A 55,904-nucleotide genomic window follows, 5' to 3' on the forward strand; every position below is an offset into this window, starting at 1 on the left:
TCGGCCGACAGACCCGACGGCACCGACATCCCGCAGTGCCCGGCCAGATTCAGCGGCAGCGTGCACAGGTCGAACAGGTACATCGCCAGCGGATCGTCGACCTTCTCGCCGAGCCGGAACGCGGTCGACGGGGTGGCCGGCGAGACGAGCACGTCGACGCTGCGGTAGGCCTCCTCGAGGTCGCGGGCGATCAAGGTGCGCACCTTCTGCGCCTGGTTGTAATACGCGTCGTAATAGCCGGCCGACAGCGCATACGCACCGATCATGATCCGGCGCTTGACCTCTGGGCCGAACCCCGCGGCCCGCGTCATCGCCATCACCTCCTCGGCGCTGTGGCTGCCGTCGTCACCGACGCGCACGCCGTAGCGCATGCCGTCGAACTTCGCCAGGTTCGACGACACCTCCGACGGCAGGATCAGGTAGTAGGCGGGCAGCGCGTAGTCGAAGTGCGGGCAGTCCACCTCGCTGATCTCGGCGCCCAGCGCGCTCAGCTGATCGACGGCGGCGGTGAACGACGCCAGTACGCCGGGCTGATAGCCCTCGCCGCTGCGCAGCTGCTTGACCACGCCGATCCGCACCCCGGTGAGGTCACCGGCCGCGCCGGCGCGGGCCGCGGCGACGACGTCGGGGACAGGGGCGTCGACCGATGTCGAGTCGCGTGGGTCGTGCCCCGCGATGACCTCGTGCAGCAGCGCGGTGTCCAGGACCGTGCGGGCGCAGGGGCCACCCTGGTCGAGTGAGGACGCGCACGCGATCAGCCCGTACCGCGACACCGTGCCGTAGGTGGGCTTGACGCCGACGGTGGCCGTCAGCGCGGCCGGCTGCCGAATCGACCCACCGGTGTCGGAGCCGATCGCCAGCGGCGCCTGGAATGCGGCCAGCGCGGCCGCGCTGCCACCGCCGGATCCGCCCGGCACCCGCTCGGTGTCCCACGGGTTGCGGGTGGGTCCATAGGCGGAGTTCTCCGTCGACGAGCCCATCGCGAACTCGTCCATGTTGGTCTTGCCCAGGATCGGGATACCGGCCGCGCGCAGCCGTGCCGTCACCGTGGCGTCGTACGGCGACGTCCAGCCCTCAAGGATCTTCGACCCGCAGGTGGTCGGCATGTCGGTCGCGGTGAACACGTCCTTGAGCGCCAGCGGGACGCCGGCCAGCGGCGAAGCCAGGGGTTCACCGTCGGCTTTGGCCTTGTGAATGGCCTTGTCGACATCGGCCGCGGCCGCCAGGGCCTGCTCCCCCGCGACGTGCAGGAACGCGTGGTAGTCGCCGTCGGTGGCGGCGATCTGGTCCAGGCAGGCCTGGGTCACCTCGGTCGAGGACACCTCGCCGGCCGCGATCTTCTCGCCCAGCGTCGCGGCGTCGAGCCTGACCAGTTCCGTCTCGCTCATTCGGGCTCCCCCAGGATCCGCGGGACCGCGAAGCGGCCGTCGACGGCGTTGGGCGCCTGCGCCAGCGCCTCGTCCTGGGTGAGGCACGGCTGCGGCTCGTCGGGACGGAACACGTTGACACTCTTCAGCGGGTTGTCGGTGGCCGCGACGCCGGTGACGTCGACGGCCTGGATCTGGCTGACGTGGCCGAGGATGGCGTCGAGCTGGCCGGCGAAACTGTCGAGTTCGCCGTCGGTCAGGGCGAGGCGGGCCAGCCGCGCGAGGTGCGCAACCTCGTCTCGGGAGATCTGGGACACGACCACGAAGCCTAGTTCAAGCCATCGAGTTCCCCCGAGCCGCCGATTCCGCCCGAGTCGCCGCCTCCCCGTCCCCCGTGACACAGTGTTGCGCGTGCCGTCGTATCTGCTGCGCGTCCAGCTGGAGGACAGGCCCGGCAGCCTGGGCTCCCTGGCGGTGGCGCTCGGCTCGGTGGGCGCCGACATCCTGTCCCTCGACGTGGTCGAGCGCGCCGCGGGCTACGCCGTCGACGACCTGGTCGTGGAGCTTCCGCCGGGCGCGATGCCCGACATGCTGATCACCGCCGCCGAGAAGCTGAAGGGCGTCTACGTCGACAGCATCCGGCCGCACACCGGGCTGCTCGAGGCGCACCGAGAACTCGAGTTGATCGATCACGTCGCCGCCGCCGACGGGAAACAGCGGCGGCTGCAGGTCCTCGTCGACGAGGCACCGAAGGTGCTGCGCGTCGGGTGGTGTGTGGTGGCCCGGCTGACCGATGCGGGCCCGCAGCGGCTGGTCGGCAGTTCCGGCGCGCCCGAGACGCAGGCCGCCGAGACGCCGTGGCTGCCGATCGAGCACGCCGAGGCGCTCGACGCCCGCGCCGACTGGGTGCCCGCGGTGTGGCGGGACATGGACACCACCCTGGCGGCCGCCCCCCTGGGCGACACCCGCACCGCGGTGGTGCTCGGCCGGCCCGGCGGACCCGACTTCCGCCCGAGCGAGGTCGCGCGGCTGGGCTACCTGGCCGGCATCATCGCGACGATCCTGCGCTAGACCGCGTCGGGGCCGCCCTCGAGCAGACGGCGGAACCCGTCCTCGTCGAGCACCGGGACGCCGAGTTCGATCGCCTTGTCGTACTTGGAGCCCGGCGCGTCACCGGCGACCACGTACGCGGTCTTCTTCGACACCGAGCTGGCCGCCTTGCCGCCGCGCGCGATGATCGCCTCCTTCGCGTCGTCGCGGCTGAACCCGGTCAGCGACCCGGTGACGACGATCGACATGCCCTCCAGCGTGCGTTCGATGCTGGCGTCGCGTTCGTCGGCCATCCGGACCCCGGCCGCCCGCCACTTGTCGACGATCGCGCGGTGCCAGTCGACGGTGAACCAGTCGGTGACCGCGGCCGCGATCGTCGGGCCGACGCCTTCGGTGGCGGCGAGCTGTTCCTCGGAGGCCGCCATGATGGCCTCCAGGCTGCCGAACTCGGTGGCCAGGGCGCGCGCCGCCGTCGGGCCGACGTGGCGGATGGACAGCGCGACGAGCACCCGCCACAGCGGTTGCGCCTTGGCCTTGCCGAGGTTGGCCAGCAGCCGCTTGCCGTTGGCCGACACCTCGCCCTTCTGCGTGGTGAAGAGGTCGGTGCGCAGCAGATCGTCGGCGGTGAGCGTGAACAGGTCGCCCTCGTCGGTGATGACGCCGGCCTGTAGCAGCGCGATCGCCGCCTCGTAGCCCAGCCCCTCGATGTCGAACGCCCCGCGGCCCGCGACGTGGAACACCCGCTCTCGCAGCTGCGCCGGGCAGGTGCGCGAATTGGGGCAGCGGATGTCGGCGTCACCCTCCTTGGCCGGCGCCAGTTCGGTGCCGCACTCCGGGCAGTGCGTCGGCATCACGAACTCGCGCTCGCTGCCGTCCCGCAGGTCGACCACCGGGCCGAGCACCTCGGGGATGACGTCGCCGGCCTTGCGGATCACCACGGTGTCGCCGATCAGCACACCTTTGCGTTTGACCTCCGAGGCGTTGTGCAGCGTCGCCAGACCCACCGTGGAGCCCGCGACCTTGACCGGCTCCATGTAGGCGAACGGCGTCACCCGCCCGGTCCGGCCCACGTTGACCCGGATGTCGAGCAGCGTGGTGGTGGCCTCCTCGGGCGGGTACTTGTAGGCGACCGCCCACCGCGGCGCGCGCGATGTCGCGCCGAGCCGCCGCTGCAGCGCCATCTCGTCGACCTTGACCACCACACCGTCGATCTCGTGCTCGACGTCGTGTCGGTGCTCACCCCAGTACGCGATGCGTTCGGTCACCGCACCGAGGCCCGTGACCTTGGCGGTGTGGTTCGACACCGGCAGCCCCCATGCCCCGAGCGCCCGGTAGGCGTCGTGCAGGCTGGCCGGCGCGAAGCCCTCGGCATGGCCGAGCCCGTGGCAGATCATCCGCAACCGGCGCCGCGCGGTCACCGCCGGGTTCTTCTGTCGCAGCGACCCGGCGGCACTGTTCCGGGGATTGGCGAACGGAGGCTTTCCCTCGGCGACCAGACCCGCGTTGAGCTCCTCGAAATCGGCCAACCGGAAGAACACCTCGCCGCGCACCTCGAGCACCGAGGGCAGCGGGAATTCCTCTGTGCCGCTCAGCTTTTCGGGCACGTCCTCGATGGTGCGGGCGTTCAGCGTGACGTCCTCGCCGGTGCGGCCGTCACCGCGGGTGGCGGCGCGGACCAGCCGTCCGTCGCGGTACACCAGCGCCAGCGCCACGCCGTCGATCTTCAGTTCACACAGATACTCGGCGTCCGGGCCGATCTCGCCCGCGATGCGCGCGGCCCAGGCGCCCAACTCCTCGGGGTCGAAGACGTTGTCCAGGCTGAGCATTCGCTCGAGGTGCTCGGCCGGCGTGAAATCGGTGGCGAACCCGGCGCCGCCCACCAGCTGCGTCGGCGAGTCGGGTGTGCGCAACTCGGGGTGCTCGTCCTCGAGTGTCTGCAGCCGGCGCAGCAGCGTGTCGAACTCCGCGTCGGAGATCACCGGGGCGTCGCGCACGTAGTAGCGGAACTGATGCTCACGCACCTCGTCGGCGAGTTCCTGCCAGCTGCGGCGCAGGTCGGCATCCAGGCCGTCGCCGGCCTGCTCGGCCAGTAGTGCCTCCGCGTCGGGGCTCGCCTCGGGACTCACCCTGGCAGGTTATCGAAGCGCACCGACACGACGATCCGGAAGACCGGTCCGACCGACTGGCTACGCTGCAGGCATGCCGCATCCGGTCATGTTCTCCGAACACGATCCCGGTCTGGCGGACGTGCGCGCGATCGCGCTGGCCTTCCCCGGCGCCGTCGAGAAGATCTCCTGGGGCCGACCGGTGTTCTGCGCGCCGAAGATGTTCGCCGTCTACGGCGGCTCAGAGAAGGGCGAGGCGAAGGGCGTCCACGTGCCCTACCCGCACGCACTGCTGATCAAGGTCGACGACAGCGACCGCCGGGCACTCGTGCAGGATCGCCGCTACTTCTTCCCGGCCTACCTCGGCCCGTTCGGGTGGCTCGGGCTGGACCTCACCGCCACCGTCGTGGACTGGACCGAGGTCCGCGAACTGTTGGACGCCTCCTACCGGATGGTGGCGCCCAAGAAACTGCTCCGCCAGCTCGACCAACGGCAGTCCGGGTCCGGCCCGGACATGATTCGATCGGAGACACCATGAGCTTCTCGAGCCCCTTCCCCGAAGTCGACATCCCCACCGCCAGCGTCTACGACTACCTGTTCTCCGGCTTCTCCGGTGCCAAGGACGCCGACCTGGACCGGGTAGCGCTGGTCGACTCCGCCACCGGCCGGCAGACCACCTACCGCGAGATGATCGCGCGCATCAACACCTTCGCCGGTGCGCTGGCGGCCCGCGGGCTCGGTGTCGGCGACGTGGTCGGGTTGCTCGCCCCCAACAGCTCCGCGTTCGCGGTGGCCTTTCACGGCATCCTGCGCGCCGGCGCGACCGCGACGACGATCAACGCGTTGTTCACCGCCAAGGACATCGCCAAGCAGCTGACCGATTCGCGCGCGGTCATGCTGATCACCGTCGCCGCCCTGGCGCCCCAGGCCGCCGAAGCCGCGAAGCTGGTCGGGCTGCCCGACGACAACCTCGTCGTGCTCGACGGCCCGGGCCGCGCCGCCGACGGGCACCCCAACGCGGCGGAGCTTCTCGAGGCGAAAGCGCCTGCGCCGGAGGTGACGTTCGCGCCGTCGTCGCATCTGGCCGCGCTGCCCTACAGCTCCGGGACGACCGGCAACCCCAAGGGCGTGATGCTCACGCACCGCAACCTGGTCGCCAACGTCGCGCAGATCCGGCCGCTGCACGGCATGGTGCCCGACGACGTGGTGCTGGCCGTGCTGCCCTTCTTCCACATCTACGGGATGACGGTGCTGCTCAACGCCGCGCTGCACGCCCGGGCGCGGCTGGTGATCATGCCGAGCTTCGACCTCGGCCAGTTCCTCGGCAACATCGCCGAGCACCGCTGCACGATCGCGTTCATCGCGCCGCCGGTCGCCGTCGCGCTCGCCAAGCATCCCCTCGTCGACGAGCACGACCTGTCCTCGCTCAAGGTCGTGATGTCGGGTGCCGCCCCCCTCGACGCGGATCTGGGCCGTGCGGTCGCCGAACGGCTCGACTGCCGGGTGGTGCAGGGGTACGGCATGAGTGAGCTGAGCCCGGTCAGCCACATCACCCCGTTCGACGCCGGTAAGCACGACATGAAGATCGACGCGCCGCTGAGCTCGGTCGGCTGGACGGTGTCCAACGCCGTGTCCAAGATCGTCGACCCGGACACCGGCGAGGACATCACGCCGCCGGAGGAGGGGCTGAGCAGGACCGGCGAGCTGTGGTTCAAGGGACCCAACGTGATGGCCGGCTACCTGAACAACGACGAGGCCACCCGGTCCACCATCGACGACGACGGCTGGTTGCACACCGGCGATCTCGCGCAGGTCGATGCGCACGGCTGTGTGTACATCGTCGATCGGCTCAAGGAGCTGATCAAGTACAAGGGCTACCAGGTGCCGCCCGCCGAGCTCGAGGCCGTGCTCCTCAGCCACCCCGGAATCGCCGACGCCGCGGTGATCGGTGTTCCCAACGAGGAGGGCGAGGAGGTGCCCAAGGCCTACGTGGTCAAGCAGTCCGGCGCCGAGCTCACCGAGGCCGAGGTCATCGAGTTCGTCGCCGGCCAGGTGGCGCCCTACAAGAAGGTGCGCCAGGTCCAATTCATCGACGCCGTACCGAAATCCGCGTCGGGCAAGATCCTGCGCAAGGACCTCAAGAACGCCTGACCGGTCACCCGATCGCGTCGGGATCCTGGGCGAATGCGTCGGCGACCTTCTGCGCCACTTCGACGGCCCGGCGCGCCCAGGCCGGGGTGGCGCCGGCCAGCCCGCAGGTCGGGGTCACCCCGACGCGGTCACGCAGCACCGCCCGGGAGAACCCCAGGCGGTCGGTCACCGCGGCCACCGTCGTCGCGACCTCCTCGACCGACGGCCTTGCCACCGGCGTGGCGGCCGGGACGGCACCGAGCAGAACGGTCCGCCCGGATTCCAGGAACTCGCCGACCCCGTCGAGGTCGGCCGCGGTGAGCGTCTGAGCGTCGACCGACACCGCACCGATCGTGCTGCGCTGCAACAGTTTCCACGGCAGGCCGGCGGCGCAGCTGTGCAGGGCCACCTCACCGCCCACCGCGGCCACGCAGTCGTCGAGCAGCCCGATGACCACCGACTCGTCGACCGGGTGGACCGGGCTCAGACTCGTCACTCCCGACAACCGTCCCGCCAGCGCTGCCGGCAGGGACGGCTCGTCGAACTGGACGACCACCGGTGTCTGCAGGCGCCGCTGCAGCTGCGCACGGTGCGCGGCCACCCCCTCGGCCAGGGACACGGTCAGGTCCCGGACGGCGCCGGCGTCGGTGATCGCGCGGTGCCCGCCGCCGAGTTCGAGATGCGCCGCCAGCGTGATCGGCCCGGGCGCCTGCACCTTGACCACGCGTTCGCCGCCGCGCAGACCGGCCTTCTCCCAGGCCTCCTCCAGCGCGTCGATGTCCTCGTCGAGCAGGCTGGCCGCCCGTCGGGTGACCCCGCTGCGCCCCGCCGCGATGCGGTAGCCGCGCGGGATCGTGTCGATCGCGATGTCGACCAGCAGCGCGCCCGCACGCCCGATCAGGTCCGCGCCTACGCCGCGGCCGGGAAGCTCGACGAGATGGGGCAGCCGGTGCAACTCCCCCACCACCACCTCGGCCGCGTCATGGGCCGAGGTCCCCGGCCATGATCCGACCCCGGTGGCGGTCGCGAATGCAGTCACTCGCCCGACGATAGGCGACGCACTACCCTCGAAGCATGACGGGCCGCGTGCTCCTGTGCGCCGTGGCGATCCTGATGTCGGGGTGTGCGCAGACCGTGGCCGGGACCGCGACCCGGCCGGTGCCCGGCCTCGACGAGGATTCCCGCTCGCCCGTCGACGTCGACGCCGTCCTGCTCGACCGTTCCCAGATGCAGGCGATCACCGGTTCCGGCCCGGATCTCACCGCCATTCCCGGCACGGAAAGCAAAGTGCCGGTGGACATTCCGATGAACACCGGGTTCCTGCCCGAGCAGGTGGTGCGTGACGTGCCCGCACAGTGCGAGTGGCTGTTCGCCGAGACCCAGGTGTTCGGCTCGGCGGTCGAGGAGTTCCACAAGACCATCCACCAGAATCCGGCGCGCGGGGCGCTGATCTCCCAGGCTGCCGCGGGCTACGTCGACCCCGCCACGGCGGTGGGCGCCCTGACCGGCCTGACCCGCCGCATCGACGAGTGCGGCGACACGGATCAGGGGCCCGTGCTGGTCGGCGAGGTGAGCGCGAAGACCGATGCGGTGTCCATCCGCCCCGGCGCGTGCGGACGCGACTACCGGGTGAAGTCCGCGGTCATGATCGAGGTGACGTTCTGCTCGTTCCCCGAGTCGGTGCCCGACCTGGTGATGACCAACATCGCCGACAACGTGCCGGGCTAGGTTCGTCGGCCGGCGGTCATGCCTCGAGGCGGGACTCCTCGAGGTCGATGTCGTACAGGATGCGGTTGAAGGCCTCGTTCGACAGCGATCCTTCGCGCCGCATCGTCATCAGCGCATTCCGCTGAGCCTGCAGCACCGCTCGCACCATGTCCTGGTATGCCCGCGACCGCTCCTCGTAGTCGCCGACCTCGTCACCGGCCACCCGGGCCTCGAACCGCTGTGCCCGGTACTCGTAGAGACCACGCATGCGCTCCGCGGTGTCGGTGCGCGTCCACTGTTCGTCGGCGAGCTCGTCGATCCGGTCCAGGGCCGCCCGCGCCGCGGTCAGCCGCGCCCGGTCTTCTTCGGCGTCCTCCGGGTCCGAGCTGCGGTCCAATCGGTTGATCAGCGCCGGCAGGGTCAGCCCCTGCACCACGAGTGTGAAGAAGATGACCACGAAGGTGAGGAAGAGAATCAACTCGCGGTGCGGAAACGGCGCACCGTCGGCGGTCTGCAGCGGCAGTGCCAACGCCACGGCGAGCGAGACCGCGCCCCGCATCCCGCTCCACCCCATGACGAGCCGCCACGACGCCGGGGCGCGTCGGCGACGCTGCCGGGGCCTGCGGTCGAGCAGCCTGATCAGATAGGGCACCGAGAAGAACCAGGCGATGCGGACGGCGACCAGGGTCCCGGTCACCGCGGCCGCGTAGGCCACCAGGGCGGTGAAGCGGTACTCGTGCAGGCCCGACACGATGGTGTGCAGTTGCAGGCCGATCAGCGCGAAAAGCGTTGCGTTGATCAGGAAGTCGATGATGTCCCAGACGAAGTAGCCCTGCAGCCGGGGGCGGGCGTCGAGGACATCGGGGCTGCGGATCGCCATGACGATCCCGGCGGTGACGACCGCCAGGACGGCCGAGGCGCCCGCCGCCTCGGCGGGCAGGAACGCGGCGTAGCCGGTGAGCAACGAGATCGTGACGCTGATCTGGGCGTCGTAGATGCGGGCGCGGACCCATCCCGACAACCAGCCCACCACCAGGCCGATCGCGATGCCGCCGAGCGCTCCGAACACGAAGCTCAACCCGGCGTCGGCCAGCGAGAAACTGCCCGCGACGGTGGCGGCCACCGCGACCCGGAAGGCGACCAGCGCGGTCGCATCGTTGAACAGCCCTTCGCCCTCGATGCTGCTGATGAGTCTGCGCGGGGCGCCCAGGCGACGCATGATGGTGGCCGCGGCCACCGGATCGGTGGGCGACACGATCGCGCCGAGCACGAAGGCCGCTTCCCAGGGCATTTCGGGAACGACGGCGTGCGCGGCGCACGCCACCCCCACCATCGTGACGACGACCAGGGCGACCGCACTGAGGGTGAGGCTGCGCAGGCCGGTGCGGAAGTCGCCGAAGTTCGCGTAGATCGCCGACTTGTACAGCAGCGGGGGCAGGAAGAGCGCCAGAACGAGGTCGGGTTCGAGGCGGATCTCCGGCAAGCCGGGGATGAAACCCGCCAGCGCCCCACCGATCACCAGCGGAATCGGATAGGGCACCGACAGGCGGCATGCCAGTGCCCCCAGCGCGGCCACGGCCATCAGCAATGCGGTGATCAGCACCTCGGCATGGTTCACCTCGACACCCTCGTGCCGATGTGGTCAGCTGTCAATGCGATTCGACCGGTGGCGCGACCGTGCGACAGCGGTCACGGCAGTGTCGGTGGCGGCTCGGGCAGCGGATGCGCACCCTCGGGGCGCAACCCATCGAAGATGATGGCGAGGTAGCGCCGCCACAGCATCGGCGGTGGATCGGCGAGATTGTCCGTGACGTGCACGGGCGCGCACATCAGCAGGAAGACGTCCGTCTCGGTGATGTCGGGCCGGAGCACGCCGGCGTCGCGGGCCCGGTCGACGAGTACCCCGAGGGCACAGTGCAGATCATCTCGCGCCCGCCCCACTGCGGGATCACCGTCACTGGCCGTCTGCAGGAACGTCAGATCGTGTTGCCGTCGTTGGTCGGCGGCGATCACGAGGAAATCCCTCAGTGCCGCACCCGGATCCGGCGCACCGGCGAGACCCTTCGCGGCATCGGTCAACGCGGTGATGTGCTCGCACACGATGGAGGCGATGAGGTCTTCCTTCGTGGCGAAATGACGAAACACCGTTCCTTTCGCCACCCCGGCTCGCGCGGCGATGTCAGCAACGGAGGCGGCGAGCCCGCGCTCGGCGAAGACCGTCTCTGCGGCGTCGAGAAGTTGCCGACGGTTGCGAGCCGCGTCCGCGCGAAGGGGGCGAGGACTCGACGGCATGCGACGAGACTACCAACTTGACCGACCGGTCACCTTGTGTCAGCGTGGGATGAACATGACCGAGTGGTCATGTTCGTACACCCCTATGGAGGACAGATGAACGTGCACGGTGCCACCGCTCTGGTCACCGGGGCGAACCGCGGAATCGGACGCTCCTTCGCGATCGAGCTGCTCGCCCGCGGAGCGACGGTCTACGCGACCGCGCGCACACCTGAGCTGATCGACATCCCCGGCGCGGAGGTCATGCGCCTGGACATCACCGACCAGGCATCCGTGGCGGCAGCAGCGGCACGCGCATCGGACGTCGACCTGCTGATCAACAACGCCGCCGACACCGCGGGCGGCAGTCTGGTCGACGGTGATCCCGACGCGATCCGGTCGACCATGGAGTCGAATTACTTCGGCACTCTGGCGATGATCCGGGCGTTCGCGCCGGTGTTGGCGCGCAACGGCGGCGGTGCCATCCTCAACGTGCTGTCGGCGGCCGCGTGGTCGACCGTGCCGGGCAACACCGCGTATGCAGCCGCGAAGTCCGCGCAGTGGGGCTTGACCAACGGCGTCCGCGTCGAACTGGCCGAGCAGGGCACGCTCGTGACCGCTCTGGTGCCGGGACTCGTGGGCACGCCGACGCTCTACGACTTCGCGCGCCGCCAGGGCATCGAATTCCCCGACGGCCGGGTGATCGACCCGGCCGATCTCGTGCGGCTCGCACTCGACGGGCTGGAGGCGGGCGAGATCGAGGTGCTCGACCCGATCGGCGCGGAGGCGAAGTCGGCGCTGTCAGGGCCACCCCGCGCCTTCGCACTCGGCTGATGAGCGCGTGGCGTCAGTGCGCCCCGGTGATGGTGGCGCTCCCGAGCACCTCGTCACCGTCGGGATCGGGACGGTAGAGCACCAGCGTCTGCCCGGGCGCGACGCCGCGCAGCGGGACGCGCAGGTCGACGGCGACCGACCCGTCACGGACCGTGGCGACGGCGTCGGCGGTGCCGCCGTGGGCGCGGACCTGCACGACGCATTCCACCGGACCGTCGGGCGCCGTCCCGGAGGTGAACACCGGCTTGTCACCGACCAGCGTGGTGACCTCCAGGTCGGCGAGGTCACCGACGTGGACGGTGCCGGTGTCGGCGTCGATCCCGGTCACGTAGCGGGGCCGGCCCTCCGGGCCGGGTCCCGGGATGCCGAGTCCCTTGCGCTGGCCGATCGTGAAACCGTGCACGCCGTCGTGCTCAGCGAGCACGGTGCCGGCCGCGTCGACGACGGCCCCGGGGCGCACGCCGATGCGGGCGCCCAGGAATGCCCGGGTGTCCCCGGAGGGGATGAAGCAGATGTCGTGGCTGTCGGCCTTGGTGGCGACCGACAGTCCGCGGCGGGCGGCCTCCTCGCGGATCTGCGCCTTGGGGGTGTCCCCGATCGGGAACACCGCGTGCCGCAGCTGCTCGGCGGTCAGCACCGCCAGCACGTAGGACTGGTCCTTGTCGTGATCGACCGCGCGGCGCAGCCGACCGTCCGACAACCGCGCGTAGTGACCGGTGGCCAGCGCGTCGAAGCCGAGCGCCAGCGCCCGGGATGCCAACGCGGAGAACTTGATCCGCTCGTTGCAGCGCACGCACGGATTCGGAGTCTCCCCGCGCGCGTAGGAGGCGACGAAGTCGTCGATGACGTCCTCCTTGAAGCGGTCCGCGAAATCCCAGACGTAGAACGGGATGTCGAGCACGTCAGCGACCCGGCGGGCGTCGCCGGCGTCCTCCTTCGAGCAGCATCCCCGCGATCCGGTGCGCAGGGTGCCCGGCGCGGACGACAGCGCCAGGTGCACGCCGGTGACGTCGTGTCCGGCGTCGACCATCCGCGCGGCGGCCACCGACGAATCGACGCCACCGCTCATCGCGACCAGCACCCGCATGACTACGGCCGTCCTCCCGAGCTCGCCAGCGCCGCCTGGCGCGCGCGCTCCACCGCCGCGGGCAGCACCGCCAGCGCGGCGTCGACGTCGGCTTCGGTGCTGGTGTGCCCCAACGAGAACCGCAACGATCCGCGCGCACTGGCCGGATCGGCGCCCATGGCGGTCAGCACATGCGAGGGCTGGGCCACACCGGCGGTGCACGCCGATCCGGTCGAGCACTCGATTCCCTTGGCGTCCAACAACATCAGCAGGGAGTCACCTTCACAGCCGCGGAAGGTGAAGTGCGTGTTGCCGGGCAGCCGGCCGACTCCGGCCGCGCCGTTGAGATACACGTCGTCGATGGTGCCCAGCACGCCGTCGATCAACCGGTCACGCAGTGCGCGCACCCGCGCCGCGGTGGCGTCCATGGTCTCGACCGCGTCGCGCGCCGCCGCGGCCATGGCCACGACGCCCGCGACATCCTGGGTGCCGGAGCGCACATCGCGCTCCTGCCCGCCGCCGTGCAACTGGGGCACGCAGGCGGTGTCGCGGCGCAGCAGCAGGGCGCCCACGCCGGCGGGTCCGCCGAACTTGTGCGCGGTGACGCTCATCGCCGACAGGCCGCTGGCGGCGAAGTCGACGGGCACCTGCCCGACGGCCTGCACCGCGTCGCTGTGCATCGGGATGTCGAAGCCGGCGGCGACCTGCGCGAGTTCCGCGATGGGCATGATGGTGCCGACCTCGTTGTTGGCCCACATCACCGAGATCAGGGCGACGTCGGCGGGATCACCGATCGCGGCCCGCAGCGCGGCCGGTGTCACCACCCCGTCGCGGTCGACCGGGATCCAGGTGACCTCGGCGCCTTCGTGCTCGACCAGCCACTCGACGGCGTCGAGCACCGCGTGATGCTCGACCGGCGTCGTGACGATGCGGCGGCGGCCGGGCTCGGCGTCACGCCTAGCCCAAAAGATCCCCTTGACGGCGAGGTTGTCGCTCTCGGTGCCTCCGGCGGTGAAGATCACCTCCGACGGCCGCGCGCCGAGCAGCTGAGCCAGCGTCTCCCGGGACTCCTCGAGCCGGCGGCGGGCCAGCCGGCCGGATCCGTGCAGCGAGGAGGCGTTCCCGACCGTCGACAACACCGCTGTCATCGCCTCGATGGCCGTCGGGCGCATCGGGGTGGTGGCAGCGTGGTCGAGGTACACCGCGGGCGCAGTCACAACGATCCACAATAGCCGCCACCTGCGGGCAGCCCTGCTCAGGCGACCAGCGCGTGACCGTCACCGCACGCCGGCGCCGCCCACGCGGCGTTGGGTGACGGGGTGCCGCGCACCGCGGCCTCGCAGCGCGCGGCCAGGTCCCGGCGATCCTCGCCGGGCAGCTGCAGCGATTCGACCCGGACGTGGACGACGGTGCGCCGCGCGGTGACGAGCCGGCGGATCGACGTGAGCAGGCTGTCGTCGCCGATGTAGGACGCCACCGTCGACCTGCTGCCGTCGCGGTGGTGGTAGCTCAGCCGCAGCGGCTGCACCGGGCGGCCGGCGTCGATCGCGGCCTGGAACATGGCCGGCCGGAAGGGTCCGTACGCCAGCCCGCACCACGTCGTGCCCTCGGGGAACGCGACCACGGTGCGCCCGGCACGCAACCGGTCGGCGACGGCGCGCACCACCTCGGGCAGCCGGCGCAGATCGTCCCGGTCGATCGGGATGACCTTCATCATCCGGGCCAGCGTGCCCAGCCCGGGCCAACCGACCATCTCCGCCTTGGCGACGAAGGCGCCCGGCATGACGGCGCCGATGGCGAAGATGTCCACCCAGGACACGTGCCCGCTGACCACCAGGACACCGGGGAGGTTGCGGACCGGGCCGCCGGAGACGGTGATCCTGATGCCCAGGCAGCGCAGCACCACGCGGCAGTACCGCCGCTGCAGGTGCGAGCGACCCGGCAGCGGCACCGCCAGCAGCGGCAGCGTCGGCAGCAGCAGAATCGTCAGGGTGGCCCGTAGCGCGACCCGCAGCATCACCACGGGACGCCGGCCTGCGGCTGCCGCGCCCGCCGCGATGCAGCCCGGGCCGCAGGAGGCTGCCGGCAGCCAGGCGTGGGTGCGCGTGCTCATCACGCGTCCACCGCGGTGGCGGCGGCGCCGGCCGAGCGCAGCCGCGTCAGGTAGCGGATGTCGGCGCGACGCTTGTCCAGCAGCGCCGGGAAGTCACCGACCCCGAAGTCGGGATCGTGGGCGGGTTCTCCGCAGACCTGGGCGCCCAGCCTCAGGTATCCGCGCATCAGCGGCGGCACCGACACCCGGGCCGGGGGGTCGATGTCGTCCAGCGAGCGGCCGGCGACCACCACGGGCCGGTAGGGCCGCACGGTCAACTCGTGCGGCGCCCGGTGGCGGCGCATGACGAAGTCCCGCACGCCCCGCAGGTGGCTTCCGGCCGGTTCGACGCCGGAGGGGTCGGCGACCGGAACCGACACGCAGCCGGTCACGTAGTCATAGCCGCAGCGGTCCAGGTAGGCCAGGATGCCCGCCCACATCATCAGCACGACCGCGCCGTTGCGGTGCCCGGCACGGACCACCGCGCGGCCCATCTCGACCAGCGAGGGACGCAGCGGGTCGAGTGCCGAGACGTCGAACTCGGTGGCCGTGTAGAGGCCTCCGGCGGCGATCGCCCCGGGCGGGGGCAGCATCCGGTAGCACCCGACGAGCTGGCCGGTGTGATCGTCGCGGACCAGCAGATGGTCGCAGTACTCGTCGAAACGGTCGGCGTCCAGGCCGGCGTGGCCGGTGTCGGCCAGCGTGAACCCGGGTTCGGCGGTGAACACGTCGTGGCGCAGCCGTTGCGCGGCCTCGATGGAGTCGGCGTCGGTGCACAGCAGGAGCGAGTAGCGGGGGTGGGTGGCTGCGGAGCTGTCGGGATCGCTGGCGATGAGTACAGAAGCAGTGCTCATAGCCAGCACGGTCGCGCAGGCGATCAGCGCGACGGCAATCGGTGCGTGACGTGTTCGTGAGCGGTGGGTGACGGTTCGGGGGCGGGTGCCCGGCCCGGAAAGGCGAAAGGCCCCCGTCCCGGTGGGGACGAGGGCCTGACGCGGGTGCCTTGCGGCGATCAGCCCTTGCGGGCCTTGATCGCGTCGGTCAGCTGCGGGGTGACCTTGAACAGGTCACCGACGATGCCGAGGTCGGCGATCTCGAAGATCGGCGCCTCTTCGTCCTTGTTGACCGCGATGATCGTCTTGGACGTCTGCATGCCGGCGCGGTGCTGGATCGCCCCGGAGATTCCCAGCGCGATGTAGAGCTGCGGCGAGACGGTCTTGCCGGTCTGGCCGACCTGGAACTGGCCCGGGTAGTAGCCCGAGTCCACCGCCGCGCGGGAGGCGCCGACCGCGCCCCCGAGCGAGTCGGCCAACTGCTCGACGACACCGAAGTTCTCCGCGCTGCCCACACCACGGCCACCGGACACGACGACGGTCGCCTCGGTGAGCTCGGGGCGGTCACCCGCGACCGCGGGCTCGCGCTTGGTGATCTTGGTGGCGTTCTCGGCCGGCGCCGGCACCTCGACGGTGACGACCTCGCCGGCGCCCTCGGACGACTCGGCCTCGATCGCACCGGGGCGCACGGTGATCACCGGGGTGTCACCGACGGCCTCGGCCTCGACGGTGTAGGCACCGCCGAAGATCGAGTGGATCGCCTTGCCGCCCTCGCGGACCTCGACGACGTCACTGAGGATGCCCGCGCCGATGCGCGCGGCCAGCCGGCCGGCGATCTCCTTGCCGTCGGCGCTGGAGGCCAGGACGATCGCCGCGGGCGACGCGGACTCGGCCAGCGAGGCGAGCACGTCGACGAACGGCGTGATCAGGTAGTTCTCGGCGTCGTCGGACTCGGCGACGTAGATCTTCGCGACGCCGGCTGCCTTGAGCCCCTCAACGAGCGGCTCGGCGGTGCCGGGCTTGCCCACCACGACCGCGGAGGGCTCACCGAGCGCACGCGCGGCGGTGATCAGTTCGGCGGTGACCTTCTTCAGCGCACCTTCAGCGTGCTCCACGAGCACGAGTACTTCAGCCATGGGTTTCGTTGCCTCTTGAGTTCTAGGGGTGGATGAGAATTGGGACGATCTACCTACACAATTTTCTGTGCGACCAGGTACTCGGCGATCTTGGTGCCGCCCTCGCCCTCGTCGGTGACCTTCTCGCCCGCGGTCTTGGGCGGCTTCGGGGTGGACGACAGCACCTTGGAACCGGCGTTGGCGACACCGACCTCGTCGGCCTCCACACCGATCTCGGCGAGCGTCAGCTTGGTCACTTCCTTCTTCTTCGCGGCCATGATGCCCTTGAAGGACGGGAAGCGGGGCTCGTTGATCTTCTCGTTGACGCTGACCACGGCGGGCAGCGTCGCCTCGAGGGTGAACACGCCGTCGTCGGTCTCGCGCTCGCCGGTGACCTTGCCGTTCTCCACCGTGAGCTTGCGCACGTGCGTCAACTGCGGCAGGCCGAGGTACTCGGCGATGATCGCCGGCACGGCGCCACCGGTGCCGTCGGTGGCCTCGTTACCGGCGATGACCAGCTCGGTGCCCTCGATGGTGCCCAGGGCACGGGCCAGCGCCCAGCCCGTCTGCACCATGTCCGAACCGTGCAGACCCTCGTCGACCAGGTGCACAGCCTTGTCGGCACCCATCGACAGCGCCTTGCGGATCGCCTCGGTGGCCCGCTCCGGGCCGGCCGTCAGCACGGTGACGGTGCTGTCGCCGCCCTCACGCTCCTTGATTAGCAGCGCCTCCTCGACGGCGCGTTCGTTGATCTCGTCGAGCACGGCGTCGGCGGCCTCGCGATCGAGGGTCCAGTCACCCTCGGACAGCTTGCGCTCGGACCATGTGTCGGGAACCTGTTTGATCAGAACCACGATGTTCGTCATGACTGCAGTTCGTCCTTCTCGAAGGGGCCGGTGACCGGCCCGCCTTATCACGTTTGGAGCTCTCACCCCCAGGTTACCAGCGGGTAACTTAAGGCGGTTCGCAAAAACACCATAGCTGGTCGAAGTTTGCGTTCTCGCCCGCCGGGGTCCTATGAACAGTTCGTCATCGGTCGGTTACGGGTTAGCCTGCCTCCGATGAGCGCACACGTGACCCATTCAGCGGTTGGGACGCAGCCGGCTGACGCCCCCATGGCGCTGACGGGTGAGCGGACCGTCCCCGGTGTCGCCGAGGAGAACTACTGGTTCCGCAGGCACGAGGTGGTCTACCGCCGCCTGCTGGACCGGTGCCGCGACCGGGACGTGCTCGAGGCGGGCTGCGGCGAGGGCTATGGTGCCGATCTGATCGCCGATGTCGCGCGCGGGGTGATCGGCCTGGACTACGACGAGTCGGCGGTGGCGCACGTCCGGGCCCGCTATCCGCGCGTGGACATGCGTCACGGCAACCTCGCCGCCTTGCCGCTGGCCGACGAGTCGGTGGATGTGGTGGTCAATTTCCAAGTGATCGAGCATCTCTGGGACCAGGGCCAGTTCGTCGCCGAGTGCCGCCGGGTGCTGCGCCCGGGTGGGCTGCTGCTGATGTCGACCCCCAACCGGATCACCTTCTCCCCCGGTCTCGACACCCCGGTCAACCCGTTCCACACCCGGGAACTCAACGCCGCGGAGCTGACCGAGCTGCTCGTCGACGCCGGGCTGCGAGCGGACTCGATGCTCGGGGTGTACCACGGGTCCCGGCTCGCCGAGCTGGACGCGCGGCATGGTGGCTCGATCATCGACGCGCAGATCGCCCGCGCCCTCGCCGATGCGCCGTGGCCGGCCGAGCTGCTCGCCGACGTCGAATCGGTCACCGTCGACGACTTCGAGCTCACCGACGGCCGGGACATCGACGCCAGTCTCGACCTGGTCGCGATCGCGGTGCGGCCGTGACGGTTCCCACGTCAGACCCCGTACCCGGGCTGTTCACCTTCGTCCTGCACACCCATCTGCCGTGGCTGGCCCACCACGGCCGCTGGCCGGTCGGCGAGGAATGGCTCTACCAGTCCTGGTCGGCGGCGTATCTGCCGCTGGTGCGGGTGCTGCGGACCCTGGCCGACGAGGATCGGCAGCACCTGGTCACCCTCGGCGTCACCCCGGTGGTGGCCGCCCAGCTCGACGATCCCTACTGCCTGCAGGGCATGCACCACTGGCTGGCCAACTGGCGGCTGCGCGCCGGTGAAGCCGCGACCGCCCGAACGGCGTCCGGTCCGTCCCCGGCGTCGGAGCCAGAAGCGTTGCGCCGCTTCGGTTCCCGCGAGCTGGCCGAGGCCGATCGCGAGCTCGCCGAGTTCGAGACGCTGTGGCGGCACGGTGGCAGCCCGGTGCTGCGGGAGCTCATCGACGGCCGCGTGATCGAGCTGCTCGGCGGTCCGCTCGCGCACCCCTTCCAGCCGTTGCTCAACCCTCGGCTGCGCGAGTTCGCGCTGCGCGAGGGTCTGGCGGACGCCCAGCAGCGCTTCGCGCACCGCCCCGCCGGGATCTGGGCGCCGGAGTGTGCCTACGCGCCGGGAATGGAGACCGAGTACGCCGCCGCCGGGGTGGGCCACTTCATGGTCGACGGCCCGTCGCTGCACGGCGACACCGCGCTCGGCCGCCCGGTCGGCGACTCCGACGTCGTCGCGTTCGGCCGCGATCTGGCCGTCAGCTACCGGGTGTGGTCCCCGAAATCCGGCTATCCCGGCCATGCCGCGTACCGCGACTTCCACACCTACGACCATGCGACGGGCCTCAAACCGGCTCGGGTGACCGGTCGTAACGTGCCCTCGGACGCCAAGGCACCCTACGATCCCGCGCGGGCCGCGGCCGCCGTCGACGGCCACGTCGAAGACTTCGTCGCCACAGTGCGGGAACGCCTGATCAGCGAGAGCGCCCGGATCGGGCGGCCCGCGCACGTCATCGCCGCCTTCGACACCGAGTTGTTCGGCCACTGGTGGTACGAGGGCCCACTCTGGCTGGAGAAGGTGCTGCGGGCGCTGCCCGAGGCGGGTGTGCGGGTCGGCACACTCACCGACGCGATCGCCGACGGCTACGTCGGCGCCCCGGTCGAATTGCCGCCCAGCTCATGGGGTTCCGGTAAGGACTGGCAGGTGTGGGCAGGCGATCAGGTGGCGGATCTGGTCCGGCTGAACACCGAGGTCGTCGACACGGCGCTGAGCACGGTGGACAAGGCACTCGCCCACGCGGCCGCACTGGGTGCGCCGGGACCGCGGATGTTCGTCGCCGACCAGATCCTGCGCGAGACGCTGCTGACCGTGTCCAGCGACTGGCCGTTCATGGTCAGCAAGGACTCGGCGGCCGACTACGCGCGCTACCGGGCGCACCTGCACGCGCACGCCACCCGCGAGATCGCCGACGCGTTGGCGTCCGGCAGGGTGGAGCAGGCGCAGCGCCTCGCACAGGGCTGGAACCGCGCCGACGGATTGTTCGGCGCGCTGGACGCGCGGAGACTGCCGAGCGCGTGACGATGAAAGTCCTTCTGGTGTCCTGGGAATACCCGCCGGTGGTCATCGGTGGGCTGGGCCGCCACGTGCACCACCTGGCGACCGAACTTGCCGCGGCGGGCCACGACGTCGTGGTGCTCAGCCGCAGGCCCACCGGAACCGACCCGGCGACGCACCCCACCACCGACGAGGTCAGCGACGGGGTGCGGGTGATCGCGGCCGCCGAGGATCCGCACGAATTCGCCTTCGGCACCGACATGATGGCGTGGACGCTGGCCATGGGACACGCGATGGTCCGGGCCGGCCTGATGCTCGGCGACTGGCGGCCCGACGTGGTGCACGCGCACGACTGGCTGGTCGCCCACCCCGCCGTGGCGCTGGCCCAGTTCTTCGACGTGCCACTGGTTTCCACCATCCATGCGACCGAAGCGGGCCGGCACTCGGGATGGGTGTCGGGCACGGTCAGCCGCCAGGTGCACGCGCTGGAGTCCTGGCTGGTGCACGAATCCGATTCGCTGATCACCTGTTCGGCGTCGATGCGCGACGAGATCACCGCGCTGTTCGGCCCGGGGCTTTCCGAGATCTGCGTGATCCGCAACGGAATCGATCTCGCCGGTTGGCCGTTCGCGCCCCGCCGGGAACATCCCGGTCCCGCCGAGCTGCTGTACTTCGGCCGCCTCGAATACGAGAAAGGCGTGCACGACGCCATCGCGGCGCTGCCGCGCATCCGGCGCACCCACCCGGGAACGACGCTGACCATCGCCGGCGACGGCACGCAACTGGCGTTCCTCACCGCGCAGGCCCGCAAGCACAAGGTGCTCAAGGCGACGAACTTCGTCGGCCTCGTCGATCACGCGCAGCTGCTGGCGCTGCTGCACCGGGCCGACGTCGCCGTGCTGCCGTCGCGCTACGAGCCGTTCGGCATCGTCGCGCTCGAGGCCGCTGCCGCCGGTGCGCCGCTGGTCGCGTCCACCGCGGGAGGTCTCGGCGAAGCCGTGATAGACGGGGCGACCGGCCGGTCGTTCCCGCCCGGCGATGTGGCCGCCCTGGCGGCCGCGGTGCGCGCCGTGCTCGACGCGCCCGCAGCCGCACAGCGTGCCGCGACCGCCGCGCGTGAGCGGCTCACCTCCGACTTCGCCTGGCACACCGTCGCCGGCGAGACCGCGCAGGTATACCTCGGCGCGAAACGGGCCGAGCGCAGACCGCAGCCCCGCAGGCCGATCGCGGAGCGGGCGCTGCCCGACGTCTGACCTCTAGCGGGATGCCTTCTTGCGTTCGATGTCGGCCAGCGCGGCGGCCAGTTCCGCGCGCTTGGCCGCCGAGGTCTCCCAGGACACCTTGCGGTTCTTGACCACCTTGGCCGGGGCGCCGACCGCGATCGAGAAGTCCGGGATGTCCCCGCGCACCACCGCGTGCGAACCGAGCACACAGCCGCGCCCGATCGTGGTGTTGCGCAGCACGCTGACCTTCACCCCCACCCACGTGTCGGGACCGATCCGCACGGGGCCCTTGATGATGCCCTGGTCCTTGATCGGCAGCTCGATGTTGTCCATCCGGTGGTCGAAATCGCAGATGTAGCACCAGTCGGCCATCAGCACCGAATCGCCCAGCTCGATGTCGAGATAGGTGTTGATGACGTTGTCGCGGCCGAGGACCACCTTGTCGCCGATCCGCAGCGAGCCCTCGTGACAGCGAATGGTGTTCTTGTCGCCGATGTGCACCCAGCGGCCGATCTCCATCTGGCTCAGCTCCGGGGTGGCCTGGATCTCGACGCCCTTGCCCAGGAACACCATGCCGCGGGTGATGATGTGCGGATTGGCGAGCTTGAACTTCAGCAGCCGCCAGTAGCGCACCAGGTACCACGGGGTGTACGCCCGGTTGGCCAGCACCCATCGCAGCGATGCCAGCGTGAGGAAGTTCGCCTGCCGCGGATCACGCAGGCGCGACCCGCGCCAGCGCTTGTGCAGCGGCGCGCCCCACATCGTCGTCATGGCCGGAAAGCCTACGCGAGCGCAGGGGTGCGGAGCGGTTACCCTCACGTGGGCTCGACGTACACCGCGACCAGAAGGGACCCCGTGCTCCGGCGAATCATCGTGCTGGCCACCACCGTGCTGATCGCGGGCGCACTGGCCGGCTGCGGGAGCACCGACTCCTGGGTGCAGTCCCGCGCCGCGTCGGGGTGGGCCGCCCAGTACGCCGATGCCGCCAACAGCAGTTCCTCCCCTGTCTCGGGCGCCGACACGCTGCGCCTGGACTGGGTGCGGTCGGTCAAGGGCGACCTCGCCGCGCAGGCCGCGCTCGGTTCGGGCAACTACCTCGCAGTCAACGGGCAGACCGCCGGCGGATGTTCGCTGATGGTGTGGGAGACCAATAATCGCGCGCGGCAACGCTGGTGCACGCGGCTCTACCCGGGAGGCGGGCTCGCAAGTCCGCTGTTCGATGGGTTCGACAATCTGTACATCGGTCAGCCGGGCGCGGTGATGTCCTACCCGGTGACCCAGTGGATCCGGTGGCGGCAACCCGTGATCGGCATGCCGATGACGATGCGGTTCCTGGATCCGGGCATGCTGCTGGTCGTCACGCACCTGGGCCAGGTGCTGGTGTTCGACGCGCACCGCGGCACCGTGGCCGGCAGCGCGATGGATCTGGTGGCCGGCGTGAATCCGCGGGATTCCGAACGCGGCCTGCAGGACTGCCGGCTGGGCGGGCCGGGGTGCCCCGTCGCCGCCGCACCGGCGTACTCCGACGCGTCGAAGGTCATCGTGCTGACGCTGTGGGAACCCGGCGCCGAGGCGCCCGAGTTGGTCGGCCTGCGCTACCGGCCCGGTCAGACGCCGCTGATCACCCGCGAATGGACCAGCGACGCCGTGGGGCGCGGCCCGCTGGCCAGCCCCGTGCTCTCCGCGGACGGCGCCACGGCGTACGTCAACGGCCGCGACGAGCGGCTCTGGGCGATCAACACCGACGACGGCTCCGCGAAGTGGTCGATGCCGCTGGACTATCTGGCCCAGACGCCGCCGTCGGTGACCCCCGACGGACTGATCGTGGCCGGCGGCGGTCCGGGTGCCCGGCTGACCGCGATCCGCGACACCGGCGACGGACCCGAGAAAGTGTGGAGCCGCGACGATGTGGCGCCGCTGTCCACGGCGAGCCTGGCCGGCGTCGGCTACACCGTGGCCGCCGACGGCGACGGGATGGCGCTGACGGTGTTCGCCCTCGGTGACGGCCACACCGTGAACACCTACCGACTGCCGGGCGCCACCGGATGGCCGGTCGGGGTGTCGGTCGGCCATGACCGCAGAGTCGTCACCGCGACCAGCGACGGCCGGGTCTACGGCTTCGCGCCTGCCTAGGCGAGCATCGACGCGACGGCCGAGCGCGGCACGGTCGCCTGCAGCGCGCCCCCGGCGCCGCCCATGACCTCGCCCTGGCCGAAGAAGAAGATGATCGAGTCGTCGGTCAGGGCGAACTCCTGGTACTTCGACGGGTCGAGCCCGTCGGCCGCGGCGATCGGGGCGTCGACGCCGAGCTGGCGCGACACCTCGGACTGGACGATCGGGAAGATCACGTCCAGCGGCCGGGTGCCGGGCTTGAACAGCGAGTCGAAGGTGATCGGCGCTTTCTTGACGACATCCCAGTTGAATGCCTTGTACCAGGTCTGGGGGTGCGCGCCGCCGACGTTCTCGTACACCTCGAACACCACACTGCGGGTGCCGCCGTCATCGGGCCCGGTTCGGTAGCCGGTCCCCTTGCCGTCGAGCACGTAGGGCAGATTCCACGAACCCGGCATCTCCGCCACGTTGACGAAGCCGTCGCGGGTCTGGGTCAGATACGCGATCAGCGCCTGCTGGTCGGGGTAGTCGGCCGGGAAGGTGTAGTCGAGGGTGTAGGTCGGGTTCTCGACGTGGACGTGACAGACCTGCTCGGCGTCCACCGTGCCGCCGAGGTCGGCGCACGCCGGCTGAGCGGCGGCGGCAGGCGTGGCTCCCCAGCCGGCCAGCACACCGGCAGCCAGGAAAGCAGCGGCGAGTTTGCGCATCGTCGGAGTCCTCAGGATTCGGCGCCACGGGTGCGACGGCGCATGGTCGGATGTCCGCCAGGGTACGTGAGCGATCACCGTGACGGACGACATATGAATGCCGTTGCCCGGCTTGCCGCCCCGGAACCGAGGCGGGTGATGACGACCGAGGCGCGGTCGTCGCCGCGCAGCCGCATCCGGGAGCGCAACGCGTCGGGGTCGACGTCGACGCCGCGGACCAGGATCTCGACGGCCCCCACCGCCCGCGCCGAAAGCGCCTGCCGCAGGTGACGTTCGCTGTAGGGCAGCTGCTCGAGCACTTCGAATCCGCGCACCCCGTCGGGCAGTCGGTCGCCGGACAGGTAGGCGATGTCGGGGTCGATCTGCCACAGACCGTGGCGTGCCGCGTAGTGACGCACCAGGCCGGCACGGACCACGGCGCCGTCCGGGTCGACCAGCCAGCGCCCGGCCGGCGCCACCCCGCAGTCGTCGGGCTCGGTGTCGGTGAGCTGCTCGCCGGTGTCGAGCACCGTCGCGCGCCGGCGAACTCCGGCCGCGGTCAGTCCGGCCGACCACAGGCAGGCTTCGCGCACGCCGCCCGCCAGAGAGGTGACCTCGATCTCCCCGTCGAAACCCATCTCGGTCATCATCGCGAAATCGATTCCGGGAGCGCACTTCACGACGTGATCGCGGTCGGCCAGCACGGCCAGCAGCTCGTCGAGCGGGGGCTGGTAGGCCCGTGGGTCGAACCGGCGCCTGGCCCCGCTGCGCCGCGCCGGGTCCACCACCACCACGGCGTCTCGGGTGACAGGGCGCAGCGCATCGGCCCGGCAGAGCGCCACCTCGGCGCCCGGACCCGAACCCAGGTTGTGCCGCGCCATCGCCAGCCGTACCGGATCGACGTCGCTGCCCACCACGTGGGAGGCCGTATCCCGCAGGGCCGCAAGCTCAGAACCGATCGAGCAGGTGGCGTCGTGCACCGTCGCCCCGGCCAGCCGTCGCGCGCGGTGCGCGGCCACCGGCCCCGCGGTGGCCTGCTGCAGCGCCTCGTCGGTGAACAACCACTCCGACGCGTCGGCGAACTTCGCCGCCGCCCGCCGCCGCAGCTGCACGGTCTCCACCAGGACCGCGGCGCGGTCACCGAATCGCGTTCGTACTGAACCGATGTCGTTGACCAGGGTGGTGGTGCCGAGGTCGAGCCGGCCGACCTCGGCCAGGGCGAGCCGCCCGGCGTCGCTGCCCAGAAAGCTCACATCGTCGAGGCCGAAGGCTACGACGGCGTACCGCCCGGCTTGACCCCGGTCACCATGACGTTGTAGAACCAGCCCTTCGGCACCACGCGCCGCCATACGGTGGCGTCCACCCACGACAGCGTGGTCCAGCTGTTGAACGCGAATTTGGCCCAGCCCCAACCGAGCCGGCCCGGCGGCACCGCGGCCTCGAACGTCCGGATCGGCCAGCCCAGCATCGCGGCAGTGAATTCCTCACTGGCCGTGCGGATCTCGACCGCTCCGGCGTTTGCGGCCATCCGCTCGAGATCGGCGGGATCGAAGGTGTGCAGGTCGACGACGGCCTCCAGCGCTGCCGCGCGCGAGGATTCGTCGAGTTCGGCCTGCGGGCGGCGCCACTGCGAGAGCATCGGCAGCTTGGTCACGTTGGTCGCGACCCGCCAGGTCAGCGTCGAGAGCTCGCGGGCGTAGCGGTTGCCGACCGTGGTCGGCTCGCCGGCGAAGACGAACCTGCCGCCCGGCTTGAGGACCCGCACGACCTCGCGCAGCGACAGTTCCACATCGGGGATGTGGTGCAGCACCGCGTGGCCGACCACCAGATCGAAGGTGTTGTCGTCGTACGGGATGCCCTCGGCATCGGCGACCCGGCCGTCGACGTCCAGGCCGAGACCCTGCCCATTGCGGGTGGCCACCTTCACCATGCCCGGCGAAAGGTCCGTCACCGACCCGCGGCGCGCCACCCCCGCCTGGATCAGGTTGAGCAGGAAGAAGCCGGTTCCGCAGCCCAGTTCCAGCGCGCGGTCGTAGGGCAGTTCGCGCTGGACCTCGTCGGGCACCGCGGCGTCGAAGCGGCCGCGGGCGTAGTCGACGCACCGCTGGTCGTAGGAGATCGACCACTTCTCGTCGTAGGTCTCGGCCTCCCAGTCGTGGTAGAGCACCTGGGCGAGCTTGGAGTCGTGCATCGCGGCTTCGACCTGCTCCTTGGTCGCGCGCGGCTGCGGAGCCGGATCGGCGACCTGTGGCGTGGGCGCCGGATCGGCGACGTCGGGGTGGGCGCCGGATTCCTTCGTTTCCGTCATGCAGGGCAGCCTAACGTCTGTGATCGAACGCGGCTTTTGCGGCCGCCAGGACCTCCGGCGGGTAGTCCACGAACCGACGTGTCCAGGCCAGCGCGGCGTCGTAGACGGCGTCGGGCGCGACGAGCTCGTCGACGAGGCCGAGCTGCTGAGCCTCCCGGGCGTCGACGAAACGGCCGCTGAACACCAGGTCCTTGGCCTTGCTCACGCCGATCGCCGCAGAAAGGCGCGTCGCCGCCTCCCCTGCGGGCGCGCGACCGGCCAGGATCTGCGTCGCGCCGAACTTCGCGTTGTCGCCGCTGATACGCCAGTCGGCGGCCAGCGCCAGCGTCATGCCCGCGCCCAGCGCATACCCGGTGATCGCGGCCACCATGGGCCTCGGCACCGCCGCGAGCGCGTCGACGGCCTCCCGGTACACCTGGGCGGCCGCCTCGGCCTCGTCGGCGTTCAGCGTCTCGAGCTCGGGCATGTCCTCGCCGGCGGAGAAGATCTCGTGACCGCCGAACAGGATGACCGCGGTCAGGTCGTCCCGGCGCGCCAGCTCGGCCGCCGCCTCGGTGATCTCGCGACACACCTGGCGGGTCAACGCGTTGGTGGGTGGCCGCGACAGGAGCAGCGTCGCGATCCGCGCGTCGTCCTCGCCTGCGGCGAGGTGGACGCTGACGAATTCCGTCACGACAGCGGCGCCCCGTCGGTGTAGCCCTGCGGCGCCCTTCGATTGCGGGCCGCGTTGTAGCGCTCGCTGTTGAAGAACTCGATCTCCCAGTTGCCGCCGGTCTCGGCGGCCAGCGACGGCTCGATCGCGACGATGCGGCGTTCGACGGCCAGCACCTCGGCGACGGTGCGCCCGTTGAGTGCGTCGAGCTGGGTCCACGTGGGCGGCAGCAGGAAGCTGCGCCCCTCGGCGAAGTCGTCCAGGGCGGCCTGCGGCGTGACCCAGCCGGCCTTGTCGGTCTCGGTGTTGTCGCCGTCGGCGCGCTGACCCTGCGGCAGCGCCGCGACGAAGAAGTACGTGTCGTAGCGACGGGTGCGCTCCTCCTTCGGGGTCACCCAGTTCGCCCACGGCCGCAGCAGGTCCGCGCGCAGGACCAGCTTCTCCGCCCGCAGGAACTCGCCGAACGACAGCGACTTGTTCTCCAGCGCGGCCCGCTGCTCCCGGTACACCGACGCGTCGTCGACCAGCAGGTCCGGGTCGTCGGCAGCGCCGGCGAACAACACGCCGGACTCCTCGAACGTCTCCCGCGCCGCGGCGCACACCAGCGCCTCGGCGAGCTCCTCGTCGGTGCCGAACCGGCCGGCCCACCAGCTGCGGTCGGGCCCGTGCCAGGCGATGTCGGCGTTGCGGTCACGGTCGTCGACCCCGCCGCCGGGAAACACCATGACCCCGGCGACGAAGTCCATCGCCGAATGCCTGCGCATCAGGAAGATCTTGATGCCCTCGTCGGTGTCGCGCACCAGCATCACGGTGGCGGCCGGTCGCGGGACCAGCGGATCGGTGGCCGTCACAAACGCCTCCTGTGTGCCGCGCGGGTGCGCGTGCGGCGCGCGAAGTAGCGGCCGTCGATGATGTCCAGGGCGATGGACTGTCCGAACGCCGTCGACAGGTTCTCCGCGGTCAGCACATCGGTGAGCAGACCGGCGTCAACCACCGCGCCCTCGGAGAGGATCAGGCAGTGCGAGAAGCCGGGCGGGATCTCCTCGACGTGGTGGGTCACCAGCACCATCGCCGGCGCGTCGGGGTCCAGCGCCAGATCGCTGAGCCGGGCCACCAGTTCCTCGCGTCCGCCGAGGTCGAGTCCGGCGGCGGGTTCGTCGAGCAGCAGCAGTTCGGGGTCGGTCATCAGCGACCGCGCGATCAGCACCCGCTTGCGCTCCCCCTCCGACAGCGTGCCGTAGGTGCGGTCGGCCAGATGCTCGCCGCCGACGCTCTCCAGCATGTCGAGCGCGCGTTCGTAGTCCACGTCGTCGTACTTCTCGCGCCAGCGGCCCAACACCGAGTAGCCGGCCGACACCACCAGGTCCCGCACGATCTCGTCGTCGGGCACGCGTTGGGCCAGCGCCGCGCTGCTCAGCCCGATGCGCGCACGCAGTTCGGACATGTCGACCCGGCCGAGGCGCTCCCCGAGAACGTAGGCGGTGCCCGACGACGGATGCTCCATCGCCGCGGCGATCCGGAGCAGGGAGGTCTTGCCCGCGCCGTTGGGGCCGACGACGACCCACCGCTCGTCGAGCTCCACCGACCAGGTCACCGGGCCGACGAGCAGCCGGCCGTTGCGGCGCAACGTGACCTTCGCGAAGTCGATCAGCAGGTCTTCGTCGGCTTCGTGGACGTCATCGTCGGGGTCGGCTGGCACCCGCTTATCGTAGTCAGCCCGGAATCGTCCGGCCGGATGGCGTCCGGCACCTCGGGACGGACCCGGGCCCAGCCGCTGACGGCGAGGATGCGCCGCGGGGTGAGGCGTACGAACAGCTGGACCAGCGGCCCGATGCCGAGCGCGTAGACGACCGTGCCGATGCCGACGGTGCCGCCGAGCACCCAGCCCACGGTGAGCACCGTGACCTCGATCGTGGTGCGCACCAGGCGAACCGAGCGCCCGGTGCGCATCACGAGTCCGGTCATCAGCCCGTCACGCGGACCCGGGCCGAGGCCCGCGCCGATGTAGAGAACCGTGCTGACGGCGTTGGAGACCACCGCGGCCGCCATCAGTGCCGCGCGGACCGGGAGGGACTCCGGTGCGGGGATGAGCCACAGGGCGACGTCGACGGTCACGGCGATGACGACGACGTTGGCGACGGTGCCGATGCCCGGCCGGTTGCGCAGCGGGATCCACGCCAGTAGTACCGCGACGCCGACCACCGCCGACGCGGCGCCGATGCTGAGCGGAGTGCGCAGCGCCAGTCCCTGATGGAAGACGTCCCAGGGGTCCAGTCCCAGGCCGGCGCGAACCATCATCGCCATGGACGTGCCATAGCCGACGAGGCCGGCCAGCAGCGCGGCGCCGCGCGCGGCGGCAGTGCTCACCCGGGCCATCCGTCAGGCGTGATCGGGGAAGTGCATGCGGATGGCGTCCAGGTCGCTGCGCATGCGGCGGGCATCGGCGTCGCGTTCGTCGATCGCGCTTCCGATCGAGGGCGAGTAGTACAGATCGGCCAGCCGGTGAGCCAGTCGAGATATCCAGTGGTTCATATCGCCATGATCTTGCGTGACTGGATTGCCCATCAATAGCCAGTTGGTGGATACTGGCCTCAATGACTACCGTGCTGACGGCCAGATCGCTCGATGTGGACCTCTTGGCCCGCGAATTGGGCAACTGGCGCACGTCCAGTCGCAGCGGACCCGCCTACCACGGCCTGGCCGACGCGATCCGCCTGCTCATCGTGGACGGCCGGGTGCCGGTGGGCGCGCGGCTGCCCAGTGAGCGCGCGCTGGCCGAGGCGCTGCGCGTCTCCCGCACCACTGTCACCGCGGCCTACGCCCAGTTGCGCGAGGACGGATACCTGCACGCCCGACAGGGCGCCCGCAGTACGACCGCTCTCCCCCTGTCCTCGCCGGCTTCCGTCGCGCCGGCCATCCCGACGGCCAATCTGGCCGCAGCCACGCTCGCCGCGCCCGCGGCCGTGGTGTCGCAGGCGTTCGCCGAAGCGGCCGAACAGGTCACGCCGTACCTGCGCGACATCGGCATCGAGTTGCGCGGCGTTCCGCCGCTTCGTGAAGCCATCGCCGAAAGGTATTGCGCCCGAGGCCTTCCCACCGAACCCGACGAGATCCTGGTGACCACCGGGGCGTTGCACGCGATCGGGCTGATCCTGGCCACCTACACCCAACCCGACGACCGGGTACTCGTCGAGCAGCCCACGTACCACGGCGGCCTGGCCGCGATGGCGGTCCGCGGTCTGCGGCCGGTTCCGGTCGCGATGACCCCCGACGGCTGGGAACTCGACGCCATCGACGCCGCGATCCGTCAGCTGGCGCCGAGCCTGGCGTATCTGATCCCCGACAACCACAATCCGACCGGGATGACGCTGCCGCCCCCGGGGCGGCGCCGGCTGGCCCACATCATCGGCGAGACCCGCACCCGAACCATCATCGACGAGACGATCACCGATATGTGGCTCGACGAGGAGGTGCCGGCCCCGTTCGCCGCGTCGATGACCGCGCGCCGGGATCTGGTGCTGACCGTCGGGTCGATGTCGAAGTCGTTCTGGGGCGGACTGCGCATCGGCTGGATCCGCGCCGAGCGAAACACCCTCGCCACGGTCGCCGCGCTGCGGCCCGCGATCGACATGGGAACACCCGTCTTCGAACAGCTGGCCGCCGCACGGCTTTTGGCGGCCGAGGCCGATGTGCTCCCCGAGCGTCGGGAGATCCTGCGTGCCCGACGCGCGCTGCTGCTCGACCTGCTCGCCGAGCACCTGCCCGACTGGCGGCCCTCGCCCGGCAAGGGCGGGATGTCACTGTGGGTGCGGCTGCCCGCGCCGATGAGCTCGGCGCTGTCGGCGGCCGCGTCGCGGATGGGTCTGGAGATCCCGCCGGGTCCGCGTTTCGGCGTGGACGGCACGCTGGAGCGGTTCATCCGGGTGCCCTACACGCTGCCCGACGACCAGCTCGTCACCTCGATCGAGCTGCTGGCCCGCGCGTGGCGCGCCGTCACCGGATCGACGTCGGTGGAGCCGACCGCGATCGTGGTCTGAGTCAGTCCGGGATCTCGACGCGGCGGACCACGCCGTCGAGCGCGTCGGCCGCCTCGATCTCCCCGCGGGTGATGCCGAGGATGAACAGCACTGTGTCCAGATACGGGTGGCTCAGCGACGCGTCCGCGACTTCGCGCAGCGCGGGTTTGGCGTTGAAGGCCACGCCGAGTCCCGCGGCGGTGAGCATGTCGATGTCGTTCGCGCCGTCACCGACGGCGACCGTCTGTTCCATCGGCACCCCGACCTGCTGAGCGAAGTTGCGCAGCGCCTTGGCTTTTCCGGGCCGGTCGACGACGTCGCCGATCACCCGTCCGGTCAGCTTGCCGTCGACTATCTCGAGCTCGTTCGCGGCGACGAAGTCCATCATCAGCTCGTGCGCCAGCGGCTCGATGACCTGCCGGAAGCCCCCGGAGACGATGCCGCAGTAGTAGCCGAGGCGACGCAGCGTCCGGAGCGTGGTGCGCGCGCCCGCGGTGAGTTCGATCTGCTCGGCCACCTCGTCGAGAACCTCGGCGGGCAACCCTTCCAACGTCGCGACCCGCCGGTGCAGCGACTCGGCGAAGTCGAGCTCGCCACGCATCGCCGCCTCGGTGACCTCGGCGACCGCCGCCTCGGCGCCGGCGTGCGCGGCCAGCATCTCGATCACCTCGCCCTGGATCAGGGTGGAGTCCACGTCGAACACGATGAGCCGCTTGGCACGCCGGGACAGGCTGTAGTCCTCGACCGCGATGTCCACGCTCTCCTGGACCGCCACGCGCGCCAGCGTCGCCTGCAGATCGCGGTAACTGCCCGGCGGCACCGACACCCGCAGTTCGAGCCCGGTGACCGGATAGTCCGAGACGCCACGGATGAAGTCGATGTTGACGCCCAGAGCGGCCGCCTCGCGCGCCACCACGCCGAACGCCTCCGCGGTGATCGGCCGGCCCAGCACCACGATGGTGTGTGTCGACGGTTCCCGCAGCACCGGCAATCCGTCGCTGCCCTCGATCGTCACCTCGAGACCGAGCCGGTGGATCGCGGTCTGGACCTCGTCGCGCAGATCCGGTCCGGCGGCCACCTCGGCGGCGGCGGCGACGAGCACTCCGAGCGTCAGCCGCCCGCGGATCACGACCTGTTCGACGTTGAGGAGGTCCACCCGATGCCGGGACAGCACCTCGAACAGCGCCGACGTCACACCCGGCTGGTCGCGACCCGTCACCGTGATCAGCAGCGACGAACGATTACGCGACGAACCGGCCGTTACGCTTCCGATGCGCTCACCCCCGAGTGCCTCTGGCGTACGTGCGGTCAGGTGCGGACTTCGGCGTCGTCCAGCCGCGTCACGTCGCCGTCCTCGGGACCGTGGGCGCGCCCGACGTGCGCTTCACGCCGCATCCGCTCCACCATGTGGGGGTAGTGCAGCTCGAACGCGGGCCGCTCCGAACGGATCCGGGGCAGCTCGGTGAAGTTGTGCCGCGGCGGCGGGCACGACGTCGCCCACTCCAGCGAGTTGCCGTAACCCCACGGATCGTCGACCATCACCGGCTCGCCGTACCGCCAGCTCTTGAAGATGTTCCACAGGAAGGGCAGCGTCGACAGGCCGAGGATGAACGCGCCGATGGTCGAGATGATGTTCAGCGTGGTGAACCCGTCGCTGGGCAGGTAGTCGGCGTAGCGACGCGGCATGCCCTCGTCACCGAGCCAGTGCTGCACCAGGAACGTGGTGTGGAACCCGATGAATGTCAACCAGAAGTGCACCTTGCCCAACCGCTCGTCGAGCAGCCGGCCCGTCATCTTCGGGAACCAGAAGTAGATGCCCGCGTAGGTGGCGAACACGATGGTGCCGAACAGCACGTAGTGGAAGTGCGCGATGACGAAGTAGCTGTCGGTGACGTGGAAGTCCAGCGGCGGGCTGGCCAGCAGCACGCCCGACAGGCCGCCGAGCAGGAACGTCACGATGAACCCGACGGAGAACAGCATCGGGGTCTCGAAGGTCAACNGTCCAGCGGCGGGCTGGCCAGCAGCACGCCCGACAGGCCGCCGAGCAGGAACGTCACGATGAACCCGACGGAGAACAGCATCGGGGTCTCGAAGGTCAACTGCCCCTTCCACATCGTGCCGATCCAGTTGAAGAACTTGATGCCCGTCGGGACCGCGATCAGGAACGTCATGAACGAGAAGAACGGCAGCAGCACCGCACCGGTGGCGTACATGTGGTGCGCCCACACCGCCACCGACAGCGCCGCGATGCCCAGCGTCGCGTAGATCAGCGTCGTNTTCCACATCGTGCCTATCCAGTTGAAGAACTTGATGCCCGTCGGGACCGCGATCAGGAACGTCATGAACGAGAAGAACGGCAGCAGCACCGCACCGGTGGCGTACATGTGGTGCGCCCACACCGCCACCGACAGCGCCGCGATGCCCAGCGTCGCGTAGATCAGCGTCGTGTAGCCGAAGATCGGCTTGCGGCTGAACACCGGGAAGATCTCGCTGACGATGCCGAAGAACGGCAGCGCGATGATGTACACCTCGGGATGCCCGAAGAACCAGAACAGGTGCTGCCACAGCAGCACACCGCCGTTGGCCGGGTCGTACACGTGCGCCCCGAGATGCCGGTCCGCGGCCAGGCCGAACAGCGCGGCGGTCAGCAGCGGGAAGGCCAGCAGCACCAAGATCGAGGTCACCAGGATGTTCCAGGTGAAGATCGGCATCCGGAACATCGTCATGCCCGGGGCCCGCATGCACACCACGGTGGTGATCATGTTGACCGCGCCCAGGATGGTGCCCAGACCGCCGACGGCCAGACCCATGATCCACAGGTCACCGCCCGCACCGGGCGAGTGGATCGCGTCGGTCAGCGGCGAGTAGGCCGTCCAGCCGAAGTCCGCGGCACCGCCGGGGGTGATGAAGCCGGCGGTGGCGATCAGCGCGCCGAACAGGAAGAGCCAGAACGAGAACGCGTTGAGCCGCGGGAACGCCACGTCGGGCGCACCGATCTGCAGCGGCAGCACCAGGTTCGCGAACCCGAACACGATCGGGGTCGCATAGAACAACAGCATCACCGTGCCGTGCATGGTGAACAGCTGGTTGTACTGCTCGTTGGACAGGAACTGCAGACCCGGCACCGCGAGCTCGGTGCGGATGAACAGCGCCATCAAACCGCCGACGAGGAAGAACGCGAAGCACGCGACGCAGTACATGANCCGTGCCGTGCATGGTGAACAGCTGGTTGTACTGCTCGTTGGACAGGAACTGCAGACCCGGCACCGCGAGCTCGGTGCGGATGAACAGCGCCATCAAACCGCCGATGAGGAAGAACGCGAAGCACGCGACGCAGTACATGATGCCGATCAGCTTGTGATCGGTCGTCGTGATGAGCTTGTAGATCAGGTTGCCCTTGGGCCCGATCCGCGACGGGAACGGACGCCGTGCCTCGAGTTCTCCGATTGGGGGCGCTTCGGCTACCAACTGGTCCTCCAACCTTCCTTACGGACCGGGACGTCACAGAGGGCTTCCCGAGGATGTTTGACATGAATCGTAACTCCCGAACCTGACAGAGGTGGCGGTGGTCCTACAAACCGTCGTAATTGCGTTCCTTTTTCGGCCGACGCGTGGCCTGAGCAGCGCCGACGGCGGTGGGTGTTACCGTCTGCGACGTGTCGGTGCGGGCGGCGGGGGCAGCAGGAGCGCTCGGCGTGGCGCTGATCCTGGCCGGGTGCGGCTCGTCGGGCGAACCCAGCACGGCGACCCAGGGTTCGATCATCACCAGCACCACCCGCGTCGCGAGCGCCGGGGTGCTCGGTAACGACCGGCGGCCCGACGAATCGTGTGCCCCGGACCCTGCGCCGCTCGACGACGGTCCCCCCGACCGCGAGGTGCGCAACGCGACCGGGCACGCCATCACCCCGCCGATCCCCGAGACCACCGTGGTGCGCGCCGACCCACAGCGCATCGTGGCGCTCGCCGGCGACCAACTCGACGCGCTGTGCGCGCTGGGCCTGCAGTCGCGCGTCGTCGCCGCCGCGCTGCCCGACGGCTCGCCGGACCAGCCGTCGTATCTGGGCGCCGCGGTCCACGACCTGCCCGCGGCCGGCACGCGCAGCGATCCCGATCTCGACGCCATCCGGTCCGCACAACCCGATCTGATCCTGGGCTCGGTCGCGCTCACGCCCGAGGACCACCCCGCGCTCACAGCGATCGCTCCCACGGTGTTCAGCGGAGCGCCCGGTGTCGCGTGGAAGGACGACCTGCGCACGGTCGGTGCGGCCACCGGCCGGCTCGACGCCGCCAACCGGCTCATCGACGACTTCGAGCGGGCCGCCGACAAGACCGGCGCCGACCACGACGCCGCGCATTTCCAGGCCTCGGTGGTGCAGTTCACCGACACCACGATGCGGGTGTTCGGCACCGACAACTTCGCGGGCAGCGTGCTCGCCGACGTCGGGGTGGACCGGCCGCCGGCGCAACGGTTCGGCGACAAGCCCTATGTCGAGGTGGGCATCACCGACGAGGACCTCGCGAATTCGCCGGACTTCACCGCCGCCGAGGGCGACCTGATCTACGTGTCGTTCGCCACCGCCGAGGCGCGCGAGCGGGCGCCGAAGGTGATGGGCAGCGACGCCTGGAAGCGGCTGTCGGCCAACCGGGACAACCGGGTCTTCGCGGTGAACAACGAGATCTGGCAGACCGGCGAGGGCATCGTCGCCGCCCGCGGCATCGTCGCCGACCTGCGACTGGTCAACGCGCCGATCAACTGATCCGGTCGGCATGGCGCGCCTGCTGCCCGAACTGGTTGGGCTGCAGCGCCCCGTCCGGCAGCACCAGTTCGCCGGTGTCGATGCGCCGTCGCAGATACGCGAATGTCTGTGCGGTCTGGGCGAAGAGGTGTTCGCCGGCGCGCAGCGACGGCCGCGCCGGGGCACCCGGCGTGACGAACTGCGGCAGCGGGCTGACCTCGGTGTGGTAGTCGACGTTGAAGAACAGCGGGAACGAATAGCGCTCCTCGGCGACCTTGCGGACGCGGTGACTGGTCGCGACGAACTCGCCGTTCGTCCACAGCTCCAGCAGGTCACCGATGTTGACCACGAAGGTGCCCTCGATCGGCGGGACGTCGATCCACTCCCCCGCGCCGTTGAGGACTTCCAGGCCCGGGGCCGTCGGTTTGAGCAACGTGAAGCACTCGTAGTCGGTGTGCGCCCCGATCCCCTGCGCGTCGTGTGCGTCGGGGTTGTACGGGTAGTGCACCAGGCGCAGTTGACTCGGCGTCTTGGTGGCGTGGCGCGAGAAGACGTCGGGGTCCTCGCCCAGCGCGACCGCGAACGCCCACAGCAGTCGGTGCCCGACGGCCAGCGCCGCGTCGTAGTAGGCGGTCACCGCGTCGGCGAAACCGGGAAGATCCGGCCACGTGTTCGGTCCCAGCATCGGATTGCCCGCCGCATGGTCGGGATCATCGACGGGTAGATCCAACGCGGTGTCGAACGCCTCCTTGAGATCGCCGATCGCTCCCGATTCGACGCCCTCCTCGCCCACCGGCACATAACCCCGGTGACACCGGGACAGCCCGATGTAGGTGCGCATCTTCTCCTCGAGCGGGAGTGCGAAGAACTGCTTCGCCGCGGCCAACAACCCGTCGAAGAGTGTCTCGTCGATCCCGGACCCGCTGATGTAGAAGAAGCCCACGTCGCGCGCCGCCACCCCGATCGCGGCGGCCACCCGCTCACGGTCGGCGTGCTCGTCGGAGAACAGCCCGCTGATGTCGACGACCGGCACCTCGGTGAAGGACCGCGATGCCTGAGATGGTGCTGCGCTGCTCACGATTCGACGTCCCCTTCTCGTGTGACGACCCTCCAGCGCTGCCCGTCGGCGATGACGTGCGCACCGTGGATGTCGTCGTGAACCTGCCAGTCCCCGTGCTGCACGTGCTCGATGCGCGCCCCCGCCGCGGTGGCCCAGCCGACCAGGCCCCCGACGCGCACCAGCACCGCGGGCGCCCCGGAACCAGTGGACAACAGCAGCGCCCCGGCCGGTTCGGTGGCCCCGCACTCGCGGACCCAGTGCTCCTCGTAGGTCTCGTGCACCCCGGTCTCCACCAGTGTGTCTGCCTCCCAGCGCATCCGGCCCTCGTCGGGAAGCTCGCCGGGCTCGACGTCTACATCGCGATGCCACGAGAAGACGTCGCCGTTCTGGGTCAGCGTGCCCGCGAAGCCGCGTGAATCGACGTAGCGCGTCAGGCCCTGCAGCCACACCACGTCGGTGCCCGTGTCCCGCGCGCCGTCGGCGCAGACGAGCAGCGTGCGGCGCCACAGTCCCCGGCACCGGGCGATCGACACCTCACTCATTCACTGGTCTCCTCCCACCGCTTCTGCAGGCGGCGCATACCGTCCGGCGTGGGCGTGCCGATGGCGCGCACCCGGGCGAGTCCACCGTCGGGGTAGGCCTGCACCCGCAGGGCACAGATCTCGGGCACGTCGACGGTGAAGGTGTGCCGCGCGTCGGCGGCCAGTGGTGTGCGGGCCAGCACGGGGATGTCGAACGGCACCAGCGCCCAACCGTTCTCGCCGTCGGGACAGTGCCTACTGCCCAGCACCGAGATCTCCCGCGAGGCGTTGAACACGAAATAGGAGGTGTCGATCTCGAGCCGGCGCAGATGTGCGGGCGCGGCGAACGACACCATCACCGCGTCATGGGTCTCGGGGCCGATGTCGCGCCGCCTGCGCGTCTCCCAGCCGTCTCCCATGTTGCGGGGCCGGTCGGGCCGGATGAGCGCGTGCGCATCGGAATAGTGGCTGTCGCTGCACCATTCGACCCGGCCACCCTGTTCGACCCCGGACACCTCGACGCTGACGTCGGTCCAGGACAGCGGATCCGGAATCACCTCGCCGTAGGCGCGCAGACGGGCCACCCCGCCGTCGGATCCCAGCCGCAGCCGCAGGTGGGTCCACCGCCTGGGGTCGGCGATCGTCAGCGGATTGGACGAATCCGGGTGCAGTACGGTCCACGGTGTCAGCTCCACCCAGCCGGTGCCGGGATCCGTCGGGTCGTCGGTGAGGCCGAGCACGCACGCGTCGACGCGGCAGCTGGTCGGATGATTGCCGGAGAAGAACCGGGTGTCGACGTCCACGGTGCGCAGCCGCCCCGGTGCGCCCAGTCGGACGATCACCCAGTCGCCGTCCGGGCCGGCATGCCTGCGGGTCTCCCAGCCGTCGACCACTTCGCCGCGCAGATCGTAGGTGCCGGGGACGAACGCCGGCTCGGACGGGTCGATGAGGCGTTCCTTGACGCCGAAGGATTCGTCGCTGGCGGCCACGACACTGCCCCCGAGCCGACGCGACGCGAGATCCACGGCGCCGGGGCCGATCACGAGCTGATCCCCAGTGCGCGCGACAGCGGCCAATGACTGCGTGGGTTGTCCGGCCCGGGCGCGTAGACGCCCGCCTTGCTGGTCGACAACCCGAGGCCCACCACCGCCTGCGCCAGGGCGACGGCGGCCGCGACGCCGTCGACGGCGGGCACGCCCACCTCGTCCGAGATCGCGGTCGTCACCCCGGCCATGCCGGCACAGCCCAGGCAGATCACGTCGGCGCCGTCCTCGGTGACCGCGCGGGCCGCCTCCTCGACGATGGCCCGGACGGCGCCGGCCGGGTCGGCGTCCACCTCGGCGGTGCCGAGTCCACAGGCCCGCACGGACGCGCAGTGCGCGTCGAGACCGGCCAGCAGCAGCCGGTCCTCGATCGGCGCGATGGAGCGGGCCAGCGTCGTCACCACCGAGAACCGCCGTCCGATCAGTGCGGCGACGTGCGCGGCGCACTCGGCGATGTCGAACACGGGGACGGTGAGCATCTCGGCCAGTGCGTCGCGGCCGTGCTCCCCGAAGCCGGCGAGCACCACCGCGTCGTAGTCGAAGGCGCCGTCGCCGAGCAGAGTCGCGACGGCGTCCATCATCCCGACGGCCGACAGGTAGCTCTCGGCGGCCGAGTCGATCGCGGTCGAACCGAATCGTGGTGCGGAGCAGACGATGTCGGTTCCGGGATGCGCAGCCGCGGTCGCGGCGGCGGCGATCTCGGCCGTCATCGTCGGTGACGTGTTGGGGTTGAGCACCAGGATTCTCATGCCGCGACCCCGGCGGACCGGTAGACCGCGTCGCCGGCGACCCACGTCGCCAGCACCCCTCCGCGCAGCGTCGACCCGTCGTAGGGGCTCACCGGGTGGCGGTGACGCAGCTCGGCCGCGTGGACGGTGTCGGCCGTGTCCGGGTCGAAGGCACACAGATCGGCGCGCGCGCCGACGGAGATGTGGCCGCGGTCGGTGAACCCGGCCAGCCGGGCGGGCCGCTCGGACATCCACCGGCTGAGGTCGGCGAGGCCGAAGCCGCGTTCGGCGGCCTGCGTCCAGGCCGCGCGCGGGCTCAGCTGGAGGGAGCTGATGCCGGCGAAGACGTCTCGGAAGTCGCCGTCGCCCTTGAGTTCCGGTGTGCACGGCGAGTGGTCGGAGACGATCATGTCCAGCGTGCCGTCCGCGAGCGCGCTCCACAGCTGATCGCGGTTGGCACAGGCCCGGATCGGTGGGCACGCGGCGAACTGGGTGGCGCCGTCGGGGATGGTCTCGGCGGCGAAGGTGAGGTAGTGCGGGCAGGTCTCCGCCGTCACCGCGACGCCGGCCGCCTTGGCGTCGGCGATCAGCTCGAGCGTCTGCCCACTCGACACGTGCACGAGGTGGAGGCGCACTCCGGTGCTGCGTGCGGTGTCGAGGGCCAGCGCGACGGCGTCGACCTCGGCGGAGTCGGGACGCGACGCCAGAAACGATGCGTAGCCGGCTCCGCTCGGTGACGGGCTGGCCGCGAGGACGGCGTGGCTTTCGGCGTGCACGAGAAGCACCGCGTCGAGTGCGGCGACCTCGGCGGCCGCCGCGCGGAACTGCGCCGGCGACAGGTGCGGGAAGTCGGGGTTGCCGGAGTCGGCCAGGAAGCACTTGAAGCCCCGCACCCCCGCCTCGGCCAACGGGTGCAGGGCGCCGAGGTTGCCGGGTACCACACCACCCCAGAACGCCACGTCGACACAGGAGTCACTCTGCGCGGCAGCCTGTTTGATCCGCAGCGCCTCGACGGTGGTGGTCACCGGGACCGAGTCCAGCGGCATGTCCACCACGGTGGTGATACCCGCGCGGGCCGCGGCCTCGGTTGCGGTGGCGAAGCCCTCCCAGTCGGTGCCGGGTGCGTTGATGTGCACGTGGGTGTCGACGAACCCGGGCAGCAGGACCGCGCCCGCCGGCACCCACACGTCGTCCTGCGCGGCGTACGCCGCATCCGGTGGTCCGATGTCGACGACGGTCCCCTGCGCGACAGCGACCGCGGCGGGCCGGATCTCGCCACCGAGAAGGACCCGCTCGGCGCGCAGCACCAGATCCATCAGTGCGCGAACCGCTCGCGGAAGTGCTGCGTCATCTCCGGCCACACGTGCGGGTCGTGGCCGGGAATCAGCGGGTAGCCCTTGTCCCGGGCCAGCCTCTTGAGCCGGCGGATCGGTTCGACGGTGTCCTGCGGGTCGACGTCGATGAAACCGCCGATCGGCAGTTCCCCCTCGATGTTCTCGGTCAGATCGGCCGCGTCGAAGGCGAAGACGTATCCGCCCCCGCCGACGGACTCGTCGAGTTCGACCAGGAAGCTCTGATGGCCCGGCGTGTGCCCGTACGTCGGGATCGCGGTGATACCCGGCGCGATCTCGGCCTCTCCGTCGGCGAGCCGCCAGTCGATAGCGGGATCGTCGAAGTCCACCCGGAAGATGGAATGCCGCTGCGGCTCCGGATGATTGGACAGACCGTAGTCGAGTTCGCGCCGCTGGGCGTGCACCGGCACCCGGCCGGCGAACAGCTTCAGGCCGCCGGCGTGGTCGACGTGCAGATGTGACACCGCGACCAGCCCGATGTCGTCGACGTCGATCCCGATCTCGGACAGGGACTCCTCGATGGGCTCACCGGGACCCGGCAGCACCGGTTGGTACTCCGCGGACGGGAAGTACCGCCGCCGCAGATACGGGTCCCGGATCAGCGCGGTGTTGAAGCCGGTGTCCAGCAGCACCCAGCCGCCGTCGGTCTGCAACAGCACCCCGGGCACCGGGCACCGGAACCGCTCCTCGGGCGGAAGCCCGTAGACCGACACGTTCTTCGGCAGGTCCTCCCATCCCAGCGTCAGCAGGACGATGCGTCGCACGCCGCTGCGGCGGACCAGCGTCGCCATCAGCCGACCGACAACGCCGCCAGCCGCAGCGAATTGGGGTTGGTCACGACATGGGCGGCCTCGATGCCCTTCAGCCACGGCTGGGCGACCATGAAGTCCTTGACGTCGGCCACGTTGAGCCAGCACCCCGTCTTGACCGCTTCCAGGCCGGCGGCCGAGAAGTCGGCGTCGGACCCGGTGGGCAGACCACGGGCCAGCGCGTCGGTCACCGGTGGCGCCGAGCAGCCCAGGTAGTTGAGGCCGCCGTCGGGATCCCAGGAGATGTGCCCCCACGTGTACGGGGACGGCGCGTCGGGCCAGGCCAACGCCGTGAAGACCTCGGGTGCGGCCTGGCCGTCGGTGCCGATCCAGCCGTAGATCTCCGACGTCGGGTAGGCCTGCACCTTGGCGGTCAGACCGGCCGCGGCCAACTGGGTCTGGATCAGGTTGCTGATCAACTGGTTGTCCGGGTTGCTCGAGTCGTAGCCGACAGTGATGGCCTTCTGGTCGGCGGGCAGGCCGCCCGCGATGCCGGCGAGCACCGACGGGTCATGCGGCACTTCCTGTTTGGCGTACTGCTCTCCCATCATGTTGGTGGGGTAGATCTGCCCGGCCACATCGCCGCGCCCGAAGTAGGTCTGCTTGACCAGTTCGTCGACGTTGACGGCCTGCAACAGCGCCGTGCGGTTCTTGGCGTCGGTCAGCATGCCCTTGTGCGGGTTGACGTAGAGGTAGTTCGACATCATCGTCGGCAGCGAGTAGTTCGCGTAGGCCTTGTTGTCCAGATACGACTGCACCGCCGACGACGGCAGGTCGTGCAGGATCGCGGCGAGCTGACCGTTGTTGAACTGCAACTGCTGCGCCGACACGTCCGTGATGACGGGGATCTCCACCTTCTCGAAATACGGCTTGGTGCCCCAGTACCCGGGGTAGGCCTCGAGCGCATATCGCGATCCGACGTCGGCGGCCGTGAGGACGTACGGCCCGGTGCCCAGGTCGTGGTTGGTGAGATACCCCTGCGCGTTGTCGCTGCCCGCGTTCTTGCGCAGACCCTCAGGGCTGAGCATCCGCGGTCCGTACGGGCACGCCAGGTAGTCCAGGAACGCCGAGTTCGGTGCCTTGAGCGTGATCGTGACGCCGTAGTCGCCCTGCGTGGTCACCGATTCCACGTCCTTGACCATGTAGGCGGGCCCCTGGTCGACGGCGAGCCTGCGGTCGAAGGACGCCTTGACCGCCGCCGAGGTGAACGGGGTGCCGTCGTGGAACGTGACGCCCTCGCGGAGCTTGAAGGTGAACACTTTGTTGTCCGGAGATGCGGTCCACTCGGTCGCGAGAAGCGGTTCCAGTTCCGGTTTGTCGGTGCCGGCCTTGTACTGCAGCAGACCCTCGTAGGTGTTGGTCGTCAACAGCAGGCCCTGACCGGCGTAGAAGATGTCGGGGTCCGGCGGCTGGCCCGGGTCCTGCAGGAAGGAAAGGTGCAGCACCTTGTCGGTGGGGGCCGCACTGGGGGTGCTGCTGCCCGAGTCCGAGCCGCCGCAGCCGCTCAGTATCAACGCGGCCGCGGCGGCGAGCGCCGACACCGCTTTCAGGCGACGGATCATCGGAGCGCTCCTTCGAGGACGGCGTCGGGGGACGTCAGCGACGCGAACGCGTCGAGGATCTCGTCGGTGCTGCGCTGCGCACCGGCCTGCAGGTACTCCATCGCGTCCAGCGCGGCATCGTGGCGGTACTGCGAGGAGCCGCCCACGCAGTCGGTCACCACCCGGACGTAGAAGTCGCGCTGGTGCGCGTCGGCGAAGGTGTAGTGCACGCAGACGTCGGTCAACCCGCCGATCAGGATCAGCGTGTCGGCTTTCAATCCGGACAGCACGATCTCGAACTCCGTGCCGATGAAGCCGGAGTAGCGCCGCTTGACGATGTGGAACTCGTGGTTGGGGCCGTCGAGGATCGGTCGCAGGGTCGGCTCGAGGTCGGTGCCGGGCCTGCCCTCCACGCAGTGTTCGCCTTCCACACCGTCGAGCTCCCGGCCGAAGTCGATGCCACTGGGACGGTGCACTTCCTGGAAGAACACGATCGGGATCCCGGCACGGCGGGCCGCGGCGACCAACCGTTCCGCCCGGGCGACACGATCTCCGTGGCCGGGCATCACGGGGATGCCGGCGTCGTCGGCGGACATGCCGCCGCCCTCCTGGATGTCGACGACGACCAGAACGGGATTGCCCACGATGAGTGGCTGTTTCGGCACCTATCCTCCTGTGATTGCGATGCGCGGGTCGGCGGCGGCCTGAAGCAGGTCCACGACCGTGTTGACGAAGACATAGAGGGCGCCGAGCATCAGCGTGACCCCGGCGATGGCGGGGAAGTCGGCGACCGGGATGCTCTGGGCGATGTACTGGCCGATGCCGGGCCAGCCGAAGACCTGCTCGACCACCAGAACACCCGAGAACATCAGCCCCACTTGCAGACCGGTCATCGACAGTGCGGCGCCCACGCAGTTGCGGAGCACGTGCCGGGCCATGATCGCGGGTTCGGAGAGCCCCTTGGCGCGGGCGGTGCGGGCGTAGTCGCTGTCGACCTCGCCGAGCAGGCTGCTCCGCAGCACCCGGCCGATCGCGACGGCGGGGCCCAGCGCGATCACCAGCGCCGGCAGGATCAGGTGGTGCAACGCGTCGATGGTGACGTCGGGCCTGCCGTGCAGCAGCCCGTCGACGGTGAGCAGACCGGTCGGCCCGTCGGGCGTGTTGGCGACCGCGATGCGTCCGTTGGCGGGCACCCAGCCCAGGGTCTTGTAGAACACCAGCAGGCCGAGGATGCCGAGCAGGAACATCGGCGCCGAGGACCCGGTGAACAGCACGGCGCGCAGCACCCCTGCTCCGGGCCACTTGAGCGTGGTGCTGAACGCGAGCAGTGCCGCGAGCGCGACGGCGATCGTCAGCCCGTAGAGGGCGAGTTCGGCTGTGGCGGGGACGAAGTCGCCCAGGTCGGACAGCACCGCGTGCCGGGTCCGGTAGGACGTACCGAGGTCACCCGTGGCCGCGCCGGTCAGATAGTTCCAGAACTGCACGGGCACCGGTTCGTTGAGGCCCAGGGCGTCCCGGCGCGCCGCGACGGCTTCCGCCGAGGCCTGCGCGCCCAGCTGCGCCTTGACGGGATCGAGCGGCGAGATGTGCTGCAGCAGGAACATCACCGCGGTCAGCGCCACCAGGATGGCCACCATCGCGCACAGCCGGGTCACCACGAAGGTCTTCATGCACGGCCCTTCATGAGGTTGCGCAGGCAGTCCCCGGCGATGTTGCCGACCAGCGCCAGCACCAGCACCCCGAGACCGGGCATCACCGGGATCCACCACTGCTGCAGGAAGTAACTGAGATTGCGTGCCGAGTCGGCGCCGAGTTCGGGTGCCGGCGCGGCCTGGCCGAGGCCGAGGAACGACAGTGACGCCAGGGTGAGGATCAGCGTGCCGATGTCGAGGCTGGCGGCGACGAGAGCGTTGGGCACCGCTCCGGGCACCAGATGCCGCCGGGCGAGCCGCCACGGTCCGACGCCGGCCAGCTTCGCGGCCTCGACGTGTGGGCGCGCAGCCAGCCGGGCGATCTCGCCGCGCACCAGCCGGGCGTAGAACGGCCACCAGACGATCGACACCGCGATCAGCGTGTGCACGAAACCCGGGCCCAGCGCGGCGACCACGGCGATCGCGAGGACCGGAGCGGGCAGCGACAGGAAGGCATCGGTGATGCGCATCAGGACGGTGTCCACCCAGCCGCCGGTCGCGCCCGCGATCACCCCGACCAGGCCCCCGATGAACAGTCCGACCGCCACCACGACCAGTGCGGCGAACCAGCTCGAGCGGGCGCCGTAGAGCACCCGCGACAGGATGTCGCGGCCGATGCTGTCGGTGCCCAGCAGGAATCCGTTCTTCCCGGGCGCCTGCAGCGGTACCCCGACGGGCAGCAGTGGGTCATGCGGTGCGAGCACCGGTACGGCGATGACCACCGCGGTGACGACGAGGATCGTCGCGAAGCCGATCCCGTTGAGCAGCGTCGAGTTCGACCCCGGCAGTGTCAGCAGTCGTCGCTGACGGCCCCGGATCAGGCCCGACGCGGGGAGCGCGACCGCCATCAGTGGGCCCGCCTCTCGATGCAGGCGACGCGGTGTTCGCCGCCGGGGCGGCCCTCCAGCCGGACGTCGAGGCGGGGGTCGGCGCAGGCGTCGATCGCGACGGGGCAGCGCGGATGGAACGCGCATCCCGGCGGCGGCGCCAGCGGGCTCGCGGGTTCTCCTGCCAGAGAACGCAATTCGCGACCCAGATCGGGGATCGAGTCGACGAGCGCCTGGGTGTAGGGGTGGGTGGGCTGGGTGATCACCTGGTCGGCGGGGCCGATCTCGACGATGCGGCCCAGGTACATCACCGCGATGCGGTCGGCCACGACACGGGCCACGGCCAGATCGTGGGTGACGAACACCACCGACATGTGCAGGGAGCGCCTGAGCTGTCCGATCAGGTTGAGCACCGACGCGGCCAGTGAGACGTCGAGCGCACTGGTCGGCTCGTCGCACAGCAGCACCGCCGGCGGAATCACGGTGGCCCGGGCCAGTGCCACCCGCTGACGCTGACCGCCGGAGAGTTGACCGGCCCGCGCCTTGACGATGTCGGGAGCCAGCCCCACCCGCTCGAGGACCTCGGCCACCGCGGTGGGCCGCTCCCGACGCGTACCGCCCCTGATCCGTTCACCGATGATCTCCCCGACCGACAGCCAGGGCGTCAATGACGCACCGGCGTCCTGGAACACCATCTGCGGCCGCTGGTCCCCGCTCACGGTCACCTGCCCGGAGGTGGCCTTCTCCAGACCCGCGATCACCCGCAGCAACGTCGACTTCCCCGAGCCGCTCTCCCCCACCAGCGCCACCGATTCGCCGTGCCCGACCTGGACCGAAACGCCCCGCAGCGCATGCAGTTTCCCGCCGCTGTCGGTGCGGTCGAGCCAGCGGCGCGCCACCGTGAACGTCTTGGTGACCTCACGCAGGTCGACGACGGGCTGCGAGGTCTCCCCCTGCTGGTGGGCCGGCGCCGATGGCGGTTCATCGGGGGCTGCCACGGCGTCGAGTTCGGCGACGCGGGCTGCGGGACGCAGGCACGCACTCACCCGCTGCGGAGCCACCGCGACAGGGTCGGGCGGTGTCTTCGTGCAGTCGTCGTCGGCCAGCGCGCACCGCGGCACGAACGCGCAGCCCGGCAGCGGTGCGGCGGCGCTCGGCACCGAGCCGCTCAGGGCGGCCAGCTGCCGGTCCCGTCGGGTCTGCAAGGTCAGCCGGGATCGAAGCAGACCGTGGGTGTAGGGATGAGCGGGACTCTCGAGAAGTGCTGCGGTGGGCCCGATCTCGGCGATCCGTCCGGCGTAGAGCACGGCGATCCGGTCGGCGATCTGGGCGGCGACGCCGAGGTCGTGGGTGATCAGCACGATGCTGCAGCCGATCTCGTCGCGCAGCCGCTCGAGCAGCCGGAGAACCTGTGCCTGCACGGTCACGTCGAGGGCTGTCGTCGGTTCGTCGGCGATGATCAACTCGGGGTCGCCGGCGATCGCGATCGCGATCATCACGCGCTGACGCAGGCCGCCGGACAACTCGTGCGGGTAGGCGCGCATCCGCGCCTTCGGATCGGGGATGCCGACGGCGGTGAGCAGCCGCAGCGCCTCCTCGGCGCTGCCCGCGGCCTCCTCGACCTGCCTGCCGATGCGCATGGTCGGGTTCAGCGACGTCATCGGATCCTGGAACACGGCACCGAGATCCAGTCGGCGCACCTTCCGCAGGTTCCTGGCGTCGAACCCGGGCATCGAGGGCACCATGTCCGAGCCGGCGACGCGCACGCTGCCGCGGATCCGTGCGCCGTCGGCCAGCAGGCCGAGCAGGCTGAAGCCCAGCACGCTCTTGCCGGAGCCGGATTCGCCGACCAGGCCCACGATCTCGCCCGGCGCGATGGCCAGCGACACGCCACGCAGGGCGTGGATGTCACGTCCGTTGCGGGAGAACGTCACCCGCAGATCGGCGACCGTGGCGACCGGGTCGTGGTTCGGCGGCATCCCCGGACTCGTCGCCGGCACGGCGACGGTGGATGCGGTGCTGCCCAAATCGACCACTCCAGGATTCGTCGGGAAATGTGTTGCCGCGGCTCGTCGATGTGCCACCGGCCTGTCGATCGACAGTTTTCCCGTGCGTCGAGCCCTGTGGGTGTCGCTGGCGTAACCAATCGGCTGCCGAGGTAACCGATGGGTGTCCGACGTTTCTATCGTGTGACAGATATGGTCGGCGATACCCTTTGGATCGACGATGAGCCACGATGGGACCATGCCGCTGACCCGGGCCGGACGGCCACGTCTGCACGCCCAGCGACGTCCCGGCACCACCGCCCGAGACGAAATCCTCGATGCCGCAGGCGAATTGTTCACCACGCAGGGCTATGCGGGAACCTCGACCCGGCACATCGCCGAGACGGTCGGCATCCGTCAGGCGTCGCTCTACCACTACTTCAAGACCAAGGACGACATCCTCTGCGCGCTGCTGAGCCAGACGGTGTCGCCCACCCTGTCCTTCATCCCCGCCCTGCGCGCCGCGCGCCCGGCGATGAGCGAGGCGCAGCAGTTGCACGCGCTGGCGGTCTTCGACGGCACACAGTTGCTCAGCGGTCGTTGGAACCTGGGGGCGCTCTACCTGCTGCCCGAGTTGCGCGATGCCCGGCTCGAGCCGTTCTACTCCGACCGCGAACGCCTGCGCAGGCACTACCTGAAGCTGAGCCTGCCGATCTCGCGGGGCACCGGTGTCGACCCGGCGGCCGCCGACCTCCCGTTCCGGCTGGTCGAATCGCTGGTGAACATGTGGTCGACCCCCGAGGGAGAACGCCGCGACCAGCTGCCCCGCCACGTCGCCGACGCGTGTCTGCGGGTGCTCGGCGTGCCCGACCCCGACGCGCTGCACGATCGGACCACGGAGGTTCTGACCGCCGGAGCACGGTGATCCTTCTCACGGGAGCGCTTGCCGACGGATGAAGCGGGGCACGCTGGGTGTTGGTTCGTGAGGTCGTGCGATCGCGGCCCAGGTTTCGGCACGCCCCGGTTCGGGGCGCACGCCTGCACCAAAGACGAGAAGAGGATGAGACATTGAGCACCGTTTCCGCATACGCGGCCCCCGCGGCCGGCGAGCCGTTGACGAAGACCACGATCACGCGCCGCGAGGTCGGACCCCACGATGTGGCCTTCGACATCCATTTCGCCGGCATCTGCCACTCCGACATCCACACCGTGCGCGATGAGTGGGGCCAGGCGGCCTACCCGGTCGTGCCCGGTCACGAGATCGCCGGGATCGTCACCGAGGTCGGATCCGAGGTGACCAAGTTCGCGGTCGGCGACCGCGTGGGCGTCGGATGTTTCGTGGACTCCTGCCGCGAGTGCGAGTTCTGCCTGGCCGGCGAGGAGCAGTACTGCAACAACCCGGGCATGGTGGGCACCTACAACGCCGTCGGCTTCGACGGGCAGCCCACCCAGGGCGGATACAGCGGCGCGATCGTCGTCGACGAGAACTACGTGCTGACCATTCCGGAGTCCATCCCGCTGGACAAGGCGGCCCCGCTGCTGTGCGCCGGCATCACCACCTACTCCCCGCTGCGGCACTGGAACGCCGGCCCGGGCACCGAGGTAGCGGTGATCGGTCTGGGCGGTCTGGGTCATCTCGCCGTCAAGATCGCGGTCGCGATGGGCGCCCACGTCACGGTGCTCAGCCAGTCGCTGAAGAAGATGGAGGACGGTCTGCGCCTCGGTGCGTCCGAGTACTACGCCACCAGTGACCGCGACACCTTCACGAAGCTCAAGGGCAAGTTCGACCTGATCCTCAACACCGTGTCGGCCAACCTCGACATGGGTGACTACCTGGGCCTGCTGGCCCTCGACGGCACGCTGGTGGAGCTCGGCATGCCCGAGCGCCCCATGGAGGTGCCCGCGCCCGCACTCATCTTCGGTCGGCGCCGGCTGTCCGGGTCGCTGATCGGCGGCATCGCCGAAACCCAGGAGATGCTCGACTTCTGCGCCGAGCACGACGTGACCCCGGAGATCGAGGTCATCCAGCCCGACTACATCAACGAGGCGTACGAGCGGGTGCTCGCCAGCGACGTGCGCTACCGCTTCGTGATCGACACCGCCACGCTGCGCTAATCCCCGTCGGCCGGCTGCTCGCCGAGATCCACACCGGCGAGCGGCCATCCGGCCGCGGCCAACCGCGCAGCGACCCGCGCGACGTTCTCCGGTCCGGCGTCGTGGTGCGTCACATCGGCGATGAAGGCGGCGATCTCGTCGCTGTCGATGGCCCCGTGAACAGCCGGTGAGACATCCTCCGCGCTGATGTGCGCGATGACCTCGCGGAGTTGGTCCTCGGTCAGCGGCGTGGCCCGCAGCAGCGCCAGCAACGGCACCCGGTCCGGACCCGGCACGCCGCTGGGATAACCGGCACGCAGCCAGTTCAGGATCGAGCTCAGCAACGACGTGGCGGCCATCTCCCCAGTGTGGGCCGTTGCGCCCCCGAACGGTGCCGAACCGGCCTCAGTGTTCGCCGGGCATTCATCCCCGCGACCACAGCTGTGAAATCGCTGGGAGCCATGTAAACACTGGATTTCTCCGGTTGTCGGGTGGTCTATACAGTGCGACGCTTCTGAACGGTCCGCCGGTGGGCGGGCCGATTCAGCACTGATTCGCCCGTCAGGAGACCCCATGGCCACTGAATCCGCAGCAGTCGAGTCCGCTGCGCCCGCAGGATTGAAGAAGGGCGCCATCGGCATGGTCGCCGTCATCTTCATGGCGGTCGCCAACGCCGCGCCGATCACGGCGATGACCGGAAACGTGCCGATCGCGGTCGGTTTCGGCAACGGACTGGGCGCCCCGGCGGGCTTCCTGTTCGCGACGATCGCCCTGACCCTGTTCGCGCTCGGGTACGTGGCGATGGCCAGGCACATCACCACGACGGGCGCGTTCTACGGATTCATCTCCCACGGCCTCGGCCAGGTGTGGGGCATGGCCAGTGGCTTCCTGGCCACCTTCGCCTATGTGGTGTTCGAGGGATCACTGATCGGCGGCTGCGCGTATTTCGCCAACGACGCGGTGAACACCATTGTCGGAGTGAACATCCCGTGGCTGGTGTTCGCGATAGCCGCCATCGTCGTCATCGGCGTGCTGTGCCACTTCCACATCAGCCTGACCGCCGCGATCCTGGGCGTGACGCTGGTGTCGGAGGTGCTGATCCTGCTCGCGCTGGCCTTCACGGTCATCGCCAAGGGCGGCGGTCCCGACGGCTTCATGCTCGATCAGACGGTGCTGCTCAACAACGCCTTCGAGAGCCTGCCCGAGGGCGCCTTCGGAACCGCGGCTGCCGCCGGGTCCATGGCGGTCGGTCTGTTCTTCGCCTTCTGGTCCTGGGTCGGATTCGAGACGACCGCGGTGTACGGCGAGGAATCCCGCAACCCGAAGAAGATCATCCCCCGCGCGACGCTGATCGCCGTCATCGGGCTCGGCCTGTTCTACACGTTCATCTCCGCGATGGTGCTGGCCGGCAACGGCGCGAAGACCTCGGTGGAGGCGTCCATCAGCTCCTCGCCGCTGGATCTGTTCTTCAACCTGGTCGACGCCAACCTCGGCGGGTTCCTGCTCGACGTCTACAAGATCCTGCTGGTGATCGGCTCCTTCGCGTGCGCGCTGGCGTTCCACAACGCGGCCTCGCGCTACCTGTTCGCACTCGGTCGTGAGATCCCGGCCGCCAAGGTCAAATCCACGCTGGGCGCGGCCCACCCCAAGCACGGTTCGCCCTACATCGCCTCGGCGGTGCAGAGCGTGATCACGATGGTGATCGTGCTGCTGTTCTTCGTCTTCACCGCCGTGCAGGTGCCCGACGCCAATGGCCTGCCCGTCGACACCCCGACCCTGGTGCCCTACACCAACATCTACGGCCTGCTGGCGCTCATCGGGACCGCGGCGATCCTGCTCGTGCAGGCGATCTGCTCCATCGCGGTGATCTGGTTCTTCTGGGTCCGCAAGACGCACCGCGGCAACATCATCACCACGCTGATCTGCCCGCTGATCGGCGCCGTGGCGATGGGCTACGTGGTCTGGCTGCTGTGGGACAACCGCGCGTTCGCGGCCGGCTACGCGGCCAACTCACTGGTGTTCAAGAGCGCCCCGTACCTGATCGCCGCGGTGTTCTTGGTCGGTATCGCCTACGCGTTGTGGCTGCGCTTCTCCCGGCCCGACACCTACGCCGAGATCGGCCGCACGGTGATGGAGGACAGTCACGAGCGGAGCTAGCCGCGCCCGGCTGCGCGGCTCAGCGCACGCTCCACGCTGTTGCGCGCCAGCAGGACCTTGAACCCGTTCTGGGTCAACGGTTCTGCGCCGGCGACGGCGATCCGCGCGGCCGACCGGAAGGCCTCGGTGTCGGCGGTTCTGCCGACGAGTTCGGCTTCGGCGGCGGCCACCCGCCACGGTGTGGCCGCGACGCCGCCGAGCACCACGGACGCGGATCGGATCACGCCGTCCCTGATGTCCAGGCCGACGGCCACCGAGACCAGCGCGAAGGCGTAGCTGTGCCGGTCGCGGACCTTGAGGTACCAGCTGCGCGCGCCGTAGGGGGACGGCGGGAGCTCGACGCCGGTGATCAGCTCGCCCGGCGCGAGGCTGTTGTCCTGTTCGGGATGCTCGCCCGGCAGTGTGAAGAAGTCGCCGATCGGGATCGACCGCGGCCCCGACGGACCGGCGACGTGCACGACGGCGTCGACCGCCGCCAAGGCGACGGCCATGTCGGAGGGGTGCACGGCGACGCAGTCGGTGCTGGCGCCGAACAGCGCGTGCTCGCGGTTGAATCCGGCCAGCGCCGCGCAGCCTGAACCGGGAGACCGCTTGTTGCACGCACCGAATGCGGGGTCCATGAAGTAGGGGCAGCGGGTGCGTTGCACCAGGTTCCCGCCGACGGTGGCCATGTTGCGGATCTGTGTGGTCGCCCCCGACAGAATCGCTTGGGACAGAACCGGATACGCCGCGCGCACCAGCGGATGGTTGGCCGCGGCGCTGTTGGACACCCCGGCGCCGATCAGCAGGCCGCCGGAGGCCGTTGCGTGCACCGACGCCAGGTCGAGGTCGCCGATGTCGACGAGCGCCGACGGTGTCTCCACCCCGGTCTTCATCAGGTCGAGCAGGTTGGTGCCGCCCGCGTAGTAGCGGGCGCCGTGGGCCGCCGCGCTGAGCGCGTCGTCGATGCTGGTGGCGCGGCGGTAGGCGAAGGTCAACATGACGCCTCGTGTGCGCTGGCGATCGCGGCGACGATGTTCGCGTACGCGCCGCACCGGCAGATGTTGCCCGCCATGCGTTCCCGGATCTCGGCTTCGGTCAGCCGGGGCGGGCCGTGCACGACGTCGTCGGGGCTGCCCTCGAACGAGGCCGCGGACAGGTCGCCCTCGGCGTATTCGCGGAGCAGCGCCCGCGACGAGCAGAGCTGCCCCGGTGTGCAGTACCCGCACTGGAAGCCGTCGTGCTCGATGAAGGCGCGCTGCAGCGGATCGAGCTCGTCGCCGTCGGCGAGCCCTTCCACGGTGCGGACCTCGGCGTCGTCGACCGACACCGCCAGCGTCAGGCAGCTCAGCACCCGCCGGCCGCCGACCTCGACGGTGCATGCCCCGCACAGACCGTGGTCGCATCCCTTCTTGGTGCCGGTCAGCCCGAGCCGTTCCCGCAACAGGTCGAGCAGTGTCGAGCGGACATCGGTGTCGAGCTCGCGCCGGTCGCCGTTGACGGTGAGCCGTACGCGGTGGGTGGGTGACGTCATGGGCGCAGCACACCTTCCTGTTCGGGCCCGGACGGCTCCAGCAGAGCCTCGAGCGTGATGGGCAACGCGCGCAGGCGTTTTCCGGTGGCGTGGTGGATGGCGTTGGCGATGGCTGCGCTCACCCCGCAGGTGCCGATCTCACCGATCCCCCGCACGCCGATCGGGTCGAGCGCGTAATCCGGCCGCTCGAGGAAGCTGATGTCGAAATGCGGCCGGTCGGCGTGCGTCGGCACGTAGTACTCGCCGAGCGGCTGGGCGGTGTGGGGATCGTGGGGCACCTGTTCGAGCAGGGCCATGCCCACACCGAACGTGATGCCGCCCATCACCTGGTTGGCCGCCAGCTTCGGGTTGAGCACCCGGCCGCAGTCCATCACGGCCACCCAGCGGGTGACCGTGGCGCGGCCCAACGCTTCGTCGACCTCCACTTCGCAGAAGTGCGCGCCGAACGACTGGGACGCCGCGTCGCCGTCGGGGGCCCCGTCGCTGGTGACGGTGAAACTCAGCTCGTCGGCGAGCTCGGCGGAAACACCCTCGGCAGCAAGGGTTCTGCCGCCCAGCCGGCGCTTCCACTCCCGCGCCGCGGCGAAGACCGCGGAGCCGACGGTCGCGGTGGTCTGGGAGGCGCCGCTGTACGGGGCGTCGGGGAACGCCGAGTCCCCGGAGTCGAAGCTGACCCGGTCCAGGGGCAGCCCGGAGGCGTCGGAGGCGACCTGTGCCATCACCGTCCGGACACCGGTGCCGATCTCGTGTGTCGCCGCACTGAACCGCACACGGCCGTCGCGCAGGGTCTGCACCCGGCAGCCGGCGGGCATCCTGCGGCCCGGGTAGGTCGCCGTGGCCATGCCCCAGCCGACCTGGACACCGTTGCGGGACAACGTCCGTGGCATCATCGGGCGGTTCTCCCAGCCGAATCGGCGTGCCCCGGCCAGGTAGCACCCGGCCAGGTCGGCGGCCGACCACGGCCGCCCGTTGGTCTGATCGTGGTCGGTCACGTGGGCCAGCCGCAGCTGCAGCGGGTCGCGATTCGTGGCCTCGGCGAGTTCGTCCATGGCCACTTCGAGTGCGAACAGCCCCGGGGCCTCCCCCGGTCCCCGCATGAAACAGGGGGTGGGCGCGTTGATCCGGGCGACGGTGTGCGACACCTCCAGCCGCGGCGAGCGGTACAGGAAGCGTGTCGACAACCCGGTCGGTTCGCAGAAGTGCGCGACGGTCGACGTCTCGGTCAGGGTGTGGTGTTCGGTGCTGGCGAGGGCGCCCGTGTCGTCGGCGACCAGGGAGATCCGCTGCTCGGTGGGCGGACGGTGACCGGTGGAGGTGAACATCTGATTGCGGGTCAGGACGAGCTTGACCGGACGGCGCACCGCACGCGCCGCCACCGCGCACAGCACCACGTGCATCCACAGGAAGCTCTTGGAACCGAACGCCCCTCCGACGAGCGGTGACAGGATCCGGATCCGGTCTTCGGGGATTCCGAGCCAGGCCGCCAGTGCGCGTCGCTCACCGGTGATCCACCGGGTGCTGTCGTGTACGACGAGCGTGTCGCCGTCCCACTGCGCGATGGTCGCCGACAGCTCGATCGGATAGTGGGCGTTCTCCGGGGTCGTGTAGGTGGCCTCGACCCTGATGCCCTGCGGTTCGACCTCGGGGCCGCGCCGGTCCTGCAGCTTCTCCTCGGTCAGCTTGACGAAATGGTCGGGCCGGTAGGCGCCGTGGCGGACCGCGCCGTGTCCGTCGTCGGCGACAGGCGGATCGGCCTGCACCTGCGCCGCGGACAGCGAAGCGGGCGCGCGCTCGTAGTCGAAGGACATCAGGGAGGCGGCGTGAGCCGCGTTCTCCGGGGTGTCGGCCACCACCATCGCGAGGTGCTGGCCGACGTGCTGGACGGACAGATCGGACAGCGGCGGCCGGCGCTCCAACGGGAGATCCCAGGTGAGTTCCTCCGGAAGAACGTGCAACGCAGGACAATTCAGTGGTGTGAGCACGTGCAGCACGCCCGGTGCCGTAGCGGCGAGCGCCGCCGCCGCGGCCACCGATTCGGCGGTGACGCTGCCGTGCGGGATCTCCGATTGCACCAGCGCGGCGAAGGTGACGCCGTCGACCGGGGTGTCGGCGGTGTAGCGGGCCCGCCCGGTCACCTTGTCGGCCCCCTCGACCCGTGACACCGGACGCCCGACGGATTCGTTCACCGCCTCAGTCTCACAGCGATCCGCGTCGATCGCTTCTCTGCTGACCGGAGTCCTCTCTTACCGCTAGCCCCCATCCCCGCTCGACGAGTCGCGCCCGGCCCCTGCGATGTCACAATGTCAGACCATGGGCGCTCTTCGGGTGGTGGTGGCCGACGACGATGTGCTGCTGCGGGAAGGGCTGGCCAGTCTGCTGCAGCGCGCGGGGTGGGAGGTCGCCGGTCAGGCCGGCGATGCGTCGGCGCTGCTGGACCTGGTGCGCACCGACCAGCCGGACCTCGTTCTCACCGACATCCGCATGCCGCCTACCCACAGCACCGAGGGGCTCGACGCCGCCCAGGTGATCCGCCGCGAGTCCCCGCAGATCGCGATCGTCGTGCTCTCCGCGCACGTCGACGTGGACCACGCGATGGAGTTGCTCGCCGGCGGCCACGCCATCGGCTATCTGCTCAAGACGCGCGTCACCGACGTCGACGACTTCGTCGACACGCTGCAGCGGGTGGCCAACGGCGCCTCGGTCGTCGACCCGGCGCTGGTGGCCGAACTGGTCGGGGCGCGCAAACGTGACGATCCGCTGGCCGCGCTGAGCGCCCGGGAGCGGGAGGTGCTCACGTTGATGGCCGAGGGCCTGTCCAACGGCGGCATCGGACGGCGGCTGTGGGTCACCGAGGGCACGGTGGAAAAGCACGTGCGCAGCATC

General features: G+C 70.2%; 53 protein-coding genes and 3 pseudogenes (2 of these 56 cut by a window edge). 15 read left to right on the forward strand and 41 right to left on the reverse strand.

Translation table 11 applies throughout. The annotated features are described in order from the left end of the window. Both gatA and gatC read right to left on the reverse strand, forming a co-directional pair. Nucleotides 1–1,388, reverse strand: the 5' portion of a protein-coding gene (gene gatA / locus MCHLDSM_RS11345) for an Asp-tRNA(Asn)/Glu-tRNA(Gln) amidotransferase subunit GatA (protein ID WP_048470124.1). The gene continues 115 nt to the left of window position 1, outside the view; the window shows 1,388 of its 1,503 coding nt (coding positions 1–1,388); its start codon is at nt 1,386–1,388; the stop codon falls past the left edge of the window. Continuing rightward, complete coding sequence (gene gatC, locus MCHLDSM_RS11350) at nt 1,385–1,684, reverse strand: Asp-tRNA(Asn)/Glu-tRNA(Gln) amidotransferase subunit GatC (RefSeq protein ID WP_043414858.1); 300 nt, start codon at nt 1,682–1,684, stop codon at nt 1,385–1,387. Before gatC ends, gatA begins: the two co-directional genes overlap by 4 nt. A gap of 85 nt (nt 1,685–1,769) precedes the next feature. Between gatC and MCHLDSM_RS11355 the strand changes: the two genes are divergently transcribed. After that, complete coding sequence (locus MCHLDSM_RS11355; RefSeq protein WP_048470125.1) at nt 1,770–2,438, forward strand: ACT domain-containing protein; 669 nt, start codon at nt 1,770–1,772, stop codon at nt 2,436–2,438. On the opposite strand, the gene ligA is transcribed toward MCHLDSM_RS11355, so the two are convergent. Beyond that, on the reverse strand, nt 2,435–4,543 hold the full coding sequence (gene ligA, locus MCHLDSM_RS11360; RefSeq protein ID WP_048470126.1) for an NAD-dependent DNA ligase LigA: 2,109 nt from the start codon (nt 4,541–4,543) through the stop codon (nt 2,435–2,437). The two genes, MCHLDSM_RS11355 and ligA, sit on opposite strands and share 4 nt — an antisense overlap. A gap of 73 nt (nt 4,544–4,616) precedes the next feature. Between ligA and MCHLDSM_RS11365 the strand changes: the two genes are divergently transcribed. After that, complete coding sequence (locus tag MCHLDSM_RS11365) at nt 4,617–5,060, forward strand: MmcQ/YjbR family DNA-binding protein (RefSeq protein WP_048470127.1); 444 nt, start codon at nt 4,617–4,619, stop codon at nt 5,058–5,060. Beyond that, a complete protein-coding gene (locus tag MCHLDSM_RS11370) occupies nt 5,057–6,673 on the forward strand; it encodes a 4-coumarate--CoA ligase family protein (protein ID WP_048470128.1) in 1,617 nt (538 codons plus the stop codon). Before MCHLDSM_RS11365 ends, MCHLDSM_RS11370 begins: the two co-directional genes overlap by 4 nt. A 4-nt stretch (nt 6,674–6,677) precedes the next feature. Here the strand turns inward: MCHLDSM_RS11370 and MCHLDSM_RS11375 are convergent, their stop codons facing one another. After that, nucleotides 6,678–7,691 carry a uroporphyrinogen decarboxylase/cobalamine-independent methonine synthase family protein gene (locus MCHLDSM_RS11375; protein ID WP_048470129.1) on the reverse strand — a complete coding sequence of 338 codons (1,014 nt, stop codon included), beginning with the start codon at nt 7,689–7,691 and terminating at the stop codon, nt 6,678–6,680. A gap of 35 nt (nt 7,692–7,726) precedes the next feature. On the opposite strand from MCHLDSM_RS11375, the gene MCHLDSM_RS11380 reads away from it, so the two are divergent. After that, complete coding sequence (locus MCHLDSM_RS11380) at nt 7,727–8,380, forward strand: sensor domain-containing protein (RefSeq protein ID WP_048470130.1); 654 nt, start codon at nt 7,727–7,729, stop codon at nt 8,378–8,380. A gap of 16 nt (nt 8,381–8,396) precedes the next feature. Here the strand turns inward: MCHLDSM_RS11380 and MCHLDSM_RS11385 are convergent, their stop codons facing one another. Next, nucleotides 8,397–9,977 carry a Na+/H+ antiporter gene (locus MCHLDSM_RS11385; protein WP_048470131.1) on the reverse strand — a complete coding sequence of 527 codons (1,581 nt, stop codon included), beginning with the start codon at nt 9,975–9,977 and terminating at the stop codon, nt 8,397–8,399. 71 nt (nt 9,978–10,048) lie between these two features. After that, nucleotides 10,049–10,651: a TetR/AcrR family transcriptional regulator gene (locus MCHLDSM_RS11390; protein WP_048470132.1), complete on the reverse strand. Its 603-nt coding sequence runs from the start codon at nt 10,649–10,651 to the stop codon at nt 10,049–10,051. A 96-nt stretch (nt 10,652–10,747) separates the two neighbouring features. Here MCHLDSM_RS11390 and MCHLDSM_RS11395 point away from each other — a divergent pair, with 96 nt between their 5' ends. Next, nucleotides 10,748–11,464: an SDR family NAD(P)-dependent oxidoreductase gene (locus MCHLDSM_RS11395; RefSeq protein ID WP_048470133.1), complete on the forward strand. Its 717-nt coding sequence runs from the start codon at nt 10,748–10,750 to the stop codon at nt 11,462–11,464. 13 nt (nt 11,465–11,477) lie between these two features. On the opposite strand, the gene mnmA is transcribed toward MCHLDSM_RS11395, so the two are convergent. The 6 genes from mnmA to MCHLDSM_RS11425 form a co-directional block, all read right to left on the reverse strand. Then, complete coding sequence (gene mnmA, locus MCHLDSM_RS11400; protein WP_048470134.1) at nt 11,478–12,551, reverse strand: tRNA 2-thiouridine(34) synthase MnmA; 1,074 nt, start codon at nt 12,549–12,551, stop codon at nt 11,478–11,480. Nucleotides 12,552–12,553: 2 nt separating this feature from the next. Continuing rightward, nucleotides 12,554–13,747, reverse strand: coding sequence for a cysteine desulfurase family protein (locus MCHLDSM_RS11405; protein ID WP_048470135.1), 1,194 nt, complete (start codon nt 13,745–13,747; stop codon nt 12,554–12,556). A gap of 38 nt (nt 13,748–13,785) precedes the next feature. Beyond that, the gene (locus MCHLDSM_RS11410; protein WP_048470136.1) at nt 13,786–14,643 is read right to left on the reverse strand and encodes a lysophospholipid acyltransferase family protein; all 858 of its coding nucleotides are present in this window, start codon (nt 14,641–14,643) and stop codon (nt 13,786–13,788) included. Further along, complete coding sequence (locus tag MCHLDSM_RS11415; protein ID WP_048470137.1) at nt 14,643–15,476, reverse strand: GNAT family N-acetyltransferase; 834 nt, start codon at nt 15,474–15,476, stop codon at nt 14,643–14,645. Before MCHLDSM_RS11415 ends, MCHLDSM_RS11410 begins: the two co-directional genes overlap by 1 nt. Before the next feature lie 158 nt (nt 15,477–15,634). After that, nucleotides 15,635–16,591 (reverse strand): electron transfer flavoprotein subunit alpha/FixB family protein, encoded by a 957-nt coding sequence (locus tag MCHLDSM_RS11420; protein WP_048470138.1) that lies wholly within the window; start codon nt 16,589–16,591, stop codon nt 15,635–15,637. A gap of 53 nt (nt 16,592–16,644) precedes the next feature. After that, complete coding sequence (locus tag MCHLDSM_RS11425) at nt 16,645–17,436, reverse strand: electron transfer flavoprotein subunit beta/FixA family protein (RefSeq protein ID WP_048418072.1); 792 nt, start codon at nt 17,434–17,436, stop codon at nt 16,645–16,647. 195 nt (nt 17,437–17,631) lie between these two features. Here MCHLDSM_RS11425 and MCHLDSM_RS11430 point away from each other — a divergent pair, with 195 nt between their 5' ends. Genes MCHLDSM_RS11430 through MCHLDSM_RS11440 form a run of 3 tightly spaced genes read left to right on the forward strand, consistent with a single transcriptional unit; the run spans nt 17,632 to nt 21,220 of the window. After that, nucleotides 17,632–18,420 (forward strand): class I SAM-dependent methyltransferase, encoded by a 789-nt coding sequence (locus MCHLDSM_RS11430; protein WP_048470139.1) that lies wholly within the window; start codon nt 17,632–17,634, stop codon nt 18,418–18,420. Then, nucleotides 18,417–19,991: a 1,4-alpha-glucan branching protein domain-containing protein gene (locus MCHLDSM_RS11435; protein WP_048470140.1), complete on the forward strand. Its 1,575-nt coding sequence runs from the start codon at nt 18,417–18,419 to the stop codon at nt 19,989–19,991. The genes MCHLDSM_RS11430 and MCHLDSM_RS11435 overlap by 4 nt, the downstream gene beginning before the upstream one ends. Nucleotides 19,992–19,993: 2 nt before the next feature. Beyond that, nucleotides 19,994–21,220 carry a glycosyltransferase family 4 protein gene (locus MCHLDSM_RS11440; RefSeq protein ID WP_048470297.1) on the forward strand — a complete coding sequence of 409 codons (1,227 nt, stop codon included), beginning with the start codon at nt 19,994–19,996 and terminating at the stop codon, nt 21,218–21,220. Nucleotides 21,221–21,223: 3 nt separating this feature from the next. Here MCHLDSM_RS11440 and MCHLDSM_RS11445 read toward each other — a convergent pair whose 3' ends face one another. Beyond that, entirely contained in the window at nt 21,224–21,961 is a 738-nt protein-coding gene (locus tag MCHLDSM_RS11445; RefSeq protein ID WP_048418068.1) for an acyltransferase, read from the reverse strand. Nucleotides 21,962–22,045: 84 nt separating this feature from the next. Between MCHLDSM_RS11445 and MCHLDSM_RS11450 the strand changes: the two genes are divergently transcribed. Further along, entirely contained in the window at nt 22,046–23,323 is a 1,278-nt protein-coding gene (locus tag MCHLDSM_RS11450) for a BamB-related PQQ repeat family beta-propellar protein (protein WP_048470141.1), read from the forward strand. On the opposite strand, the gene MCHLDSM_RS11455 is transcribed toward MCHLDSM_RS11450, so the two are convergent. The 8 genes from MCHLDSM_RS11455 to MCHLDSM_RS38105 all read right to left on the reverse strand — a co-directional run bounded on the left by MCHLDSM_RS11455 (nt 23,320) and on the right by MCHLDSM_RS38105 (nt 29,480). Then, nucleotides 23,320–24,009 carry an esterase gene (locus MCHLDSM_RS11455; RefSeq protein WP_048470142.1) on the reverse strand — a complete coding sequence of 230 codons (690 nt, stop codon included), beginning with the start codon at nt 24,007–24,009 and terminating at the stop codon, nt 23,320–23,322. The two genes, MCHLDSM_RS11450 and MCHLDSM_RS11455, sit on opposite strands and share 4 nt — an antisense overlap. 74 nt (nt 24,010–24,083) lie before the next feature. Continuing rightward, the gene (locus MCHLDSM_RS11460; protein WP_158023721.1) at nt 24,084–25,337 is read right to left on the reverse strand and encodes a THUMP-like domain-containing protein; all 1,254 of its coding nucleotides are present in this window, start codon (nt 25,335–25,337) and stop codon (nt 24,084–24,086) included. Then, nucleotides 25,259–26,296 carry a class I SAM-dependent methyltransferase gene (locus MCHLDSM_RS11465; protein ID WP_048470143.1) on the reverse strand — a complete coding sequence of 346 codons (1,038 nt, stop codon included), beginning with the start codon at nt 26,294–26,296 and terminating at the stop codon, nt 25,259–25,261. Before MCHLDSM_RS11465 ends, MCHLDSM_RS11460 begins: the two co-directional genes overlap by 79 nt. 10 nt (nt 26,297–26,306) lie before the next feature. Continuing rightward, on the reverse strand, nt 26,307–26,969 hold the full coding sequence (locus MCHLDSM_RS11470) for an enoyl-CoA hydratase (RefSeq protein ID WP_048470144.1): 663 nt from the start codon (nt 26,967–26,969) through the stop codon (nt 26,307–26,309). Continuing rightward, a complete protein-coding gene (locus MCHLDSM_RS11475) occupies nt 26,966–27,754 on the reverse strand; it encodes an NUDIX hydrolase (RefSeq protein ID WP_231508282.1) in 789 nt (262 codons plus the stop codon). The genes MCHLDSM_RS11470 and MCHLDSM_RS11475 overlap by 4 nt, the downstream gene beginning before the upstream one ends. A 41-nt stretch (nt 27,755–27,795) precedes the next feature. After that, nucleotides 27,796–28,647 (reverse strand): ABC transporter ATP-binding protein, encoded by an 852-nt coding sequence (locus tag MCHLDSM_RS11480; protein WP_048418062.1) that lies wholly within the window; start codon nt 28,645–28,647, stop codon nt 27,796–27,798. Further along, entirely contained in the window at nt 28,596–29,324 is a 729-nt protein-coding gene (gene yczE, locus MCHLDSM_RS11485) for a membrane protein YczE (protein WP_174545890.1), read from the reverse strand. The genes MCHLDSM_RS11480 and yczE overlap by 52 nt, the downstream gene beginning before the upstream one ends. A 3-nt stretch (nt 29,325–29,327) precedes the next feature. After that, entirely contained in the window at nt 29,328–29,480 is a 153-nt protein-coding gene (locus MCHLDSM_RS38105) for a hypothetical protein (RefSeq protein ID WP_156455042.1), read from the reverse strand. Nucleotides 29,481–29,542: 62 nt separating this feature from the next. Here MCHLDSM_RS38105 and yczR point away from each other — a divergent pair, with 62 nt between their 5' ends. Next, complete coding sequence (gene yczR / locus MCHLDSM_RS11490) at nt 29,543–30,985, forward strand: MocR-like transcription factor YczR (protein WP_048470146.1); 1,443 nt, start codon at nt 29,543–29,545, stop codon at nt 30,983–30,985. 1 nt (nt 30,986) lies between these two features. Here yczR and serB read toward each other — a convergent pair whose 3' ends face one another. The 5 genes and pseudogenes from serB to MCHLDSM_RS40365 form a co-directional block, all read right to left on the reverse strand. After that, nucleotides 30,987–32,237 carry a phosphoserine phosphatase SerB gene (gene serB, locus MCHLDSM_RS11495; RefSeq protein WP_048470147.1) on the reverse strand — a complete coding sequence of 417 codons (1,251 nt, stop codon included), beginning with the start codon at nt 32,235–32,237 and terminating at the stop codon, nt 30,987–30,989. Between the two features lie 35 nt (nt 32,238–32,272). Further along, a partial coding sequence (locus MCHLDSM_RS35335; RefSeq protein WP_234713950.1) for a cytochrome c oxidase subunit I occupies nt 32,273–32,963 on the reverse strand: 691 nt, incomplete at its 5' end. A gap of 1 nt (nt 32,964) precedes the next feature. Beyond that, nucleotides 32,965–33,240, reverse strand: a pseudogene (locus tag MCHLDSM_RS40685) (cbb3-type cytochrome c oxidase subunit I); the annotation flags it as partial. Between the two features lies 1 nt (nt 33,241). Next, a pseudogene (locus tag MCHLDSM_RS35340) lies at nt 33,242–34,166 on the reverse strand (cbb3-type cytochrome c oxidase subunit I); the annotation flags it as partial. A gap of 1 nt (nt 34,167) precedes the next feature. Further along, nucleotides 34,168–34,306: pseudogene (locus MCHLDSM_RS40365) on the reverse strand (cbb3-type cytochrome c oxidase subunit I); the annotation flags it as partial. A gap of 314 nt (nt 34,307–34,620) precedes the next feature. Here MCHLDSM_RS40365 and MCHLDSM_RS11505 point away from each other — a divergent pair. Beyond that, on the forward strand, nt 34,621–35,721 hold the full coding sequence (locus tag MCHLDSM_RS11505; RefSeq protein WP_201780374.1) for an iron-siderophore ABC transporter substrate-binding protein: 1,101 nt from the start codon (nt 34,621–34,623) through the stop codon (nt 35,719–35,721). Here MCHLDSM_RS11505 and MCHLDSM_RS11510 read toward each other — a convergent pair. The 11 genes from MCHLDSM_RS11510 to MCHLDSM_RS11560 are packed head-to-tail and all read right to left on the reverse strand — an operon-like array spanning nt 35,714 to nt 47,251. Next, nucleotides 35,714–36,778 (reverse strand): isopenicillin N synthase family dioxygenase, encoded by a 1,065-nt coding sequence (locus MCHLDSM_RS11510; RefSeq protein WP_048470149.1) that lies wholly within the window; start codon nt 36,776–36,778, stop codon nt 35,714–35,716. The genes MCHLDSM_RS11505 and MCHLDSM_RS11510 overlap by 8 nt on opposite strands. After that, nucleotides 36,775–37,302, reverse strand: a complete 528-nt coding sequence (locus MCHLDSM_RS11515; protein ID WP_048470150.1) for a hypothetical protein — start codon at nt 37,300–37,302, stop codon at nt 36,775–36,777. The genes MCHLDSM_RS11510 and MCHLDSM_RS11515 overlap by 4 nt, the downstream gene beginning before the upstream one ends. After that, complete coding sequence (alc, locus tag MCHLDSM_RS11520) at nt 37,299–38,324, reverse strand: allantoicase (RefSeq protein WP_234713951.1); 1,026 nt, start codon at nt 38,322–38,324, stop codon at nt 37,299–37,301. Before alc ends, MCHLDSM_RS11515 begins: the two co-directional genes overlap by 4 nt. Then, nucleotides 38,321–39,073, reverse strand: coding sequence for an aspartate/glutamate racemase family protein (locus MCHLDSM_RS11525; protein WP_048470152.1), 753 nt, complete (start codon nt 39,071–39,073; stop codon nt 38,321–38,323). Before MCHLDSM_RS11525 ends, alc begins: the two co-directional genes overlap by 4 nt. Further along, on the reverse strand, nt 39,070–40,368 hold the full coding sequence (allB, locus tag MCHLDSM_RS11530; RefSeq protein ID WP_048470153.1) for an allantoinase AllB: 1,299 nt from the start codon (nt 40,366–40,368) through the stop codon (nt 39,070–39,072). Before allB ends, MCHLDSM_RS11525 begins: the two co-directional genes overlap by 4 nt. Next, complete coding sequence (locus MCHLDSM_RS11535) at nt 40,368–41,195, reverse strand: N-acyl homoserine lactonase family protein (RefSeq protein ID WP_048470154.1); 828 nt, start codon at nt 41,193–41,195, stop codon at nt 40,368–40,370. Before MCHLDSM_RS11535 ends, allB begins: the two co-directional genes overlap by 1 nt. Continuing rightward, on the reverse strand, nt 41,195–42,775 hold the full coding sequence (locus MCHLDSM_RS11540) for an ABC transporter substrate-binding protein (RefSeq protein WP_048470155.1): 1,581 nt from the start codon (nt 42,773–42,775) through the stop codon (nt 41,195–41,197). The genes MCHLDSM_RS11535 and MCHLDSM_RS11540 overlap by 1 nt, the downstream gene beginning before the upstream one ends. Then, the gene (locus tag MCHLDSM_RS11545) at nt 42,772–43,419 is read right to left on the reverse strand and encodes a cysteine hydrolase family protein (protein ID WP_048418050.1); all 648 of its coding nucleotides are present in this window, start codon (nt 43,417–43,419) and stop codon (nt 42,772–42,774) included. Before MCHLDSM_RS11545 ends, MCHLDSM_RS11540 begins: the two co-directional genes overlap by 4 nt. Beyond that, nucleotides 43,420–44,424, reverse strand: a complete 1,005-nt coding sequence (locus tag MCHLDSM_RS11550; RefSeq protein ID WP_048470156.1) for an ABC transporter permease — start codon at nt 44,422–44,424, stop codon at nt 43,420–43,422. After that, nucleotides 44,421–45,293 (reverse strand): ABC transporter permease, encoded by an 873-nt coding sequence (locus MCHLDSM_RS11555; protein WP_048418048.1) that lies wholly within the window; start codon nt 45,291–45,293, stop codon nt 44,421–44,423. The genes MCHLDSM_RS11550 and MCHLDSM_RS11555 overlap by 4 nt, the downstream gene beginning before the upstream one ends. Next, the gene (locus tag MCHLDSM_RS11560; protein ID WP_109788785.1) at nt 45,293–47,251 is read right to left on the reverse strand and encodes a dipeptide ABC transporter ATP-binding protein; all 1,959 of its coding nucleotides are present in this window, start codon (nt 47,249–47,251) and stop codon (nt 45,293–45,295) included. Before MCHLDSM_RS11560 ends, MCHLDSM_RS11555 begins: the two co-directional genes overlap by 1 nt. A 265-nt stretch (nt 47,252–47,516) precedes the next feature. Between MCHLDSM_RS11560 and MCHLDSM_RS11565 the strand changes: the two genes are divergently transcribed. Then, complete coding sequence (locus MCHLDSM_RS11565) at nt 47,517–48,182, forward strand: TetR/AcrR family transcriptional regulator (RefSeq protein WP_048470157.1); 666 nt, start codon at nt 47,517–47,519, stop codon at nt 48,180–48,182. A 143-nt stretch (nt 48,183–48,325) separates the two neighbouring features. Next, the gene (locus MCHLDSM_RS11570; RefSeq protein WP_048470158.1) at nt 48,326–49,372 is read left to right on the forward strand and encodes an NAD(P)-dependent alcohol dehydrogenase; all 1,047 of its coding nucleotides are present in this window, start codon (nt 48,326–48,328) and stop codon (nt 49,370–49,372) included. On the opposite strand, the gene MCHLDSM_RS11575 is transcribed toward MCHLDSM_RS11570, so the two are convergent. Next, complete coding sequence (locus MCHLDSM_RS11575; RefSeq protein ID WP_048470159.1) at nt 49,369–49,710, reverse strand: DUF3349 domain-containing protein; 342 nt, start codon at nt 49,708–49,710, stop codon at nt 49,369–49,371. The genes MCHLDSM_RS11570 and MCHLDSM_RS11575 overlap by 4 nt on opposite strands. 214 nt (nt 49,711–49,924) lie before the next feature. Between MCHLDSM_RS11575 and MCHLDSM_RS11580 the strand changes: the two genes are divergently transcribed. Then, nucleotides 49,925–51,508 carry an APC family permease gene (locus tag MCHLDSM_RS11580; protein WP_048470160.1) on the forward strand — a complete coding sequence of 528 codons (1,584 nt, stop codon included), beginning with the start codon at nt 49,925–49,927 and terminating at the stop codon, nt 51,506–51,508. On the opposite strand, the gene MCHLDSM_RS11585 is transcribed toward MCHLDSM_RS11580, so the two are convergent. The 3 genes from MCHLDSM_RS11585 to MCHLDSM_RS11595 are packed head-to-tail and all read right to left on the reverse strand — an operon-like array spanning nt 51,505 to nt 55,207. Further along, on the reverse strand, nt 51,505–52,488 hold the full coding sequence (locus MCHLDSM_RS11585) for an FAD binding domain-containing protein (RefSeq protein ID WP_048470161.1): 984 nt from the start codon (nt 52,486–52,488) through the stop codon (nt 51,505–51,507). The genes MCHLDSM_RS11580 and MCHLDSM_RS11585 overlap by 4 nt on opposite strands. After that, complete coding sequence (locus MCHLDSM_RS11590) at nt 52,482–53,021, reverse strand: (2Fe-2S)-binding protein (protein ID WP_048470162.1); 540 nt, start codon at nt 53,019–53,021, stop codon at nt 52,482–52,484. Before MCHLDSM_RS11590 ends, MCHLDSM_RS11585 begins: the two co-directional genes overlap by 7 nt. Beyond that, complete coding sequence (locus tag MCHLDSM_RS11595; protein WP_048470163.1) at nt 53,018–55,207, reverse strand: xanthine dehydrogenase family protein molybdopterin-binding subunit; 2,190 nt, start codon at nt 55,205–55,207, stop codon at nt 53,018–53,020. Before MCHLDSM_RS11595 ends, MCHLDSM_RS11590 begins: the two co-directional genes overlap by 4 nt. 124 nt (nt 55,208–55,331) lie before the next feature. Between MCHLDSM_RS11595 and MCHLDSM_RS11600 the strand changes: the two genes are divergently transcribed. Next, a protein-coding gene (locus MCHLDSM_RS11600; protein ID WP_048470164.1) for a response regulator transcription factor crosses the window boundary here: on the forward strand, nt 55,332–55,904 show its 5' portion. It continues 81 nt past the right edge of the window; 573 of the gene's 654 nt are visible here — the first part of the coding sequence; the start codon lies at nt 55,332–55,334; its stop codon lies off the right edge, out of view.

It is taken from the genome of Mycolicibacterium chlorophenolicum (genome assembly GCF_001044235.1).
Taxonomy (GTDB): Bacteria; Actinomycetota; Actinomycetes; order Mycobacteriales; family Mycobacteriaceae; genus Mycobacterium; species Mycobacterium chlorophenolicum.

Excerpts from the sequence above, each read along its gene's own strand:
- MCHLDSM_RS11365 (WP_048470127.1), top strand. The coding sequence starts at position 4,617 with ATGCCGCATCCGGTCATGTTCTCCGAACACGATCCCGGTCTGGCGGAC.
- MCHLDSM_RS11370 (WP_048470128.1), top strand. The coding sequence starts at position 5,057 with ATGAGCTTCTCGAGCCCCTTCCCCGAAGTCGACATCCCCACCGCCAGC.
- MCHLDSM_RS11380 (WP_048470130.1), top strand. The coding sequence starts at position 7,727 with ATGACGGGCCGCGTGCTCCTGTGCGCCGTGGCGATCCTGATGTCGGGG.
- MCHLDSM_RS11390 (WP_048470132.1), bottom strand. The coding sequence starts at position 10,651 with ATGCCGTCGAGTCCTCGCCCCCTTCGCGCGGACGCGGCTCGCAACCGT.
- MCHLDSM_RS11395 (WP_048470133.1), top strand. The coding sequence starts at position 10,748 with ATGAACGTGCACGGTGCCACCGCTCTGGTCACCGGGGCGAACCGCGGA.
- mnmA (WP_048470134.1), bottom strand. The coding sequence starts at position 12,551 with ATGCGGGTGCTGGTCGCGATGAGCGGTGGCGTCGATTCGTCGGTGGCC.
- MCHLDSM_RS11410 (WP_048470136.1), bottom strand. The coding sequence starts at position 14,643 with ATGAGCACGCGCACCCACGCCTGGCTGCCGGCAGCCTCCTGCGGCCCG.
- MCHLDSM_RS11415 (WP_048470137.1), bottom strand. The coding sequence starts at position 15,476 with ATGAGCACTGCTTCTGTACTCATCGCCAGCGATCCCGACAGCTCCGCA.
- MCHLDSM_RS11420 (WP_048470138.1), bottom strand. The coding sequence starts at position 16,591 with ATGGCTGAAGTACTCGTGCTCGTGGAGCACGCTGAAGGTGCGCTGAAG.
- MCHLDSM_RS11425 (WP_048418072.1), bottom strand. The coding sequence starts at position 17,436 with ATGACGAACATCGTGGTTCTGATCAAACAGGTTCCCGACACATGGTCC.
- MCHLDSM_RS11430 (WP_048470139.1), top strand. The coding sequence starts at position 17,632 with ATGAGCGCACACGTGACCCATTCAGCGGTTGGGACGCAGCCGGCTGAC.
- MCHLDSM_RS11440 (WP_048470297.1), top strand. The coding sequence starts at position 19,994 with ATGAAAGTCCTTCTGGTGTCCTGGGAATACCCGCCGGTGGTCATCGGT.
- MCHLDSM_RS11445 (WP_048418068.1), bottom strand. The coding sequence starts at position 21,961 with ATGACGACGATGTGGGGCGCGCCGCTGCACAAGCGCTGGCGCGGGTCG.
- MCHLDSM_RS11455 (WP_048470142.1), bottom strand. The coding sequence starts at position 24,009 with ATGCGCAAACTCGCCGCTGCTTTCCTGGCTGCCGGTGTGCTGGCCGGC.
- MCHLDSM_RS11460 (WP_158023721.1), bottom strand. The coding sequence starts at position 25,337 with ATGGCGGCGCGTGGTGCCGAAGGGCTGGTTCTACAACGTCATGGTGAC.
- MCHLDSM_RS11465 (WP_048470143.1), bottom strand. The coding sequence starts at position 26,296 with ATGACGGAAACGAAGGAATCCGGCGCCCACCCCGACGTCGCCGATCCG.
- MCHLDSM_RS11475 (WP_231508282.1), bottom strand. The coding sequence starts at position 27,754 with ATGCTGGTGCGCGACACCGACGAGGGCATCAAGATCTTCCTGATGCGC.
- yczE (WP_174545890.1), bottom strand. The coding sequence starts at position 29,324 with ATGGCCCGGGTGAGCACTGCCGCCGCGCGCGGCGCCGCGCTGCTGGCC.
- MCHLDSM_RS38105 (WP_156455042.1), bottom strand. The coding sequence starts at position 29,480 with ATGAACCACTGGATATCTCGACTGGCTCACCGGCTGGCCGATCTGTAC.
- yczR (WP_048470146.1), top strand. The coding sequence starts at position 29,543 with ATGACTACCGTGCTGACGGCCAGATCGCTCGATGTGGACCTCTTGGCC.
- MCHLDSM_RS11515 (WP_048470150.1), bottom strand. The coding sequence starts at position 37,302 with ATGAGTGAGGTGTCGATCGCCCGGTGCCGGGGACTGTGGCGCCGCACG.
- MCHLDSM_RS11525 (WP_048470152.1), bottom strand. The coding sequence starts at position 39,073 with ATGAGAATCCTGGTGCTCAACCCCAACACGTCACCGACGATGACGGCC.
- allB (WP_048470153.1), bottom strand. The coding sequence starts at position 40,368 with ATGGATCTGGTGCTGCGCGCCGAGCGGGTCCTTCTCGGTGGCGAGATC.
- MCHLDSM_RS11535 (WP_048470154.1), bottom strand. The coding sequence starts at position 41,195 with ATGGCGACGCTGGTCCGCCGCAGCGGCGTGCGACGCATCGTCCTGCTG.
- MCHLDSM_RS11540 (WP_048470155.1), bottom strand. The coding sequence starts at position 42,775 with ATGATCCGTCGCCTGAAAGCGGTGTCGGCGCTCGCCGCCGCGGCCGCG.
- MCHLDSM_RS11550 (WP_048470156.1), bottom strand. The coding sequence starts at position 44,424 with ATGAAGACCTTCGTGGTGACCCGGCTGTGCGCGATGGTGGCCATCCTG.
- MCHLDSM_RS11555 (WP_048418048.1), bottom strand. The coding sequence starts at position 45,293 with ATGGCGGTCGCGCTCCCCGCGTCGGGCCTGATCCGGGGCCGTCAGCGA.
- MCHLDSM_RS11560 (WP_109788785.1), bottom strand. The coding sequence starts at position 47,251 with ATGCCGCCGAACCACGACCCGGTCGCCACGGTCGCCGATCTGCGGGTG.
- MCHLDSM_RS11565 (WP_048470157.1), top strand. The coding sequence starts at position 47,517 with ATGCCGCTGACCCGGGCCGGACGGCCACGTCTGCACGCCCAGCGACGT.
- MCHLDSM_RS11575 (WP_048470159.1), bottom strand. The coding sequence starts at position 49,710 with ATGGCCGCCACGTCGTTGCTGAGCTCGATCCTGAACTGGCTGCGTGCC.
- MCHLDSM_RS11580 (WP_048470160.1), top strand. The coding sequence starts at position 49,925 with ATGGCCACTGAATCCGCAGCAGTCGAGTCCGCTGCGCCCGCAGGATTG.
- MCHLDSM_RS11585 (WP_048470161.1), bottom strand. The coding sequence starts at position 52,488 with ATGTTGACCTTCGCCTACCGCCGCGCCACCAGCATCGACGACGCGCTC.
- MCHLDSM_RS11590 (WP_048470162.1), bottom strand. The coding sequence starts at position 53,021 with ATGACGTCACCCACCCACCGCGTACGGCTCACCGTCAACGGCGACCGG.